Annotated in this window: 56 protein-coding genes (1 of these 56 cut by a window edge); 35 read left to right on the top strand and 21 right to left on the bottom strand. The window is 64.3% G+C overall.

What is annotated here, in order from left to right; genetic code table 11:
* The 6 genes from ASG80_RS09295 to ASG80_RS09270 form a co-directional block, all read left to right on the top strand.
* Positions 1-1,012 carry the 3' end of a helicase gene (locus tag ASG80_RS09295; RefSeq protein ID WP_162256616.1) on the top strand. The gene continues 4,070 nt to the left of window position 1, outside the view, so only the last 1,012 of its 5,082 coding nucleotides appear in the window; the start codon falls outside the window, past its left edge; the stop codon is at positions 1,010-1,012.
* A gap of 413 nt (positions 1,013-1,425) precedes the next feature.
* Complete coding sequence (locus tag ASG80_RS09290) at positions 1,426-1,836, top strand: hypothetical protein (RefSeq protein ID WP_156401748.1); 411 nt, start codon at positions 1,426-1,428, stop codon at positions 1,834-1,836.
* A gap of 88 nt (positions 1,837-1,924) precedes the next feature.
* Positions 1,925-3,319, top strand: coding sequence for a ParB N-terminal domain-containing protein (locus ASG80_RS09285; protein WP_056729900.1), 1,395 nt, complete (start codon positions 1,925-1,927; stop codon positions 3,317-3,319).
* Between the two features lie 717 nt (positions 3,320-4,036).
* On the top strand, positions 4,037-4,282 hold the full coding sequence (gene nrdH / locus ASG80_RS09280) for a glutaredoxin-like protein NrdH (RefSeq protein WP_056729923.1): 246 nt from the start codon (positions 4,037-4,039) through the stop codon (positions 4,280-4,282).
* A gap of 12 nt (positions 4,283-4,294) precedes the next feature.
* The gene (locus tag ASG80_RS09275) at positions 4,295-4,621 is read left to right on the top strand and encodes a hypothetical protein (RefSeq protein ID WP_056729899.1); all 327 of its coding nucleotides are present in this window, start codon (positions 4,295-4,297) and stop codon (positions 4,619-4,621) included.
* Between the two features lie 23 nt (positions 4,622-4,644).
* Positions 4,645-4,953 (top strand): hypothetical protein, encoded by a 309-nt coding sequence (locus ASG80_RS09270; RefSeq protein WP_056729898.1) that lies wholly within the window; start codon positions 4,645-4,647, stop codon positions 4,951-4,953.
* 294 nt (positions 4,954-5,247) lie between these two features.
* Here the strand turns inward: ASG80_RS09270 and ASG80_RS22905 are convergent, their stop codons facing one another.
* Together ASG80_RS22905 and ASG80_RS09265 are read right to left on the bottom strand one after the other, a co-directional pair.
* A complete protein-coding gene (locus ASG80_RS22905) occupies positions 5,248-5,826 on the bottom strand; it encodes a GNAT family N-acetyltransferase (RefSeq protein WP_082590044.1) in 579 nt (192 codons plus the stop codon).
* Positions 5,827-5,845: 19 nt separating this feature from the next.
* Positions 5,846-6,181 (bottom strand): hypothetical protein, encoded by a 336-nt coding sequence (locus tag ASG80_RS09265; RefSeq protein ID WP_056729897.1) that lies wholly within the window; start codon positions 6,179-6,181, stop codon positions 5,846-5,848.
* 223 nt (positions 6,182-6,404) lie between these two features.
* On the opposite strand from ASG80_RS09265, the gene mobF reads away from it, so the two are divergent.
* The gene (mobF, locus tag ASG80_RS09260) at positions 6,405-10,202 is read left to right on the top strand and encodes a MobF family relaxase (RefSeq protein WP_056729896.1); all 3,798 of its coding nucleotides are present in this window, start codon (positions 6,405-6,407) and stop codon (positions 10,200-10,202) included.
* 16 nt (positions 10,203-10,218) lie between these two features.
* Here mobF and ASG80_RS09255 read toward each other — a convergent pair whose 3' ends face one another.
* The 9 genes from ASG80_RS09255 to ASG80_RS09215 all read right to left on the bottom strand — a co-directional run bounded on the left by ASG80_RS09255 (position 10,219) and on the right by ASG80_RS09215 (position 19,711).
* Entirely contained in the window at positions 10,219-11,277 is a 1,059-nt protein-coding gene (locus tag ASG80_RS09255) for a peptidoglycan DD-metalloendopeptidase family protein (RefSeq protein WP_056729895.1), read from the bottom strand.
* The gene (locus ASG80_RS09250) at positions 11,274-11,831 is read right to left on the bottom strand and encodes a hypothetical protein (RefSeq protein WP_056729894.1); all 558 of its coding nucleotides are present in this window, start codon (positions 11,829-11,831) and stop codon (positions 11,274-11,276) included. Before ASG80_RS09250 ends, ASG80_RS09255 begins: the two co-directional genes overlap by 4 nt.
* On the bottom strand, positions 11,831-12,490 hold the full coding sequence (locus tag ASG80_RS09245; protein WP_056729893.1) for a hypothetical protein: 660 nt from the start codon (positions 12,488-12,490) through the stop codon (positions 11,831-11,833). Before ASG80_RS09245 ends, ASG80_RS09250 begins: the two co-directional genes overlap by 1 nt.
* The gene (locus tag ASG80_RS22900; protein WP_162256615.1) at positions 12,487-14,019 is read right to left on the bottom strand and encodes a type IV secretory system conjugative DNA transfer family protein; all 1,533 of its coding nucleotides are present in this window, start codon (positions 14,017-14,019) and stop codon (positions 12,487-12,489) included. Before ASG80_RS22900 ends, ASG80_RS09245 begins: the two co-directional genes overlap by 4 nt.
* Before the next feature lie 167 nt (positions 14,020-14,186).
* Entirely contained in the window at positions 14,187-15,179 is a 993-nt protein-coding gene (locus tag ASG80_RS23910; protein ID WP_162256614.1) for a hypothetical protein, read from the bottom strand.
* Between the two features lie 428 nt (positions 15,180-15,607).
* Positions 15,608-17,248, bottom strand: coding sequence for a hypothetical protein (locus ASG80_RS09230; RefSeq protein WP_056729890.1), 1,641 nt, complete (start codon positions 17,246-17,248; stop codon positions 15,608-15,610).
* Positions 17,245-18,711 (bottom strand): hypothetical protein, encoded by a 1,467-nt coding sequence (locus ASG80_RS24785; RefSeq protein ID WP_235508254.1) that lies wholly within the window; start codon positions 18,709-18,711, stop codon positions 17,245-17,247. Before ASG80_RS24785 ends, ASG80_RS09230 begins: the two co-directional genes overlap by 4 nt.
* The gene (locus ASG80_RS09220; protein ID WP_156401744.1) at positions 18,696-19,334 is read right to left on the bottom strand and encodes a hypothetical protein; all 639 of its coding nucleotides are present in this window, start codon (positions 19,332-19,334) and stop codon (positions 18,696-18,698) included. Before ASG80_RS09220 ends, ASG80_RS24785 begins: the two co-directional genes overlap by 16 nt.
* A gap of 41 nt (positions 19,335-19,375) precedes the next feature.
* Positions 19,376-19,711 carry a hypothetical protein gene (locus ASG80_RS09215; RefSeq protein ID WP_056729887.1) on the bottom strand — a complete coding sequence of 112 codons (336 nt, stop codon included), beginning with the start codon at positions 19,709-19,711 and terminating at the stop codon, positions 19,376-19,378.
* An 817-nt stretch (positions 19,712-20,528) separates the two neighbouring features.
* Between ASG80_RS09215 and ASG80_RS09210 the strand changes: the two genes are divergently transcribed.
* The 4 genes from ASG80_RS09210 (at position 20,529) to ASG80_RS09190 (ending at position 23,101) form a co-directional block, all read left to right on the top strand.
* A complete protein-coding gene (locus tag ASG80_RS09210) occupies positions 20,529-21,350 on the top strand; it encodes a ParA family protein (protein ID WP_056729886.1) in 822 nt (273 codons plus the stop codon).
* 22 nt (positions 21,351-21,372) lie between these two features.
* Positions 21,373-21,867: a single-stranded DNA-binding protein gene (locus ASG80_RS09205; protein WP_056729885.1), complete on the top strand. Its 495-nt coding sequence runs from the start codon at positions 21,373-21,375 to the stop codon at positions 21,865-21,867.
* Positions 21,868-21,926: 59 nt separating this feature from the next.
* Positions 21,927-22,196, top strand: a complete 270-nt coding sequence (locus tag ASG80_RS09200; protein WP_056729922.1) for a glutaredoxin family protein — start codon at positions 21,927-21,929, stop codon at positions 22,194-22,196.
* Positions 22,197-22,468: 272 nt separating this feature from the next.
* On the top strand, positions 22,469-23,101 hold the full coding sequence (locus ASG80_RS09190) for a thermonuclease family protein (RefSeq protein ID WP_082590036.1): 633 nt from the start codon (positions 22,469-22,471) through the stop codon (positions 23,099-23,101).
* A 3-nt stretch (positions 23,102-23,104) separates the two neighbouring features.
* Here the strand turns inward: ASG80_RS09190 and ASG80_RS09185 are convergent, their stop codons facing one another.
* Positions 23,105-23,878, bottom strand: coding sequence for a hypothetical protein (locus tag ASG80_RS09185; protein WP_056729882.1), 774 nt, complete (start codon positions 23,876-23,878; stop codon positions 23,105-23,107).
* A 5-nt stretch (positions 23,879-23,883) separates the two neighbouring features.
* Positions 23,884-24,678 (bottom strand): hypothetical protein, encoded by a 795-nt coding sequence (locus tag ASG80_RS09180; RefSeq protein WP_156401742.1) that lies wholly within the window; start codon positions 24,676-24,678, stop codon positions 23,884-23,886.
* Positions 24,679-24,811: 133 nt separating this feature from the next.
* Between ASG80_RS09180 and ASG80_RS24415 the strand changes: the two genes are divergently transcribed.
* The 6 genes from ASG80_RS24415 (at position 24,812) to ASG80_RS09150 (ending at position 30,593) form a co-directional block, all read left to right on the top strand.
* The gene (locus tag ASG80_RS24415; RefSeq protein ID WP_056729880.1) at positions 24,812-25,477 is read left to right on the top strand and encodes a helix-turn-helix transcriptional regulator; all 666 of its coding nucleotides are present in this window, start codon (positions 24,812-24,814) and stop codon (positions 25,475-25,477) included.
* Positions 25,458-25,940 (top strand): hypothetical protein, encoded by a 483-nt coding sequence (locus ASG80_RS09170; RefSeq protein ID WP_056729879.1) that lies wholly within the window; start codon positions 25,458-25,460, stop codon positions 25,938-25,940. Before ASG80_RS24415 ends, ASG80_RS09170 begins: the two co-directional genes overlap by 20 nt.
* On the top strand, positions 25,940-26,905 hold the full coding sequence (locus ASG80_RS09165; RefSeq protein WP_156401741.1) for a hypothetical protein: 966 nt from the start codon (positions 25,940-25,942) through the stop codon (positions 26,903-26,905). The genes ASG80_RS09170 and ASG80_RS09165 overlap by 1 nt, the downstream gene beginning before the upstream one ends.
* Positions 26,902-28,053: an alpha/beta hydrolase gene (locus ASG80_RS09160; protein ID WP_056729877.1), complete on the top strand. Its 1,152-nt coding sequence runs from the start codon at positions 26,902-26,904 to the stop codon at positions 28,051-28,053. The genes ASG80_RS09165 and ASG80_RS09160 overlap by 4 nt, the downstream gene beginning before the upstream one ends.
* A gap of 142 nt (positions 28,054-28,195) precedes the next feature.
* Positions 28,196-28,453, top strand: a complete 258-nt coding sequence (locus ASG80_RS09155; RefSeq protein ID WP_156401740.1) for a hypothetical protein — start codon at positions 28,196-28,198, stop codon at positions 28,451-28,453.
* Between the two features lie 526 nt (positions 28,454-28,979).
* A complete protein-coding gene (locus ASG80_RS09150) occupies positions 28,980-30,593 on the top strand; it encodes a hypothetical protein (protein ID WP_156401739.1) in 1,614 nt (537 codons plus the stop codon).
* Between the two features lie 152 nt (positions 30,594-30,745).
* On the opposite strand, the gene ASG80_RS09145 is transcribed toward ASG80_RS09150, so the two are convergent.
* Positions 30,746-30,976, bottom strand: a complete 231-nt coding sequence (locus tag ASG80_RS09145; protein WP_056729874.1) for a hypothetical protein — start codon at positions 30,974-30,976, stop codon at positions 30,746-30,748.
* Between the two features lie 280 nt (positions 30,977-31,256).
* Between ASG80_RS09145 and ASG80_RS09140 the strand changes: the two genes are divergently transcribed.
* The 6 genes from ASG80_RS09140 (at position 31,257) to ASG80_RS09120 (ending at position 34,619) form a co-directional block, all read left to right on the top strand.
* Positions 31,257-32,138, top strand: a complete 882-nt coding sequence (locus tag ASG80_RS09140; protein WP_056729873.1) for a ParA family protein — start codon at positions 31,257-31,259, stop codon at positions 32,136-32,138.
* Positions 32,135-32,581, top strand: a complete 447-nt coding sequence (locus ASG80_RS23515) for a hypothetical protein (protein WP_156401738.1) — start codon at positions 32,135-32,137, stop codon at positions 32,579-32,581. The genes ASG80_RS09140 and ASG80_RS23515 overlap by 4 nt, the downstream gene beginning before the upstream one ends.
* A gap of 87 nt (positions 32,582-32,668) precedes the next feature.
* Positions 32,669-32,884: a hypothetical protein gene (locus ASG80_RS09130; protein WP_156401737.1), complete on the top strand. Its 216-nt coding sequence runs from the start codon at positions 32,669-32,671 to the stop codon at positions 32,882-32,884.
* Between the two features lie 64 nt (positions 32,885-32,948).
* Complete coding sequence (locus tag ASG80_RS09125; RefSeq protein WP_056729870.1) at positions 32,949-33,329, top strand: hypothetical protein; 381 nt, start codon at positions 32,949-32,951, stop codon at positions 33,327-33,329.
* 408 nt (positions 33,330-33,737) lie between these two features.
* Complete coding sequence (locus ASG80_RS24005) at positions 33,738-33,887, top strand: hypothetical protein (RefSeq protein WP_164470560.1); 150 nt, start codon at positions 33,738-33,740, stop codon at positions 33,885-33,887.
* Positions 33,888-33,896: 9 nt separating this feature from the next.
* On the top strand, positions 33,897-34,619 hold the full coding sequence (locus ASG80_RS09120; RefSeq protein ID WP_056729869.1) for an SOS response-associated peptidase: 723 nt from the start codon (positions 33,897-33,899) through the stop codon (positions 34,617-34,619).
* Between the two features lie 813 nt (positions 34,620-35,432).
* On the opposite strand, the gene ASG80_RS23510 is transcribed toward ASG80_RS09120, so the two are convergent.
* The 4 genes from ASG80_RS23510 to ASG80_RS09105 form a co-directional block, all read right to left on the bottom strand.
* Complete coding sequence (locus ASG80_RS23510; protein ID WP_156401736.1) at positions 35,433-35,609, bottom strand: hypothetical protein; 177 nt, start codon at positions 35,607-35,609, stop codon at positions 35,433-35,435.
* A gap of 135 nt (positions 35,610-35,744) precedes the next feature.
* Positions 35,745-35,990, bottom strand: coding sequence for a DUF2188 domain-containing protein (locus ASG80_RS09115; protein WP_056729868.1), 246 nt, complete (start codon positions 35,988-35,990; stop codon positions 35,745-35,747).
* 126 nt (positions 35,991-36,116) lie between these two features.
* Positions 36,117-36,422 (bottom strand): hypothetical protein, encoded by a 306-nt coding sequence (locus ASG80_RS09110; RefSeq protein ID WP_235508253.1) that lies wholly within the window; start codon positions 36,420-36,422, stop codon positions 36,117-36,119.
* The gene (locus tag ASG80_RS09105) at positions 36,412-36,672 is read right to left on the bottom strand and encodes a hypothetical protein (RefSeq protein ID WP_056729867.1); all 261 of its coding nucleotides are present in this window, start codon (positions 36,670-36,672) and stop codon (positions 36,412-36,414) included. The genes ASG80_RS09110 and ASG80_RS09105 overlap by 11 nt, the downstream gene beginning before the upstream one ends.
* Positions 36,673-36,909: 237 nt before the next feature.
* On the opposite strand from ASG80_RS09105, the gene ASG80_RS09100 reads away from it, so the two are divergent.
* The 7 genes from ASG80_RS09100 (at position 36,910) to ASG80_RS09070 (ending at position 48,322) form a co-directional block, all read left to right on the top strand.
* The gene (locus tag ASG80_RS09100; protein ID WP_056729866.1) at positions 36,910-39,897 is read left to right on the top strand and encodes an N-6 DNA methylase; all 2,988 of its coding nucleotides are present in this window, start codon (positions 36,910-36,912) and stop codon (positions 39,895-39,897) included.
* 361 nt (positions 39,898-40,258) lie between these two features.
* On the top strand, positions 40,259-41,128 hold the full coding sequence (locus ASG80_RS09095; protein WP_156401735.1) for a dihydrodipicolinate synthase family protein: 870 nt from the start codon (positions 40,259-40,261) through the stop codon (positions 41,126-41,128).
* A 245-nt stretch (positions 41,129-41,373) separates the two neighbouring features.
* Positions 41,374-42,387 carry an SIS domain-containing protein gene (locus tag ASG80_RS09090; protein WP_056729864.1) on the top strand — a complete coding sequence of 338 codons (1,014 nt, stop codon included), beginning with the start codon at positions 41,374-41,376 and terminating at the stop codon, positions 42,385-42,387.
* A 103-nt stretch (positions 42,388-42,490) separates the two neighbouring features.
* On the top strand, positions 42,491-44,539 hold the full coding sequence (locus tag ASG80_RS09085; protein WP_255355588.1) for a hydantoinase/oxoprolinase family protein: 2,049 nt from the start codon (positions 42,491-42,493) through the stop codon (positions 44,537-44,539).
* A 13-nt stretch (positions 44,540-44,552) separates the two neighbouring features.
* The gene (locus tag ASG80_RS09080) at positions 44,553-46,256 is read left to right on the top strand and encodes a hydantoinase B/oxoprolinase family protein (RefSeq protein WP_056729862.1); all 1,704 of its coding nucleotides are present in this window, start codon (positions 44,553-44,555) and stop codon (positions 46,254-46,256) included.
* Positions 46,257-47,024, top strand: a complete 768-nt coding sequence (locus ASG80_RS09075) for an SDR family NAD(P)-dependent oxidoreductase (protein ID WP_056729861.1) — start codon at positions 46,257-46,259, stop codon at positions 47,022-47,024.
* A gap of 62 nt (positions 47,025-47,086) precedes the next feature.
* Complete coding sequence (locus tag ASG80_RS09070) at positions 47,087-48,322, top strand: FAD-binding oxidoreductase (protein WP_056729860.1); 1,236 nt, start codon at positions 47,087-47,089, stop codon at positions 48,320-48,322.
* 105 nt (positions 48,323-48,427) lie between these two features.
* Here ASG80_RS09070 and ASG80_RS09065 read toward each other — a convergent pair whose 3' ends face one another.
* The 3 genes from ASG80_RS09065 to ASG80_RS09055 form a co-directional block, all read right to left on the bottom strand.
* On the bottom strand, positions 48,428-49,129 hold the full coding sequence (locus tag ASG80_RS09065; protein ID WP_056729859.1) for a GntR family transcriptional regulator: 702 nt from the start codon (positions 49,127-49,129) through the stop codon (positions 48,428-48,430).
* 114 nt (positions 49,130-49,243) lie between these two features.
* Positions 49,244-50,035, bottom strand: a complete 792-nt coding sequence (locus tag ASG80_RS09060) for a PfkB family carbohydrate kinase (protein ID WP_056729858.1) — start codon at positions 50,033-50,035, stop codon at positions 49,244-49,246.
* Positions 50,032-50,742, bottom strand: coding sequence for an SDR family NAD(P)-dependent oxidoreductase (locus ASG80_RS09055; protein WP_082590026.1), 711 nt, complete (start codon positions 50,740-50,742; stop codon positions 50,032-50,034). The genes ASG80_RS09060 and ASG80_RS09055 overlap by 4 nt, the downstream gene beginning before the upstream one ends.
* 477 nt (positions 50,743-51,219) lie before the next feature.
* On the opposite strand from ASG80_RS09055, the gene ASG80_RS09050 reads away from it, so the two are divergent.
* The 5 genes from ASG80_RS09050 to ASG80_RS23505 form a co-directional block, all read left to right on the top strand.
* The gene (locus tag ASG80_RS09050; RefSeq protein ID WP_056729856.1) at positions 51,220-52,728 is read left to right on the top strand and encodes an ABC transporter substrate-binding protein; all 1,509 of its coding nucleotides are present in this window, start codon (positions 51,220-51,222) and stop codon (positions 52,726-52,728) included.
* Between the two features lie 9 nt (positions 52,729-52,737).
* A complete protein-coding gene (locus tag ASG80_RS09045) occupies positions 52,738-53,688 on the top strand; it encodes an ABC transporter permease (protein WP_056729855.1) in 951 nt (316 codons plus the stop codon).
* Positions 53,685-54,533, top strand: coding sequence for an ABC transporter permease (locus tag ASG80_RS09040; RefSeq protein WP_082590021.1), 849 nt, complete (start codon positions 53,685-53,687; stop codon positions 54,531-54,533). Before ASG80_RS09045 ends, ASG80_RS09040 begins: the two co-directional genes overlap by 4 nt.
* Positions 54,526-56,211, top strand: a complete 1,686-nt coding sequence (locus ASG80_RS09035; RefSeq protein WP_056729854.1) for an ABC transporter ATP-binding protein — start codon at positions 54,526-54,528, stop codon at positions 56,209-56,211. Before ASG80_RS09040 ends, ASG80_RS09035 begins: the two co-directional genes overlap by 8 nt.
* A 124-nt stretch (positions 56,212-56,335) precedes the next feature.
* A partial coding sequence (locus ASG80_RS23505; RefSeq protein WP_200952537.1) for a dihydrodipicolinate synthase family protein occupies positions 56,336-56,818 on the top strand: 483 nt, incomplete at its 3' end.

The following is a 56,818-nucleotide window of genomic DNA, read 5'->3' as shown; positions in this document are numbered from 1 at the left end:
CCAGAACGATGAGGTCGGAGTCTACCGATACGTCGTCGAGGGTTCCTTCGACGGCTACATGTGGGAGACCGTATCGCGCAAAGCCAAATTCATCGCCCAGATCATGCGTGGCCGCCTCGATGTACGAGAGATCGAGGACATCGGTGACACCGCCCTCTCGACCGCCGAGACGAAGGCGCTCGCTTCCGGCAATCCCTTGCTGCTCGAGCAGTCCACCGTCGCGAACGAGGTCGCCAAATTGCAGCGCCTCGAGCGTGCATGGCACCGCGATCAGTCCAACCTCGTGCACACCAAGGAGCACATGACCCGTCGCCTCGAACTTCTCGACGTCGAGCTCGACGCACTCCAGGTAGCCGAACCGCGCGCGATCGATACGAGCGAGGACAGATTCCGGATGACCGTCGCCGGCCATGAGTTCGGCAAGCGAGCGGATGCCGCGGCCGCGATCACCGATTGGGCCGCGCGCACACAGATCAGGTACCTCCCGGTGCACGTCGAACGCCCACTCGGCAACCTCGGCAACCTCGGCGGATTCGACATCGACGCGATGGCGACGAGCATCGCAGGACGTCCGGCCGTCGTCGTCGAGCTTCGCGACGTGCCGGGTGCTGCTGTGCACATTCCGCGTGACGAGTTCGGATCCGGGACTCTCGGACTGGTCCGCCAGCTTGAGCATCGCACCGCATCGATCCCCCGGCTGATCGCGGACACCGAACGGCGGCGAGCTGAGGCCACTCAGTCACTTGACGACGCCGACCGGCAACTGGGTCAACCATTTAAGCGCCAAGAGGAGCTCCGCGAAGCCCAGCGCCGGCTGGACCGAGTCAACACCGAACTCGCAAAGCTAGCAGCACCAGAACCGACGACCGAAGCACCCGTGCCAGCGACTCCCGAGCGCAAGACTGAGTCGATCGACGTGCGCGCCCGACGGCTTCTGCAGACCGAGGACCAGGCGACGGAAAGCACGACAATCGGCCTCACTCAAACGCCGCGGCGCGAGATCGGATGGTAACTGGGCGCCGCCCCCACCGGGGCGCCGCGTGAGGGGCCGCCCGGCCCCCTCACCACTCCCCGCGGCGTAGCGCAACCTCTACGAGTGCACGGTCATCCGATGCGCACCTGGGCATGAACTCAAGGGGAAGAGGAGCCGGCCAAGGCCGGCACTGCACTGACCTCCCGGCCTTCGGCCGGGAGGTCTTTCCCGTCTGGTGGTGGGTGGTTGACCCGCTGAGCATAGCGGCGCTCGTCAGCTGCGCCCCCTCCGGTCGCAGTTTCGGAGAACTTTTCCGTTCCCCCGCCCTCCGCAGGCTCCGGGCTCCTCCTCGGAAAAGTTCTCCTGCCAACCGCTCCCTGCGGGGACTCCGCTTCCTCCCACCGCTCTTGCTCTTCGTGTCAACCACCCCCCACCAGAAGGGAAAAAGAACGATGAGAACCAGAGCGCTGATGGTCGATACCGCGGGCACGATCATGTCCGTTGAGCTCGACGGAACGGACACCACGACAGTATGCCGGGACATCTACCGGCACCTGTCAGCCAGATGGTACGACGCCGTCCCGTTCATCGGCGGAGTGTCACTCTACGTCGATGATGAGGCGTCGATGCTCGTGAACGGTGAGCCTCGCAAGCCGATCAACGACACCATGTCGCTGATGCTTGCCCATGTCGGCCGCGCGAGCATCCTTCGCGGCCCGGGCCTGTTCATCGCCTCCGACGTGCGAGGAATGCCGCTCAGTCTGAGCGACGAGCAGGCCGCTCGCGTGACCTCCGCGTGGTCGGCAGCGAACCGCGCGTTCGCCCTCGACGGCGCGAAGATCACCGCACTGCTGTCCCACTAAGACGAGACGAAGGCCGGGACCCGTAGCACTGGAATTGCCACGGTTCCTGGCCGGTCTCACCAGACTACATCGATTGAAAGGAACCACTGTGACCACCACGATCACCACCCACACACCTGCCATCGCGCAGGTCGAGCACATCGACCCGACGCAGGTTGTGCTCGAAGAGAACATCCGCCAGCAAGCCGTTGTCCTTGATGACGAGTTCCTCGACTCCGTGCGCAGCAACGGCGTCGTCACGCCGGTCAGCGGTCGCCGCGCGGACGACGGAACCGTGTACATCCGGTACGGGCAGCGCCGCGTGCTCGCCGCCCGCGAGGTCGGCCTCACGACCATCCCGGTCTACATGAACGCGACCGATGCCACCGTCGCTGAGCGCGTCGTCGGCCAGCTCGTCGAGAACGAGCGACGCGCCGAGATGACCGAGACCGAACGAGTCGACGCCTACCGGGTGCTCGAACTCGAAGGCCTCAGCGTCGCGAAGATCGCCAAGGCCACCGGCACCCGCAAGGACCGGGTGCAGGCGTCGGTCACCGTCGCAGCATCGGAAGTCGCACGCGCTGCGCTCGACGAGGTGGTCAGCCTCGACATGGCGCTCGCACTCGTCGAGTTCGAAGATGACCCCGAGGCCTGCAGCACGATCCTCCAGTACAACGATGACGAGCTGCCGTGGGTCACGCAGAAGCTTCGCAACGAGCGCATCATCTCGGCTGCGTGGGAGCACACGGCCGAGGAACTCCGCGAGGCCGGATTCACCGTCATGGAGCGGAACGACTACGACTACACCAACCTCCACCAGCTCACCGACGCCCGCCCAGAGGAAGAGGACCGCCCCGGCCTTGACGCCGACCAGCACACCGGATGCCCCGGCAACGCGATCATCATCAGCGTCTCAGTCCGCGACGGTGAACCGAGCACCGACCAGCGTGCGGTGTGCATCCGTCCCGAACTGCACCACTCACGATGGGGCCACCGCAACGCCAAGGTCGACGTCTCGTCGCTGCCGGAGGAAGAACAGGAAGCCGCCCGGGAGCAGCGCCGTGCCGAGCGCCGCCGACTCATCGAGAACAACAAAAACTGGGACGCAGCCACCAAGGTGCGCATCGACTGGCTGGTCGAATTCCTGACCCGGAAACAGCTGCCCAAGGACGCGGGCGAGTTCCTCGCGATCACCCTCACCCGTCACGCCAGCGACGTGAACAACTACATCGGCGGGGCTCAGACTCTGCTCAACATCGAGGGGTACTCCGACTCCAAGCGGCTCGCCGCCCACGTCGAGAACGACCCGCGCACGGCCGGACACGTGAACCTCGCGATCGCCTTCGCAATCCGTGAGAACCGCACCAGCCGCGAGTCGTGGCGCACCCCGAACGAGACCGACAAGGCATACCTGCTGCAACTCGAAGCGTGGGGCTACCACCTCGCACCGGTCGAGCGCATCGCAGCCGGATACCCCGAGCCAGACACGGCAGAGGTCGCCTGACGACCCGGCCGGTCGGTCCGAGCAACTCCCCCGCTCGGACCGACCGGCTTCTCCCTCGTGCTGTGGGCCGCCCCTACCGGGGCGACCCGCGAGGGGGACGGAGCCCCCTCACCACTCCCCCAGCCCGCGCAAGCGCGGCCCAGACTTCCCGCCGAATCCGGCTCCGACACGGGGTGATTGACCACCTGTGGACAACCCAGCTACTTCCTTCGGGCTGGCCTGCCCACAGGTGGACAACCACGACCTGGTACCTGGGGTCGGCCGCGACGGCATGACCCGCCTCCACCGTGCACAGCTCCTTCCTCGCAGAGCTCGGTCGGACCTGCACACAGCGATGGACGGCCCATCACACCCCAGGGTGAGCCTTCGGCCGGCGCCGGCAAGCCAACGATCGACCGGCCGGAGGCCAGGCGGTTTCTCCTCGCGCCCAAGGGCGCGACGCACGCCAGGCGCGCGGGGGGCGGTGCCCTCGATCCGCCAAGGCGGAGTACTCCGGGTGGGTGTGGGAGTCAAGGGGCGTCGCTCACGCAGCCCACTGATGGTGAGGGAAGGAGCTCCGCTCCTCTGCACCAAGACCATGCAGGCAGGGCGTGGCTCAACCCCTTGACTCCCACACCCACCCGGAGGGCATTCCATTTATCGAATCGATGGCACCGCCCTCACCCACAGCACAGCAGGAATCTCTCGAAGGAGGAGCTCATGAACACCATGGAACAGATCACGGTCACGGTCTTCACGAAGCCGTCATGCGTGCAATGCAACGCGACGTATCGAGCACTCGACGCCAAGGGCATCGACTACATCGTCGTCGACCTCTCAACCGATGAGCAAGCCCTCGAGCAGGTGAAAGAGCTCGGCTACCTGCAGGCGCCGGTCGTCATTGCAGGAGACCAGCACTGGTCCGGATTCCGCCCCGACAAGATCGACGAACTCGCCACCGAACTCATCGGCCGCGCCGCCTGAACGAAGGGGAGCATGATGCTGACGATCGACCTCACGGCCCTCGACCCCGAGCAGGTCCACCTCTACGCCGTCGGCTACGCCGACGCGCTGGACGACTTCAAGGACCGCAACCGCCGCAACGCTGACGCCATCGCGGCCCTCGAAGCCGAGCTCGCCGACGCTCGGAAGGATGTCGACTACTGGTGCCGTATTGCGAACCCGACCGCCGTCTCGATCGGCCCGAGCCACGTCGAGCTAGAGCAGCAGCGCCGCGAACAGATGATCACCCGAGCACGGCCCAACATCATCCCTTGGGTCGACGTACCCACCCGGATCCCCGGTACCAGCGGTGCCGCATGATCGGCTAGAAGGAGACGCTCACGATGACTCACACACCCACCAAGACCACCTTCACCTACGAGGTCGCGCCGTTCGACTGCACGCAGACCCATGCCCTGACGGAGCATCCGATCACGGCGCGAGTGACCGAGATCCGCATCACGGTCGACCACCGCCGACAACACCTCAGCGCGACACTCAGAGGCCGCACCGTGTTCGCGGATGGCACTCTGTCCCGCCCCAGATACCGCACGGAACTACGGTTCTCCGATCGCGCGCTCCGCCCAGAAGAAGCCCTCGATTCCGCCCCACCGATCGTGCTCGAGCTCGCCGCTCAGAGCATCTCCATGTAGGGAAGCCACCACCATGACATTGAACGCTCAGACCACAATTACCTGGCTCATCTTGACGCTGATTCCGGCGTGCGCCCTGACCGCGACTCTCCTTCTCGCGCTCGTCGCGCTCGGGGCCGACGCTCTCGCCGGACACTGGAGTTGGCCACGCGTAGGACTCACCGCAGCACTGGTGGCCGGCCTCATCGCCATCCGCCGGATGCCCCGCCAACGAGCCACAACTCCGTAACGCTGACACACGAACGAAGGAGGGGGCAACCATTCCGGTCGCCCCCTCCTGCTGGTAGTGCTGTCCTAGAACTGCCGCATGAAGAGTTGGCCGACTCGAGTTCTTGGCGGCTGCGCCACCGGAACTCCATCGAGCACAAGGCCGTCGCCTCGCTTTGCAACGACATACCCGAGCGTCTCGTAGAAGGGAGCCGACGGGGCCGGCAGTTCCTCTGCGAAACCCCACAGGCCGGCCGCTCCCGAGCGGATGCAGCGCCCCTCCAGACGCCCAACGAGACGACGACCGACACCGTACCCACGATGCTCTTCGGTGACCGCGATGTGTGTGAACACACGCCACCGGGTCAACCACTCCACCGCGCGATCCCAGCCGAGAGCGGTCGCAAGCTGATCCAACCCGCCGATCCGAACCCATGCGGTTGCGACACCGACGAGCTGTCCATCGACCAATGCCACGACGGTCTCGGTCCCAGGAAGTGCGGGAACAATCGCCCGCTGGGCTGCCTCGTCCTCGACCGAAGGAATCGCCGCGATGGTCCCGTGATAGCGCCGGAGAAGGTCATTCGCCCCGACCCGGCCGTGAGAATCACGCCGGCTCAGAACTTCGATGCGAACCTTCGCAGGCGAATCCAGTTCAGCTGCCATTGTCCTCGAAGCCCTCCGCCTAGCCTGCCGGAGCCACAACGGCAGGCTTGACGAGCTGGTCACTCTCGACGAGGCCAGCGAGACGTCGGTACTCCTTCACGTCAAGCTCGAGCAACTGCTGGACGCGAGCCGGCGCCTCGCGAAGATCGAGGAGCCGGGCAATAGAAACTGCCATCTCCGCCTCCCGTTGCCGCACCTCCTCCAGCAAGTTGTCCCGTCCACCGCTCGCCACGAAGAACTCTTCCGCGACCTGGTCAACGAGCTGATCCCGCTCAATCCGCTCACGATCCAGTTCGAGGCGGCGAAGCCGCACCCGCTCGCGAGCACTCACCTTGTCACCCTGCACCTTTGCCATCTCAGCTACTCCGATCACACCATCCCCTCGTCAAGAACCACCCTACCCAGTAGCCCATTCTCAAACCATCAATCAACCGGACAAGGGAATGAAGCAGCAGCACCAGAGCCCGACCCACCAAGCCACACCACCAACGAGAACAACACACCTCTTGCACTAATAGTGTCCGGTGTTAAAGTGGCCATATGCGGAAGTCGGCTCAGAATCGCGAGGAAGCCTCGTGATGACTGTGCACCCGCTTCACGCGGGCGACGGATACACCTACCTGACCCGCCAGGTCGCGTCCGCTGACCACACCCGCACACGCGGCCAGGACCTGACCGACTACTACACCGTCGACGGAAACCCCCCGGGCATCTGGGTCGGGTCAGGGACCGAAATTCTTGATATCGACGGGCGCGTCGACGAGTCACAGATGCGAGCGTTGTTCGGCGAAGGACTCCACCCGAACGCTGACAAGCTGCAGGCGCAGCTCATGGCCGAAGGCGCGACCGCAGAAGATGCCCTCAAGGCAACACGACTCGGCCGGAGATTCATGAAGCCCGAGCAGATCGACGACGGATGGCGGGACTCGATCGCATCCGCCTACGACTCCTTCCGCAAGGACAACGATCGTGACCCCGAGGTCGGCGTCGAGCGTGATCTCATCCGCTGGAACGTCGCCAAGACACTCCTGCAGCAGCGCCTCGAACGCGAACCGAACGACGCGGAGGTATCGACCTTCCTCTCGGACAAGGGGAAGCAGCCGCGGCAACCCGTCGCAGGATTCGACCTCGTGTTCACTCCCGTCAAGAGCGTCTCAGTGCTCTGGGCGCTCAGCGACGAGCAGACGAGCCGACAGGTTCGCGAGGCACACGAGACGGCGTGGCGAGCAACGCTCGCCTGGCTCGAGTCCGAGGCAGCACTCACCCGCGTTGGCGCCGGTGGAGTCGCTCAGATCAACACGCGCGGATTCACCGCGGCCGCGTTCGATCACCACGACTCACGCACCGGCGACCCGAATCTGCACACCCACGTTGCTGTCTCGAACAAGGTGCAGGGCGTCGATGGGAAGTGGCGCTCCATCGACGGAAGAGTGCTGTTCCAGCTTGGCGTCGCCGCCTCTGAACGGTACAACTCTCGGATCGAACAGGAACTGCGCGAGCGACTCGGGATCTCCTTCGTGGAGGAACCACGCGGCCGCGGCAAGCTCCCCGTGCGCGAGATCGCCGGGGTCGATAAAGAACTCCGGTCCACGTTCTCATCCCGCCGTCACAGCATCGAGAACGCCTACGAACAACTCGTGGCGGACTACGTGACCAAGCACGGCCACTCCCCCGACCGCAGCACGCAACTGCGGCTGGCGCAGCAGGCCACGCTTGACACCAGGGACCAGAAGGCTGCCCCGAAGAAGCTGAGCGAGCAGCGCGAAGAGTGGAAGCAAACCGCATCTCAGATCCTCGGAGAGCAAGCTGTCGAGCAGCTCGCGGCAACCGTCACCCAGCCGCTCGAGCGCACCGTCGAACAGAAGGAGGCTGACCGTGCACTCGCAACCAAGTCTGTTGACGAACTCGCGGCCGACGTCGTCGACCAAGTCGGCCAGAACTACTCGACATGGCAGTTCGGCATCGTCCTCGCAGAGGCCGAACGCCTTGCCCGCCGTGTCGCCGACGTCCGAACTGTCGACGTCGACGAGCTCGCCGATCAGGTCACCAAGGCCGCGCTCGAAGCGTGCATTCGCGTAACCGCCCCCGAGCTCAACCCGGTTCCCGAGCAGCTGCGCCGTGAAGACCGCACAAGTGTCTACGTGCAGCACCGCGGCGACCGGTTCACGACACGCACCGTCCTTGACCGCGAGGACCGCCTCATCACGGCCGGCACCGAACGCGCCGGTCTCATCGTCGACGACCAGGTGTTCGCCGACACGCTCGAGCTGCTCCAGGCAAGCTCTCGCTATCCGCTCGACGAATCCCAGATCGAGCTCGCGCGCCGCTTCGCGCAGGACGGCACACGCATTACCGTCGGCATCGGCCCCGCCGGAACGGGCAAGACCACCAGCATGCGGCTGTTCGCTCGCGCGGTCGAGGCGACCGGGGGAAGAGTGCTCGCGCTCGCACCCTCGGCGGTCGCGTCGACCGTCCTCGCCGAAGAGATCGACGTCGAAGCAGACACCGCCCACAAGCTCATTCAGATCCACTCCACAGGTACCGAGGAGCAGCGACAGAGCGCCCGGTACCGGCTCGACGAACACACTGTGCTGCTCATCGATGAAGCAGGCATGGCAGATACGGCAACCCTCACCGCGGTCCTCGACCTTGCCGAACAGCACGGATGCTCGATCCGGCTGCTTGGCGACCCAGCCCAGCTCGCCGCGGTCGAGTCAGGTGGTGCGCTCCGCATGCTCGAGCGGCGCACCCCGGCCTCGTACCTCGACACCGTCCACCGCTTCGTCGACAAGGACGAGGCTGCCGCTACTCTCAAGCTCCGCGTAGGGAACCCCGCCGGCCTGGGCTTCTACCTCGAGCGCGATCGCGCACGAGGCGGCCTCCGGCAAACGATGCTCGAGGACATCTACGCGGCATGGACCGTAGACCGTGCTCGAACCCGAGGCGACGGCACACGGTTCCAGGCCATCATGATCGCCGGAACCAACGCCGAGGTTGCAGCGCTCAATCACCGGGCTCGCGCTGACCAGATCGCTGCTGGCGTCGTGGAAGCTGCCGGCGAGCTGCTCCTACACGACGGCAACAACGCGAGCGCCGGCGACACCATCGTCACCAGAGAGAATGACCGTCGACTCCGCGCAAACCAAGGGAAGGACTTTGTCGCGAACGCCGACATGTGGACGGTCCTTGAAACCACCGACGATGGTCGGATGAAGGTCAAGAGCCTCCGTCACGGCGGCGTCCTCACCCTCCCCGCCGAGTACGTCCGGGCCCACGTCGAGCTCGGGTACGCGGCCACGATCAACAGGTCTCAGGGAATGACCGTCGACGCTGCACACATCCTTGTCGACCCCGACCAGACCAGCCGTGAGCAGCTCTACGTGGCACTCACCCGAGGCCGCGAGGTGAACCGCCCCTACGTCGACCTCGAAGAGCTTGCGCACCTCGACGGGCATGTCGTCGACCAGGACGAGACCTCCATCCGTGCCGCCCTAACTCGAGTGCTCAACCGCACCGGCGCCGAGCTCTCGGCGAACGATGCCATCCAGCACGAACTCGACCACAGCGTCAGCCTGGCACGCCTCATCCCCGAGTACGAGGACGCCCACACCCGCCTTCTCACTCCCGAGGTCGCGGCCGCCGTCGCTGCCTCGCTTCACGAACACCTCCCACCGGAAGTCGTTGAGCAGCTCATCGAGGATCCGGCGTGGTCGAAGCTCGCAGTCCGCCTCGACGCACACCACGCCGCGGGGAAGGACCTGGGCGAGCTCTCTGCCAGCCTCTATCACCCCGACGACCTCGACCCCGAATCGGGCATCAAATCGCTCGCGAAGATCTACCACCACCGTCTCGGACCGGCAGAGCACACTGGCCACGAGCTGCCCGCGTGGGTCACCGCACCGCCGCCCGAGGCAGGCGAGAACCCCGAACTCCGAGTCTGGCTGAACCAGCATGCCGATCTGATCGCCGATCGCGTCGAGCACCTCGTCGATGACGTTGTCGAGACCCGCCCGGCATGGGCTCAGCGCCTCGGTGTTGACGGTCTCAACGAGGCCGGCCGACGTGACCTTGGCACCATCGTCGCCTACCGTGACCTCCACCACATCGCCGACCCGAACCGGCCTCTCGGCGAACGGCCCGAGCACGACACGGACGAGTCGACGATCGCCGCGGCCGCATATGCCCGCCTACGGCAGCACGCGCGAGCCACGGTCGTCGAACGACGGGAGCCGGCTCATGTTCAGGTCGTCGATCGCGGCCGCGACCTCGAGAGCCGGGCTCGCGACCTTGCCGAGCAGGCCGAGCAGAGCCAGACAGAGAACGACCCCGCCCAACGCCCCGAGGAGCGTGAGCGGGGCCAAGGCCCTTCGTGGTGACCGAGCGGCGTGTTCCTCAGTTCGCGTAGCTGCAGCGGTCAGACGGGCACACATCGACTCCGAAGAGGCGATAGAACTCTGCCGGGTCGATGTAGCCGGGCCGGGCGGTACTCTGCGGGATCGAAGCGATCTGCTGGTTAGTGGTGCCGGTCGTCGTAACCGCGAGGTGGAGGTGGCAACCCGTCGACTGGCCCTCGGTGCCGATCTCGCCGAGCTGCTGCCCCGGCCGAACGGTGTCACCCGCTCGAACCTTGTAGGTGGAGGCCGGCATGTGCATGTAGATCACGGTGTAGTGATCCGGGTGCTGGACGGAGAGATACCCGTTCGATGCACTCGTGACCTGGCCGCCGGCGGCGGCGAAGACGGGCTTGCCGCAGCTACCGCCGGGCATGTTGGCGAAGTCAATACCGGCGTGGAACGGGTTGGTGCCAACGCCGATGTCGCCGCGGTATCCGAACTTGTCGGTGATGCCATACGGGCCGTCGATCGGCAAACGAATCGGACCGTTGCTACCGGCGCCGCAGGAGGCACCCGAGAGCTCCCCCGCGGGAAGCCCTCCGAGCGCGGTCACGACCTGTTGTGCGGCGTCCCAGAACCGGCGGTAGTGGAAGGGGTCCGCGTTCCGCTGGACTTTGTGGGCGGCGAGTGTTGGCTCCATCTCCGCCCATCCCGATACCTGGACGAGGCGTTCGTAGAAGAGCTGCGCGCTCTTCTGCGGGTCGAGACGGTCCCCGCGGGACCCCCAGCTGTCCCGCTGCTGGAACAGTCCAAGGGAGTCCGGCCCGGCCTCATCGCCGTGCTCGAGCACCCGCAGGCTGGACTCACCCATCGCCGTCATGACCGCGATGGTCTGACCGCGCGCGTCGACGTCGAGCGCCTGACCCGATCGCATGATCAGTGCGGCGTTGAGGAGCTGCTCGCGGCCGTAGCCGGCGAGGCCATTGGGAAGGTTTGAAGGGTCGATTTCGACCGTCGAAACCCCCGCGCCCGGTACACAGCTCCGCCCGCCGCCGAAAATCGAGAGACCAAAGGCCACAAGGAGAGCGACGACGACACCGCCCACAAGCGCCTTCATTCGACACCCCCCGGCGGTACCGCCCGATCCACAAGCCACTTCTCGGCCGGGCGGAAGAGGATGACCCGATATGTGCCCGTGCTGGTCGCGACATCGAATCGTGCGTGCTGGATCGTGCTGCCCTCAACCAGGAGCGGGTCGCCGGAGATTTCGAACGGCGGGATCGTCGCTGGGTCGCTGTACGCGTACGCCTCCGCCGAGGACGGGGTGAGTAAACCCTGAATGCCCGCGAACCAGTCTTTCGCAGACAGGTCCGCACGACCGTAAGCGCGGAGGAACGTTGAGGCGGCTAACGCGGCGACGTCGATCGCGTCGTCCTTGAGGGGCGCCGCCGGGTCAGGCTCGACCTCGTGCTCACCGGCGGTTTCTCGCGGGGCTGACGGCTCGACCGAGGCAATAGGAGGGGCACTTGTCTCCCTGGCTGTTTGGTGCGGCGTCGGGCTGACCGAGGGCAGTACTTCGGACGGGGCAGGCGTCGTGGGATTTGCTGTGCAAGCAGTGAGCGCGACCGAGATGGCCACGACGGTAGCGACTGCCAGGCTGTTGTTTCGCATCACTGCTGCTTCTTCGATCGTGAACCGAGGTCCTGCTCGAGGAACGCTGTGAAGTCCTCAGGGTCGGTGTTTGTGAGCTCGGCCGGACGTGGACCCTGCCAGCTTGTTCCTTTGCGACTGTCGTCATCTTCGAAGAGACCGAGCTGGTTGATTCGATCGAGCGTGGGAAACAGGCAGCGCTCGTGCCAATCGACGAGCGCCGATGAAGGCTTGTGCGCCCCCCGGTGATAGGTGGCACGGTGGGAGACCATGAGGGCGGTCAGGAGCTCGACGGCGACGGGATGCCGATACCAACGGGCACTGAATGGGTACCTGGACCGCGAGAGGTTCCGCAGGTACCTGTGATCGAGCCATTCCACCCACCCGTGAAGCTCGGCCCAAAGCTTGGTCGCTGGCTCCTCATCGAGGAGGTTCCATGTCCATGGACCTCCCGGTGTCGTCTGCAGGTACGCGATGATCGCCTCGAGCGTGCCACCGTGCGACGCCACGGTCGCCGCGAGTTCCTCAAACGTCGACAGCTCGGGCTCACCATCGACCTCTGCTGCTCCTGCAGCATCCGCTTCGGCGTGCTGTGCCTCTTCGGGCGGGGGCATGTGTTCGGCCCAAGGGTCAAGGTCGTAGTCCGGCTCGTGGTTCTCCGGTTCGTTCCGATCAGTCATGCGCCATGCCCTTCGTAGTGCAATACCCAGGCGACGGAGGCCTCATAGTCGCTCTTCCGCTTGGTCTCCCAGTAGGCCGGCAGATAGGCGACTGCGACTGGCAGCTCGCGGTACATCAGAAGCGCTTGGCCCATCGGCAGTTCGCGAATCTCGTCCACAGGAAGCCGATCCTCCATCTGCGTAGCGGTCGTCGACGAGGCACCCTGCTGATGCGTCGTGGTGCTCGTCCGGTCAACTTCCCGCCGGCCCGCAAGCGCCGACAGCTCCCGAAGGTGCTCGACGTCGGTGGAGCCGCCGAGCTGGACCAAGAAGGAAGCCTGACCGATGATCGTGTTCGCCTGATTGCGCCCAAACTGCTGGATCAGCTGCGGCCGGTCCTGCGCCACTCCCATCGTGCGAATGCCGTGCCCTCGTCCGTCCGACATGACGGAAGGAAGGCACGGGATCGGGCATACGTTCGGGACCTCGTCGAGCGCGTTGGTGAGTCGGGGGTCGAGCCGCCCCGAGCGCAGCTTGGTTGCCCGCTCCAGCGCGGCGCGCTGAATCGTGTCGACGAGCGCAGTGATAACCGGAGCACCGAGCGCCGAGCCACCGGATGGCGTGAGCAGGTAGATCGTGTCCGAGCTGGCCAAGAACTCGTCGACACTGAAGCCGGCACCCGGGCCAGGGCAGACGGACTCAAGGATTCGCTCGATCGAGAACGGCTCGAGAACGGAGGCGAGGGTTTGCGCCATGTTGTCGATCGTCTGCTGAGCTTCGCCGCGAGTGTACTTGACCAGGTCGTCGTACCAGCCGGGCTTCGCATCCTGGTGTGAGTAGAGGATGTCGTACGGGGTGTTGTCGGTGAACCGCCGAGACCATGCGAGGACGTCACGCATGCTTCGCCCCTCAAGCGCGGCCGCGTGGAGATAGCACCGCAGAATCGTCGTCACACCAACACGGAAGAACTTCGAGTTGCTCGATTCACCGTCACCGGACGGCATTGCGGGGGCAACCACACCCTTCGCCCGCGCCAAGGCTTCCTCGTCAAGCTCACACCCAGCGACAAGGTCCCACTGGGCCCTCGTCGGCCCCTGTGGCCCCGGAAGCATGGCCGGCGCAAACTCAGGCCAGGTCATCACCCCCTGCGGATCGAACACCCAGATGCGACCGAACTCCGCGCGGAGCCGGGCGGTGAGACGAACAACATCCGGTTTCGTCGACGTCGCAACCACTGGACCGCGACCCGCCCGCGCGATCCAGCGCACGAGTGCGCGGACCGTCTTGCCCTGTCCCGAGGGAGCGAGCACCCAGGCAGTATCTTCGGCGGCTTCATGGATCGGACGGCCGTCGATCACCGCGAACGGCTCACTGTCGGCCAGGAGCTCGACCTTCGCGTTTCGAACCTCAAAGTTCTCGGCCGACGCGAGCCCCTTCCGTCCCGGTTTGGTCCGCCGCCGACTGATCAGCCATGCACCAGTTACCACCGCGGCGCCGAGAGCAACGGAGATCCCTGCCCAGACTGGAAGGAGCAGTTCCAGTGGGGCCACGGTGATGCCTTGGCGCTCAGCGATCGCCGGAAGTAGAGGGGTGAGCCCTACATAGAGGGAGCTCAGCGGGTTCAAGCCAGCACCGGGGCACGTGAGCGCTACAGCGCCCCAGTACCCGAGAGCCGCACACCCGCCCGCAGCCCACAGTTCCTTATCGCTACGGGAGCTCATCCGCGTCCCTCTCCCCTGGTGAGCGCGCTGTCGGTGGTCGTGAGCTTGACCTCGATCTCCGAGCGGACGTTGTCGACGAGGATCTCCGGTCGAGTCCCGATCTTGATGTACCGAGTGCCGGTCTCCAGCGTCATCAGCGCCCGGCCGGTTCCGGGACGGAGGCCGAAGATGCGCTCGCATGCCATCGCATCGTCTTCACGGGACTGTCTGAAGAGGTGGATGGTTTGCGCCTCGCGGAGGAAGGCGATCGCCGGGTCGTCCGATGGGAAATCGGACGGGTGGTGGAAGTCGACGCACATGGCGAGGCCGAGGCCGCGCTGCAGCTTCGAATTGGACCGAACCACCTTGCCGGTCGGGCCGCCAACGAGATGCCACCCCTCGGGGATATTCATCTGCGTGGGAAGGCGGTCTTCCCGCCGCAGCATGCCGATGAGCCAAGTCTGGACGAGCATCATCGCGATCGACACAGCCGGTCCATCGGGGAGCCGGTGGATGTCGAAGGTCGTGACCTTCTGGCCCAGCTGCACGTCTTCTGAGGTCTCGCCATCAAAGAGCCCAGGGAACTCCTCTGGGAGTCGTTCGAGCATGAATCGGACCGTCGCACCTGCGCTGTGCATCTGATCCCGAGCGGTTCCGCGGAGGAAACTGAATGCGTCGTCGTCGACGTTGCCGAGCTCTTTCAACACATCCTCGAGAACGGGGACCCTCCCGCGTCCTTCCGCGGCTCGGAGCGCGGCTTGGCGAGCAACGCGAAGGGCCTTGCCTTCGAACGGCGAAAGCGGGTGCCCGTCGTTGAGCAGCTCGGTCGTGGCGCGCAGGATCGAGTACTGGCCACCGACGTCCTCCTGCCCGCCAACGAGGATCGGATCCATGAGGTTGATGGTCGATCCTTCGGAACCAGGCCAGAGCTGGACCGGTTCGCTTCCCGCGGCACGAGTCATTGCCGCGAACTCGCCCTCACCGTTCTCCTCCTTCTTGTCGATGTTCACGATGCGTCGGCCCTTGAGGACCGCCAATCGTGCGAGGAAGTTCATCTTCATATCACTCGTCTTGCCCGAGCCGACATCGCCGCAAATCACGCTGTTGACGCTGTCTACGAGCCCCTTCTTGTAGGCGGTGAGCTCGTCGTGCGCGGCTGGAGTTCGCGAGAGCCGGTCCCGCCCTCGAAGAATCCCCTCGTGCCCGGTTGGAGCGGCGATGACGGCCGTGTTCAGGATCTCGGCCTGTCGTGTCGTGGAGGGCGAGCCGACCGGAGGGACGGGGTGTGTCCGAATCATCCGGTCTACCCGCCGGCGCGGCGGCTTCCACCCTCGTTCGGCCCAGAGCTCGTCGATCGTGGGCTCGTCGATCGTGGGCTCGGACAGCGTCTGGGTGAGGAGCTCCGCCTGAACGACGGGGGCGGGGAGCGTGCTGGTCATCAGAGTGCCTCCTTGCTCTTGCTGCCGGTGAGCATGGTCATGAACCGGTCGCCGAGGCCCTTTCGGCGGGGGGTGATTCCTCGGCCGAGTGGCCAGGCGTAGCAGTTCACAGTGGACGATTGAGCATCAACCCAGGTCAGCCTGTGGATGCCGGCGTTGCTTGCCGCGTCCTCCATGCTGCGCCGTGCACGCCGCAGATCCTTCCGAGTGCGGGCGGCGACCGTCACGTAGCCGACCCAATTGACGCCGTGGTGCGTGCGTCCGGGGCTCAGGTCGGCGCGGCGGCGGGCTGCCCCCTTCGCGGTCATGTCGGTGGTTTCGTCCTCGAGGCGCCCCTTCTGAGCGTCGGACTGCTTCTCGGAGAGGTCATCAGTGAGGTCCTCGCGCGCCAGGGCTCGAGCCTCAGCCTGAGGTACGAGCTCGAGGTGGAAGGAGATCGTCCGAACGATCTGCGTGCTCATTCCGGAAAGGACGGGCGTGAGCCACAGGCTGTCTCGTTCTGCTGGTTCGACGTCCGCACCTGCAAACCGCGCGGTCATTGTCTTCCAGCCCGTCACACCCCCATCGGGACCGTACGGCGCTCCGTAATACGTGGTGTACGACCTGCTGTCTTTGGAGGGAAGCCACCCCGCATCGGGGGTGATGTCGTTGACTCGATCGATCGCGAAGTCGGGGTTCTGCATGTGGCGGATCACGGCTGCGGTCTGTCGCGCGGTCAGCGGTCGCGCCCCTCGGAATCCAGCGCGCTGCAGTTCCGCCGCGAATGCCTGAATTTCGCCAGCCATCAGTTGGCGAAGCCCCTCAACTCCCTCACCGCGATCGGCGGCGTCTTCCCGAAGCTGAGGAGTCACAGGCCAGACCCCGACCGTGAAGTGGCGCTGTGAGAGCTGACCGGCGCTCAGTAGAGCAATGACCTGTGCGTACGACTCCTTGAGCAGGTGCGGCGCCTTGGGGTCGAGGTTGTCGAAGAGCCACTTCTCGTGGCGAACTGAATCGACCGGCAGCACGCGGGTGATGGGTTGCACCCGGCGTAGACGGGAGGAGGCCGGTGCATGAGCGGCGAGCACTCGCTCGTAGTTCGCTTGCATGTTGGCGAGGAACACATCGGGTTCGATTCCGGATACCTGTCCGTCGTGTGCGTAAGCCACTGAGAAGTACTCCTCCTCACCGTTCGGCGGCCGATGCCAGCCGATCCCGGGCTCGCCGAGACGCTGCTCAAGCCAACGGAATCCCTGGACCCCGTTGGGGGTGTCGCGCATCGCCCGGATGTCGTCCATGATGCGTCCGCGTTCCGACCGGCTCTTCGCCCGCTCGTACGTTCGCCAAAGGGTGTCCCATACCTGCTGGTTGAACGGCACGAACAGCCATGTGCCGTCCTTCTTGCTGAGCCGCCAACGGCGCTGCGAGATGCGACGCGACCACACAGTGTCGTTGTCCGTGTCGATCGTGACGACCCAACCGAGGACGAGGATCAGGACTCCAACCAGTGCGCCCGGGCCCTTGAGCAGGATGGAGAGCACCACGATGGCGCCGGCACCGACGAACAGCGCGACCTTCCTAGCTCGGGTCATCCGTCCGCCGAAGAACCCACGTGAAGACTGCTCGCCACCGATGACGGCGGGCCGAACGAACTGGCTCATACGTACTCCCCTTCCACGGCCTCGCCGGCGTACATCGCCTGGTCATCGAGGAAGTCCATCGCCCGGTTCGCGAGCTCTGCGCCCTTCGCCGCTCCGGCGACCGCGGCGGCCGCGAGGATCATCGGGACCCCGACAGGAGCACCCGCCCCCGTCGCGGTAGCTGCGGTGCCGGCGGCCGCGGTGCCGGCAGCTGCGGTGCCGGCAGCTCCTGCACCGGCACCTGCTGCACCAGCACCTGCTGCACCGGCACTGGCAGCTCCGGCGCCTGCCCCGGCGCCTGCGGTGGCAGCGCCGGTGCCTGTTCCGGCAGTGCCGCCAGACGATGCCGCCGTTCGTGCTGCTGCGGGCGAGCCCGCCTTGGGCCCGACCGTGTCAGGGGTGAGACCCGGCTCGGCCGACGGGGTGCCAGAGGGGCCGGAATTGGCTGTGTCGTGGGTGCGCGTGGGCTTGTCGCCCGGCGAGCCCGGCGTAGGGATATCTGGCCGGTTGAGCCCGCCACCGGAAGCCTGGCCCGCACCTTGGACGGGCACTGCCTTGTTGAAGACGGAGAGGAGCGTCATTGGGCCGAACACGGCCAAAAGGAGCACCATGAGCGTGATGACCACGCTCACGAAGAACTGGAGCGGTTGCTGCTGCTCTTCGCCTGGGGCTGTGGGCTGACTGAACTCGAGACCGAGCGCAGCCGCCAAGCCGAAAGCGACCGACAACATGAAGGTGAGCGTCGCCGGCGTGGTCATGATGATCAGCAGCACGAGCGTGAACATCTTCGTGACGCGCCTCGTCTTCGGGTTCGCGAGCCATGCCACGCCGATCGGGATGATCGCGACGAGCAAGTAGGTAATCGCGAGCTGCCCGATCAGCAGGAATCCGGCGCCGAGGAGCGCTGCGATCAAACCGAGGAAGATGATCGCCGACAGAAATGCTCCACCGAGGAGTCCGACCGCGTCCTCATCACTGATGCGGGCGGCGAATCCTTGAAGGAAGGTCGTCATCGTTTGTTTCAGACCCCACTCGGCGATCGCATCGGTGATGGTCCAGACAACCCCTGAGAAGACCATCGCGAGTGCAGGCCCGAAGGCCATGCCTGCGATGACGGCTGGCGTGTAGCCGGCGAGGCTTCGGATTGCGTCTTCGCCACTGGTCCCGCCGCGTCGCATGCTGATGATCGTGAACACCGACAGGATGGCGAGCACGGTCATGCTCAGGACCATTGAGCCCGCATAGAGCCGCACGAACCCTTCGATGGTGAAATCCGGCCGGAGAAGGTCGATCAGTCCGGGGAGGACTGTCGAAGCGAGGAACTCGACCGCCTGCTGCATCGAACCCACCGGGTCGGTCAGGACGTTCACGACGGACCCGATGCCATTCGCGACGTCTTGTCCGAGCTCGATGAGGCCCTGACCGGTGCAGGGGCTGATCGGAACGGGGCCAGGAATAACTGGGCAGTTCAAGAGCAACTCCATCCGAACGGCTCACCGATGGTGAGAAGGTCTTCGAGCGAGCGCCCCTGCTCCGACCCCACAACGACCCAGCCCCGCTCACTCGAGTGGCGCATGGTGATCTGCGGGATGAAGTAGGTCGGCTCGCCTTGGTCACCGAGAACGGGCTGTTCGTTGAGCCCGTTCTCGAGAGCGAATGAGATCACGACTGAGTCCGACGATGCTGATTCGATGTAATAGCGGCTGCCGTAGATCAGGAAGTCGCGAGTCTCAGATGCCCAGGGCTGTGACGCGGGCAGGCCCTCGTCAACAGCCTGGGTGAAGAGCTCGGAGCTGAGCACCGCACCGAGTGCGACCTCGTAATCGGCGTCGGGGTAGGCGGGACCGTGGCCGACGAATCGCAGGTAGGCGGTTGCAACCTCGGCCGCGGCTTCCACTGACTCATCGGCTTCCATCTGAAGCGTGACGAGAGATTCCGCTGTGACCGAGTTGCCGGCTGCGCATGCGTCGACGGCCGAGGCAACGGTGGTGGGACTGGGTGTAGCGCCGGCAGTTTCTGCAGGCTCCGGCTGCGGAGAATCGAGGTAGGCGGTGACCGCCCAAGCGGTCCCGGCCGCAACCAGAACACCGGCGACCGCCACTGTCATGGCGAGGAGAACCTTGCGCGGTTTCTTCGGCCGGGACCTGCTCATGCCGCGTTCACCGCATTCGCAACGCTGATGACGATCAGGAAGAGGGTGGGGATCACCGCGATCGCGATGGTGGCCGAGGCCGTCCACGCCACCTGCTTCTTGGCTTCATTTTTCTTCGCCGGGTTCGATTCCTTGCCCGCATGACGAAGATCCATCAGCGCCTTGATGGTGAGGACCGCCATGACGCCAAATCCGAGGGCCCAGACCGCGCCCAGCACGATCCCGAAAACGGTGACCCCCTTGGGGCCGAGGATCGACAGGTCCATGTCGACGCCGTCCCAGGGGTTCCACAGTTCGGTGCGAATGAGCGAGTTGAGAACGATGCCGTGCATTTTGGGTGTCCTTTCAGAGGTGTGCTTGAGATGTGCTGGTGACGCCGATGTGCTCACGGCTTGCTCTAGTGAGCACGTCGAGAATCGAATAGGTTCCCGACTGGTGGTGCTCGGTCGTCGACGTCGATAGCGGCACCCACCCCTTGTCCCGGGCCTCCTGCAGTCGATGCGAGCGCTCCTGCTCGAGGCGCTCCTTCTCGGCTCTCTCTTCGGCAGTTCGCGGGTGGGAAGGGATCGGCCCGGTCAAGACGGGGATGGAAGTCCCGTCGCTATCGCCAGATGCGGCCTGCTCAGGTGTGGATCGCATCTACGTGGTCGTCCTCTCGTCAAATGATGTGCTTCACCCCACTAGAGGGGGTATTGCGCGCAGCGCGTCTCTAGGGGGGTAAGACCACAACCGAAAGGACCTTCGATGACCGAGCGTCTGTGCCACGAGTGCCGGCAGCTGACCAGCGGACGCGATTGGTGCACGAACTGCGGCGCCCCGCTGGGTCTGGCGGAAGCGCCGAGCGTAGCCGTCCGTTCGCGATCAAACCCCTCGTCGCGCGAACGGAACGAGGCGGAGTCGGATACTCCGCGCCCGGGTGGGTCGGGAGTATCCCGGCCCACCCCATCCGACGACTCGATGCTGTTCCCCGGCGCGGCCGCCTTCCGTGCCTATCAAGAGCGGATGCCTAGCGAACTCACCCCCCATGTGGTGGCACCGATTGGGACCACCACAAGCGTTGCTGCGCTGATGAGTGCGCCTGAGTCCGTGGCAGGGCCGGAACTTGCAACTTGGGGAGCGCGTGGCCGATGGAATCGGATCAGCGGCGGAATGCTGAAGCTCACCCCGAGCGAGGAGGAAGCCGCGTACAACTCCATCGTTAGCGCGTTGCGTCACGCGACGCTTCCTCCGAACATGCGCATCCTGTTTGCCAATCCGAAGGGCGGGGCCGGGAAGACGACCGGGGCCCTGACACTCGCTTCGGCGATCGCGGCGGTGCGATCGATGCCCGTTGCGGCCGTCGAGGTTTCAGATTCAGCGGGAAGCCTCGCGCGGCGAGCTGAAGGCAGCCCGCGACGCGGGCTTGCCGAGCTCATCGCCATGTACCGAGAGGACATCAACGGCAGCGAAATCACTGGGCACCTGACCCCGCAGTCATCGGGTGCACACGTCCTTGGCTCACAAGGGCAGCGAGCGACCCTCACACGGCTGGATGTCAACAGGCTCCTCGAAATGATCGCGAAGCAGTACCAGGTGACGGTGCTCGACTCCGGGAACAACCTGTACTCGGGCGCGTTCACCAGCGCGCTCGCGCACGCAGATGCCGTCGTCATCCCAGTGTGCGCAAGAGCGGACTCGGTCCTGGCTGGCATCGACGTCCTCGACGAGCTCAGGCGCAGCGGTCGATCTGACCTCGCGGAAAATGCCGTCGTCGCGCACATCCACGATGGACAGTACGAAGACGAGCAGATGCTCGAGCGCCTACGTGTCGCACTCGAGCAAACCGGTAACCGTCTCGTCGACATTCCGTTCGATGCACACGCCGCAGCCGGTTCGGAACTCAGCTTCGGTCGGCTCTCCCCCGCGAACGTGCAGGCATGGACCGCAATTGCATCGCGGTTGCTCACAACTCCCGTACTCACGACCGCTTAGCCCCACAGAATGGAGAACTGATATGGCCGGCGAGACCATCATCACCGTGGTGGGCAACCTCACTGCAGATCCCGAACTGCGTTACACGCAGAACGGGCTGGCGGTTGCCAACTTCACCATCGCATCCACTCCTCGTACGTTCGACAAGCAGACGAACGAGTGGAAAGACGGTGAAGCGCTGTTCCTGCGCGCGAGCGTCTGGCGTGAATTCGCCGAGCACGTCGCAGGTTCACTCACCAAGGGTTCCCGGGTCATCGCTTCCGGGCGTCTCAAGCAACGTTCCTACGAGACCAAGGAAGGCGAGAAGCGCACCACCATGGAGCTCGAGATCGACGAGATCGGCCCGAGCCTGCGCTACGCCACCGCGACCGTGACGCGTGCTCCCTCCAACCGCGGTGCGGTCGGCGGTGGCTCCTTCGGGGGCGGCCAGCCCGACACCCAGCAGGGCGGCGGCGAGGTGTGGAACACGGCCGAGCCCCCCTCCGGTCCCCCCTACGCGGACGAAACCCCCTTCTGACCAATGAGGCGATGGCGACTGAGGAGTCGCCGCCGCCGCACTCTTTGGAGGTCCGACTCATGAGCACCTCATTGCCGACCCGGCCGCGACTAACCGTGTATAGCAAGCCCAACTGCGGCCCGTGCATGGCGACGTACCGTGCCCTTGACGCCAAGGGGATCCCATTTGAAGTGGTCGACCTCACGGCGACGCCGGCGGCAATTGCCTATGTCACGGAGGAACTCGGATATACGCAGAGTCCCGTCGTCGTGGACAACACCGACGAGCAGAACCACTGGTCGGGATTTCGACCCGACAGAATCGATGCCCTGCTTCAGGGCCTGGACTGACGCTCGGCGATGCGTTCGTCCGACGGACCTGCGGAGCGGAGGCGCTGGATTGCGAGCTCGAGACCACGCTTACTGAGCCCTGCAGCGGCCTGCACGGTCCGCCATGAGTGTCCGGCCCGCAGTGCGGCGGCGACGGCAGAGTCACGCTCCTCGAGGAGCGCAACTCGCTTTTGGTCGTGCTGGGTGAGCACCGTCGCTGCAGCCCTCAACCGCTCGAGGTCGTCATCCTCCACCACGTGGGCAACCCTACTCGGTAGGGTGCAGTGTCTGCGATGAGCGGTACTCTCAACCATGCCTTACTAGGTAGGGCCGAAACGGAGAATGCGATGTACGGCGTGCCACGCCTTCGGAGACGTCGGATTCCGCGGTGGTTGCGGATCCCGATCGGACTCGGCTTTCTGGCACTGGCATTGCTGCTCATCGTGGGTATCGCGACGTGGCGGCCGGCGACGCCGCCGGAGTCACTGACTGGGGCGCACTCGGAGGCCATCGTCGTCGAGGTAGTGGATGGCGACACCCTGAAGGTCGTCCCCGTCACAGTAGACCCGTCGAGTGCTGAGTCGCAGACGGTTCGCATCCTCGGGATCGACACTCCTGAGACAGTCGATCCCGAGGCTCCGGTCGAATGCTTCGGCCCCGAGGCCTCTAGCTTTCTCGGGGCTATGCTGCCTCCCCTCACCGAGGTGACCCTCGTAACCGACCCGCACCAACAGGACACCGACCAGTACGGTCGCATGCTGCGACACGTTGTCGTCGGTGGAGATCTCGTCGCGGAGCGGATCCTCGCCGGCGGCTACGGTGTGCGCTACGAGGCGGCGAGCACCGACCTCGACCAGCGATTCATCCAGGCGCAAGAAGCGGCCAAGGAGCAGCGAGCAGGTCTCTGGGGTTCGTGCTTCCCGTAGGCGCTATGCGACGCTGAGCAAGGTGCGCTGCATCCGGCTCTGGTAGAGACGGATCGCTCGTAGATGGGTGAGCGACCCGTGCGGGTCGTCGTCACGGGTCAGGTACCAGCCGAGAAGCGAGGTGGCAGCCATATCTGGGCGACCTCCCCACGTAATGTTTGCCAGCGCTGTGAGCGTTCGCCTGTCGTGGTGCGGCTGCTCCCACTGCAGCTGGTCGAGCAGAAGTCCCGATCGGGACGCATCGGCCGGAGGGTGCAGCGCGAACCACGCAACGAGACCAACCAGGTCGACGGCAACAGAACCACCTGTATACGGCGCGAGCGTTCCGGTGGTCCGCATCACCGCGGTGCGCAGGTGCTCGTTCTCGTCGGCCGACACGTGCTCGGGAGCGGGGTGAGGCTCGGCGGTTTCGACCGGTGCGAAGGTGAAGCGGCATTCATCACCAGAGGGCGAGGCGTAGGTAGCCTTCTCGGCGCCGAGCTCCTGCTTCACGAACTCACGGACGACCGTGCTCCCATAAGCGAAGGGGTCAGCTGCGGCGTCGAGTATCTGCCGACAGAGCATCGGGTGCTCGACGAGGCCCGCGACGATGACGGACGCTGCTTCGTCACGGTGGTAGTCGTACGCCCTCAACTGCCCAGCTTTCAGCACGGCAGGAACGAGCCGGCTTCGGATGATGTCGAGGAAGGCGGAGAACGACTCTTCGTCGCGGAGGAACGAGTCTCGATCCGTTGCAAGTGCCTCGAGGGCCTCCCGGAAGATCTCACGCTGGTTCATGGTGATTACTGCCCTTCCGTACTGGCGACGGTCCGCAGATCGTTGATCGTCCGCTCGACTGACATGAGCACGCCATTGAGTGCTGCCCGGCCGCCGGCGTCGAGATGCACGGCTTGGGCCAGCAGCCCTGCGGCGTTCAGCCGTTGGACGTGGAGCTCGAGGTCGGTCACCAAGGTCACGAGCTTGGTAACCACCGCTTGGGCTGAGACCACAGAGGCTAGGGCTGGTGCTGCTGAGGGAGCTGCGTACTCTTCGTTGAGCGCTCGTGCCTGCCGGTAGAGACCATCGACCTTCGCGCCTTCGTCAATATCGCGAATCCAACCGGCGATCGTTGAACGAGCTTCGACGGGAAGGGTCACGTCCTTGGCCCATCTGAGCATGAGGCGAACCTTCTCGAGCGTCTTGCGCGACAGAGGCAGGACATCGGCGACGACCTGGTCGCGGGAGCCGGCTGCGAGCATCCGCTCGCGAATAGCAGTCGGAAAGTTTCGGAGTGCTTCCTCCAGGGGCTCGACATCCGGCGTCGCCGTTGATTCCCGGCCACGCACCGCTGTTGCGCGCCGATGACCGTTCACCGACCGGAGCCACGCCTCGCGGGCGTCGAGTGCCGGGGCGAGCTGGTCGAGGAGCGTCGCAAGCTGCGAGGTGGTGAGCTCGGCGCCGATGGTCGCGCTCAGCAGCGAATCGCCTGCAACCAGACGCGATTCCTCGTGCGCGATCCGGAGGAGCTCATCGAGCTTTTCCACAGTCAGGGCGACTCGATCAGGATGTGTATCGATCAGTGCTACCGTCGACGTCACTACTCCCCCTTCGAGTGGCCACGATGCCCCGGCGGCCCAGTCTGAAGTGCTCTTTACCTGAACAAGGTACATCAGGTGTTACCTGAATCGGTACAGATAGCCGAATTCTACTCAATTGGGTAGACATTGGTGTATGGCAGGACGTCCGAAAGCAGAAGCGGCGTCGGCCTTCTCCCGCCAGATCGTCGTGAACGTCGAAGCCTTGCGAGATGAGGCCGGCATGAGCAACGCCCAGCTCATCCGCGACGCCGGCATGTCCTCGAACTACTTCTACACACGGCTTCGCCTGGAAGCGCCATTCAACGCGAATGATGTGCAGAAGCTCGCCGACGCTCTCGGGATCGACGCAGAAGAGCTTGTCGTGCCTCGGACAGGGTCAGGCTCACGTCGCCTTCATCTCGATGGTGCCGAGCTCGGACGGCGCCTGAGCCTGCTGCACGACAAGTGCACACCGGACCTGAGCGCGGCTGAGCTCGCGTCCTCCGTGGTCGAGCATCTCGGGCGGAATGAAGTCAGCTTCACAACCGATCTCTGGTTCTCGCTGCTGAACGCGACAGGTCCCGTGAGGGTCTCCCAGAGGGCCCTCGAAGAGATCGCCGCTTACTTCGACGTTGACAGCGTCTATCTCGTCAATCACAAGGCCAACGACGGCCGGGAACGGGTGGAGGCCGAGCTTGAACTCCGAAGCGCGCTCCGAAAGGCCGGAGCAGAATCTGTTGCAACCAGGGCCCTTGGGGAGGCCAGCCCAGCCGCACTCCTGGCAATCGCCCGCGCGATCAATGAAGGCCCCAACCGATAGCGCAACCGAGCGGCCCCTGCTGGAAGCCCTGCTCTCGCAGAAGGATCTCACGCTCGAGTCGCTGATGAGCTCGTTGTCGGGCTTCATCGGCAAGCCCATCCGTGTCGAACGGATCGGCGACGAGCAGTGGGAGAGGCTCACCGGCCTCCTCGTGGATACGCCGGGGTTAGCTCGCATCCTCGTTCGAGCCACTGACCCGTTGATCTACCAGATGCACTGCATCCTTCACGAGGTCGGGCACCTGCTTCATCGTCATGCCTCTTGCCACGCGATCGGTCTCCTCGAGCCCGTAAGGAACCATGCCGTCAACTTCGCCATTGTTCGCGGCCGTCTCATCGAGTCCGGGCCCGGCGCCTCCGATGCAGCCGCGCTCGAGGAACACGAAGCTGAACGGACCGCCCACCTCCTGGCGCAGGCTCTGCTGGCACCGCTCGACGCCGGCGCCGAGCGGACATTCGGATAATGATCGAAGCACTCCAAACCGGGACCCTGTTTGTCTTGGTCGGCATCTTCATTGCCCGCGCGAGGTCGGCAATCCGCACCCCTGCAGCACGTCTGTCTTGGTTCGCGAGCGGCGTGGGTGCACTTGCGATGACCACCCTCGGCACGGTGATCCCACAATCAGTGATCGACTCCGCACTCGGCGGGAGCAACGCCATCAATCTGGCTCAGAACCTGCTGGCAACGGCCGCGTTCTGGCTCGTCACGCAAGCCGCCGTGAGCGGCGGACGGACTCCGACACCGGCGATCCCCTGGTGGGAACTCATCCTGGCGCTCTCGGTCATCGCGATCCCGTTCTTCTTCATCACTCGCGACCCGGATACGTCCTACTACTTCCTCGTCGAGCACATCCATCAGACCCCCACGTGGCTGTACGCCTCGATGTACATGGCCGTAGTTGCGCTCGTCTCGATCCGTCTCTTCACGGGCGTACGGCACTGGGCAACGTGGCCACGACACCTATTCCGATTCGGCGCGGTGATCGTGATCTTGGCGTGCCTCGATGAGATCGCGTCACTGACTCTCGACCACTTCGATACGCCCCTCCCCGCCCTGCGCGCCGTGGCCTTCGCGCTCTTCGACCCGCTGTTCTACGGCGGCGTGCTCATCATCGTCGCCGGGATCGCCTCAGTAACCCTGAAGCGCTGGTGGCGCGAGGCGCGGCTATGGGCGAGCAGCCGTCGTCTGCAACGCATCGCGAGCCGTCGAACTAACGCTGATCCGGTGAGAGTGCGAGACCTAGGACTTCGCCTCTACTACCTCGTGATCCAGGTCCGCGACCTCGCGATTACGAACGCTCTATCGGCGGGCGAGCTGAAGGCGCTCGAACGTGGCGAAGTGCTGGTCTCACGAACGCTCGCTACTCGCTTGCTCCTGGACGAGACAACCCGGAGCATCGTGTTCTCCAACGCAGAAAGGACTGCATGATCCTCGCATCCGCGCTGGTCGCACTCGCGCTCGTGCTCGTGCTCGGGGCGGCACTCGTGCTAGCCCGAATCCTCGGCCGCCGAGTCATCTCCCAGAGGGAACGAACCTCCCTGCCCATCGTGGACCTCACCGAGACAACGCTCACGATGCCGGCTACCGAGGAGACCCTGCAACCCGGCCGATACGGCCTCTGGAATGCAGACCAAAGTGAGTATGCCCTCATCGGCGAAGTTGTTACGCGGGATCCCGAACAAGCCAACGTCACTCGGCGGGTACTCAGCTTGTCAACTACGCCACAAGCCTTCGGTTCTGACGCAGTTTGGACGGGTCACGTCTTCCGTACACCGACTGACGTCGTCCCCGACGCGCGCGAGCTCACCATTGACACTCCAGCCGGCGAATGCCCGGCTTGGTTCCTCCCCGCTCACAACCCCGGGCGGACCTGGGCGATCCATGTCCACGGCATCCGCACCACCCGAATCACTGCACTTCGCACGGTCCCAGCCGCCCTTGAAGCAGGCCTCCCCAGTCTGGTCGTCTCCTTCAGAGGCGACGGTGAAGGACCCGAGACCACCCCTGCGGGGATCTCCCACCTCGGCTCTACCGAGTGGGAGGACATCGACGCCGCCATCGGCCACGCGATCGCGAACGGCGCCGAGGACGTCGTGATCTTCGGCTGGTCGATGGGCGCCACAGCGTCACTCATCGCCGCTGAACGGGGCCTCAACGCCGACCGCGTCCGCGCGATGGTTCTAATCGGTCCTGCCGTTGACTGGTCGGCCACAATCGCGGCAGGCGCCCGCAAAGCTCACCTGCCAGGCGTATTGGGAGCACTCGCGTTCTGGGCACTCACAACACCCGGCATATGCAGACTGACAGGCCTCACGTCGCCACTCCCTCGGCGCGATCTCGTTTGGACGAAGAATGCCCGCATCGACCTCCCGATATTCGTCATCCACTCCCCCGCCGATCGAGACCTCCCCATCGATGCAAGCCGAGAGTTCGTAGCGCAGTCGCCTTTTCGCCGCACGCTGCAGGAGTTCGCTGGTGGCGCCCTCCACTGCTGGGAATACAACCATGCCCCCGAGGTATTCAATGGAGCAATCTCGAGCTTCCTCGCTCAACTCCCCCGCAATTTGCGGGAATAGGTACAGGCATATGTACCTATTCCGGTAGCCTCACGAGGTGACCGTCGACGCCATGCGGGTGAGTACATCGCATTTGGACCAGTTCTCAGGCGAAGCGGCGTGCCGCCCAGTTCCATATGCATTTCCTCGTAGCGTATGCAGCATGACCACCATCCTGCGTACCAAGCCGAAGCGTAAAGTTCTGCGCCGTGCAGCGGGCGAAGTGACGATGCCGTTGTACACCGATGTCTCCCCGTCGGTCGACAGCGAGATCAAGCGGCTGTGCGACGAGCTCCGACTGCCGCAGTGGGCTGTCATCGAACAGGCCATCAAGACCATCCAGTACGACGAGAACGGCAAGCCGATCGGCTGGACAATCCCCGACCCCAACTCATTGGAGCTGCCCATTCCAGCCGCTTAAACGAAAGAGCCCGCCGCATTCGCGACGGGCTTCTCCCAAGTTGTGAGCTCAAACCCTCTCAGCCGCCAAGCACGAGGTTCGAGCTATTTGAATTCCAAGCCGGAAGAGCCGGAGGGCTTTTCACACCTTGAAAGGTGATGCCATCGTAACCCCGGATGAGCTGAATTGCCGCATTAGTGACGGCGGTTTCCCCCACGGCGTGTCCCCAGAACCGGGCACAGCCTGGACGCTTACCCGACGGCTCAGCCCGCGGGGATCCGTGCGCGTCGACGTCGACGGCACGAACGACTACGCACTCACCCACCGCATCGAAGACGACGCACCCGCCTCCCCGTGGGCGATGAACCTCACCGAGCACAACGGCCGATACCGCTACCTCTGTTTCGACCTCGACGCGAAGAACGGCAACGCCGCCTACGATGCCGGCCGACTCTCGCTCTGGCTTGACGAGCTCAACATCGACCACCTGGTGTGCGTGTCCGGCCCCAGCGGCGGTCGCCACGTCTGGATCGCGCTCACGAGCAGCGTGCGCGCCGATCTCGTCGCCACGATCGCCCACCTTGCAGCACAGCTGCTTCCCTCGCTCGACGTCGCGCCCCTCTCGAACCCCGCGACCGGCTGCGTCCGCCCGCCGTTCACTCCGCATCGCCGAGGTGGTCGCTCTGAGCCACAGAGCCCCGTCGATGTGCTTCTCGCACCAACGGTCGACGTCGACGAGCTCGACGCCCTGCAGGCGTTCCTCATCGACACAGGCGCGACGATCGCGCCACCGCCACAGAGTCTCGTGAAAGGCATGGCCTACGACTCCGTAGGCCACCCATACCTGGTCGGCGCCAAACGCGACGTCTCCGCCCGCATCCGCGAAATGCTGAACCTCGCCCCCGACGACAACACCAGCCGCACCCAGGGCGCGGTGCTCGCCGGCTGCGCCCGAGCACGCTGGCGCTACGCCGACGTTCTCGCACTGCTCGACACGTCACCCGCGCTCGAGCACGCACGAACGCGTTCCCAACCGGACGGGACTCGGACGCCGCGGCCGCGCGCAGTCGCGCTCAAAGAGTTCGCGGCGGATTGGTCACGGGCTGTCTACTACGTCGCACAGAACCCGCTCGAGTACGACGCGGAAGACGAAGAGTTCGCCTCCCGCGTGGCGGCCGTCAGCGCGGCCGTCGAAGCGGCACAGGAACGTGCTCGTACGTCGCCCGGGCGTTGGGGGCTGGACGCTGCCTCACGAGCTCAGCGGGCCGCTCAGGGGCGGCCAAGCCACCGCGCTGTGCTCGACGCCGTATGCCTCTACCTCTCCCAAGCCGCCCGGGTCGACGTCGAGGTCGACATCCGGCGTCTGTCGGCCGACACCGGCTACGGCCGCGAGGCGTGCCGCCTCGCTCTCCTCGCGCTCTCCACGCCGGACGTCGAGAACGAGCCTGAGAGCGCATGGCTCGTGCGCGTCGACGACGCCCGAGGCGTTCACGGCGCGCGCTACCGTCTCTCCGAACGCTTTTCCACAGGAACAGACGAACCAGAGTGGTCACAAGCAGCCATGCGCCCCTCGCCTAGCACGGCACCGGCAGCCGCCCAGCGCACCTGGTGGATTAACGAACTCGGCACCCGCCTCGCGGCCCTCGCTCACGACGCATTCGCAGCTCCTGGAAGTCTGGGACGAACAGCAGGCAGGGCCTACCTGCACGTCCCGCACGAGGGCGCGGCCGAGATCTCGGAACTGAGCATCGCTGCTGGCATGACACCCTCACAGATACACCGAGCCCTTTACCGGCTGCAACAGGCGGGCCTGGCTGAACGTAGCAAGGCCGGCTGGCACCGCTCCCCCGTCATCACACGAGATTTCGTGGCGATCGCGCTCGGTGTTGACGGGTACCTGCTCGAGCGCAGCACCCGGTACGACATCGAGCGCGGAGTATGGGCCTGGTGGAGTGCCGAGTGCGCATGGATGCGCAAACGCCACAAGAAGCGTCGAGGGCGCCGAGCCACGACCGGTGTCGCCCTTTTCGCACAGAACGATCGTCCCGACTACACGCGGTATCCACGGAGCCGAACCGGTCGCCCAGACCATGCCCTGGCGCGTGCGCTCGTCGAGGCCGGCATCCTCTCCCCCGAACGCGTCGACGAGCTCGCTGCCTAGCTCATGGCAAGCGTCGACGGAGTCGACGCGCGGCAGCTCGACGTTCGATGGGACCCGCCACCCTCGACCACGATGTGCACAGCCCAGCTATCGCAGGGCTGGCCTGCACACAGGCGCGGACGACGGGGCCCGGCCGTGGCCATCTCCCCCGGCTACGCCTCGAGGCGAGCCAGGAATGATGCCCATGGTGTGTCGGCCTCCTGGGGCGAGCTGTACGCGCCGAGCTCGATTCGCTGTAGCGGCATCCCCTCGACCTTCAGCTCCGCGATGAGCCGTACTTCACGTCCGTCGTGCAGCTCTATCCGGCCGACGCTGACGAGGTGCTCGGCGTTGATCCAGAGCATCGTCTTGCCTGACGCGTCCGGGATGGCGAGCAGCTTCATGGCCAGAGCATAGCGAGGAGTCGCTTTACGGCCCCGCCATCCAGCGTGCGGCTTCCAGGCGCGAGCCGTCCCTTCACACTTCCCCGACCTAGACAATAATTGCAAGACAAACAATACAAACAAGACATACAATCCAATTAATGATTGCATTGATTGGATTGTGCGCATAGAGTCGGAGTGGCAACAAGCCAAGGCTTACAAGGAATGCAAGGCTTTCAATACTTAGAACACAAGCAACGCAATGAACCATTGCATTGATTGCGTTTGGGAGGGGTACACCGTGGTTCACATCTCAGTCATCTCGAACAACAAGGGCGGCGTGGGCAAGACGGAGCTGACCGTGCAGCTCGCCGCTGCGCTGGCGCGTGCCGGGGCGAACGTGCTCGTCGTCGACATGGATCCGCAGGCCAACGCCACCAGGCGACTCGGCGTCGAATGGGACCCCGCGGAACCCATCCCGACCATGGCCGAGGTCATCCGTGCCGACCAGGTGGGCGCGGGGCAGGGCGCGGTCATCGCCTGTGGTTGGAGAACCGCCGAAGGGGCACCGACCGCCGAAGCAGAAAACATCGACGTGCTGCCCTCACGCTTCGACCTGATCAACCGCGAGACGGAAGCCGGCGTCGTCGGCGCGGTCAGGCGCCTGACGAAAGCCCTCGAAGGATGGATTGAGGACTACGACGTAGTCCTCATCGACACCCGGCCCGACCTTGGGCACCTTGTACAGATGGCGCTGGCAGCCGCCCACACCGTCATCATTCCGACCGACCCGAACTACGACTCAGTCGAAGCCGCAATCCGCGTGTCGGACTTCGTCGAGCGCCACGCCGTTGACATGGCAAACCCGAACCTCCGGATCGGTGGCGTCGTCATCACCAGGCGCAAGACCACAACCGAACAGGACTACCAGGTCGACGGCATCCGGGAGCAGTTCGGCGACCTCGTGTGGAACCTCGGGGGAGTGGTCAAGCTGTCCGACGGGAGCGACCACCTCAACCCGCCGTACCTTCCGGAGTGGAGCCGCTTCGCGGAGGCGGACGCGGCGGCCGTGTCGCTAGGCGCGTGGAACGACCGCAATGGCCGCAAGACCGTCGCCCTCTACGACGCCGTCGCGCGCATCTTCAGGACCCGACTGCTCGAGGCGAAGGGGGCGGCAGCATGAGTGCCGCTCCAGCCCGTCGTCGACCGGGCGCGGATAGCCCGATCAAACTCACTGCGCAGGTCGAGGAAGTACGAACTGCCGCGACCCTACCGGTGCAGGCCGAACCCGTCGTCACTGAGCCCGCGGCCGCGCAAAAGCAAGAGCGCGCAGCCGTGCAGCGCAGCAAGCCTTCGGCAACGCCGGCAACGCCGGCAACGCTACCGGCGTTGGACTCGGAAGCAACGGAGACGGCGACGTTCAGCATCCGAAAGACCGTGAAGAAGAGCGCAGAGACCGCCGTGTTTCGTACCGCGGGCTATCCCGGCGGATACACGTCGCTGAAGGCACTCGTCGAAGGCGCGATAGAGCGCGAGCTCGTGCGACTCGCCGACGAGTTCAACGGCGGCGAGCCGTTCCCGCCAAACGAGGGCGGGTTCCGCCGCGGTCGACCATTCGGAAGCTAGGGATGCATTGGCTGCCCGGCGCGAAGGCATTGGAGTGGGTTCCGACCCGAAAAGATCAAGCAGCTGGGCCGCGGGGGAGTGAAGCCGATGCCCAAGACCTACATACATGTCCAGACTGTCATGCCAACGGTGGGGGAGCAGGTCGGAGGGACCCGAGCGCTTCAGGCCGCCAGCCGCCTCGAGGAACTGAACCGGCACGCAGAGCGCGGCTGGGAGCTCGTAACCAGCGTCGCGATTCCCGCGATCGACACGCTGACGATCTTGGACACGCTCGGCCGAGACAAGCAACAACCAGGCACCTGACGCAGCGGTCGTGGGAAGCGGCCAGCCCGGACCGACGTCGTACCCATGAGGAAGGATCGCAGCAATGGCAACCAACGAAGAGCACCGGCAAGTAGAGGTCGCCGGTGAAGTCTCCGAGGGTACGCGATCTCTCGCGCACTCGACGACGAGAATCCCCGCGCCGTTTGCGTCCTACCAGCTGATCGGAGAGCTCGTCGTGACCGTTGACGACCTCGAGCAGGTATGCCGGCAGCTCGCAGCATGGCATGAGCGAGTCGTCGACGGCATCCATTACACAGGCGAGGACTCCCGAGGTGATGGAGCGACGGGAACCGTTACCGCGGCCGCCGAGCTCCGCCGAGCTGCGGCCGCTCTCGACGACGCTGCATCCGCTCTTCGCGCCGCCCACGCTGCTAACGGCGTAGTCCGCTGGTTCGACGAAGTGCCAGCCGACCAACAGACCTGAGTTCCCGGTGAAACGACACCGCATCCACATTTGCCGCGGGAATTGCCCGCCCAGGCAAACCGGAAGCGGGATTCGAAGATATGTTCTAATCTTGAACTGTGGGAATGAACAAGCGGTACGGGTCTGACCTCACCGAGGATGCCGTCAACCTGTCCGTGATCCGTCCCTCGCCGATCTCCCTCTCGGTGGCCGAGATCGGCACGCCGAATGTGCCAGCAAAGGTCGAGCAGCCGATCCCGGTTGAAGCGTGGGTACGGTTTCCAGAAGCGGCGATCCACGTGCGCGGCAAGGCCATCGCGTGGAGCGATCGCGCAGTGTGGGTGGAGTTCACATTGCACGACGGATCGACGCACCGCGCCTGGGTGTGGGCGTCGGCCGTCGATAGGATCGATGGAAGGAGCGGGCGCTATGCGAATCGTCGGAACGATCCGAGCAACGGAGACGCGACGGATCGAGGTCGAAGCCGACAGCTACGACGAGGGCCGCCGCATGGTCGAGGCGCAGGTGCCCGAGGGGTGGCAGCTCATCTCCTGGCGCACCGACCGCGACGCGAAGTAGCCTCACACCATGTGCGGCCGCTTCGCGATGAACAAGGACGTCGACGACCTAATTCAGGAGTACGTCGCCGAGGGCGGCAATGCGCAAGACTGGCGGCCGTCGTACTCGATCGCCCCGACGCAGAGCGCGCCGATCGTGCGCGAGTGGCGCGACGAGGCCGGCACCATCGAGCGTGAGCTCGCGCTGGCACGGTGGGACTGGGAGAAGCCCGCCAACCGGCCGCAAGGCGGGCCGATCATCAATGCGCGCATGGAGAAACTACCGACCGGGTTCTGGGTCGGTGCGTTCTCGAACGCCCGATGCATCGTGCCGATGATCGGTTACTACGAGTGGACGGGAGAGAAGGGCAACAAGCAAGGGCACTTCATCCACGCCGAAGACAGCCTCGCGGCTGCCGGTCTCACCTGGACGATGGAGGTAGCGGGGGAGCGGCGCCGAGTGTTCGTCGTCGTCACCCGCGAGGCGCGCGACGCATCCGGTGAAGTGCATGACCGGATGCCGGCATTCCTGACACCGGACCTCTGGGATGACTGGCTGAACCCGGCGCCGCTCACCGTGCCCGGCGACGCCGCGGCGTCGAAGGCAAACCGGTTCCAGCTGCTTGACGAACTCGACGCGAGCTCCACGGCGATCGCGTCGAGCATGCGCACGCACCTGGTCGACCGTCGAGTGAACAACTCGAGGACGGTCGACCCCTCCGACGCGACGCTCATCGAACCGATCGACGCATGAGCGATCCGAGCAACCTGGTTGCGTGGATAGGTGCCGCGACAGGAGCTGCGGCGCTGGCAATCACGTGGTGGAAGACCGTGCGCGACGCCCGCGCGGAACAGCCAGTCCTCTGGCTGCTGAGCCCAGAGAAGACCGACGCTCCTGCAGGGGCCAAGCATCCGGTCAACTATTCAGTGAAGCTCACTCCTGCCTTCGCGGACGCTCACAACTTCAAGATGGGAGCTGTACCACCCGGGCGCGCCATCGATGCCTGGCGGCCTGCAGTACACGAAATCGATACCCTCATTGAGGATCGGCGACGCCGAGGTGGTCGCCCTCATTAACGGCACCAACCCGGGCACAGCATGGATGAAGCTCTACTGGTCACACCCTCGGGACGTCAGACGGCTCCTCGTCGCATGGTTTCCAGTCATGCCGCGGGGCTGGGAGGGCCTCGACACCCCCGCCGCTAACGAGCACCTGCGGCAATCAGCTCGCCCACTGGTGTGGCAGCGGTTCCGACAGGTCGTGCTCCAGAGCCCGGTCGGCCCCGGCAATGGCATCCTCGGACGGTCAACCGGTTGGCGTGACCGGAGACACGGCCGGAGGCTCCTGCGAAGCAACGGCGTCAAACGGTGGGACGCGGTCGGGTGAAGATCTTATGGTGAGCGGCGTTCGACGCTCTGCAGATCCCAGCTGTGCAGCTGGGGCTCGGTCGACCACCACTCCTCAGCGCCGCTCGGCGGCATCTGCGTGATCACGGCATCCATGCCGTGAAGGGTAGTGCTGGCAGCCGACCGGAAGCCTGAGTTTTCCACACGGGGTGTGGCGTGCTCAGCGATCCGGTTCAGCGCCTAGCTCTGGTGAAGCCGGGGGAGTGCGGGGCTCGGCTGCGCCGTCCCATTGCCCATGCGAGAGTTCGTGCAGGTAGGCAGCGAAGGCGGCCGGCTCCTCGACCGCAGTGATGCCGTGCGCCTCGCGATACTCGGCCCAACTCATGCGCTCGTCCATGCTCTAGGACTACGCCGACGGCGTTCGTCGATCAAGGCGTGATCGTTCGTTTCAGTGATCGCCGGCCGGCGCGTTGGACACTAAAGAGGGGGCCAGCACCAGCGCGTGAGCGCGCGTGCCGGCCCCCTCTACCGCCTACTTCGTGTCCGTCGGCGGGTGCGGGTCGTTCCCACCGCCGACGGTGTCGGAGTCGCGGATCTGACCGTTGCGGCCGTGGATCGGGACTTCACCGCCGCCAAGGTTGGTGACGACCTGTCGTGCGCGGTCGATCGCGTCGGCCTGCGTCGGCAGGTGTGCCGATGCGCGGTCTGCGCCGGGCGCTTTCACGTCCCATCCGCCGTTCGGGTTCGGGACGACGTGTCGGTTGTTGCTGTTGCCCATGAGGGGCTCCTGTCTACTCGTTTCGAATGCGCTGCCGTCTGGCCCCCCTCAAGCACGTGCACAGTGTAGGGGCGGCCACCGACATCCGAGCGATAGAGGTGTGGCACCTGGCACTTCGTTCGGCTTCTAACCCTTGGCCCTGTTTTCGGGCGGCACGCTCGGGGTGCGAATCGTGTAGGCCGCCGCGTCGGCGCCTCCCGGCGTGTGAGCCCGAATGAACACGCTGTGCACGCGCTCGACCGCGGCGCGCAGCGTGTCCTCATAGCCGATGTGCTCGCCGCGGAACTCGACGCGGTACGCGGGCTCGCCGGCGACGCGGACGACGGTCACTCGCCCGTACTCGCGGCCGTAGGTGTCGAGCATCCGCCAAGTCAGCAGCGGGCCCTCGACAGCCGCCATGATCGGGTGCCACTTCGGCTCTTCACGCGCCACCGCTCGCCCCTTCCGTCTCGCGGCGGTACTCCGTCCACACGACGTCGGCGGCGAGGCGGAGACGGTCGACGGGGAAGTACCCGATGAAGCAGCGCTCGGCGGGCTCGGCCGCCCACGTCTCGGCGAGCAGCATGGGCTCGGCCGGCGTGCCGGCCTCGACCTCGCGGATGATCGCGATGCGGATCGTGTCGTCGAACATGATCCACTCGCCGCGGCGGACGGATCGCAGCTTGGGCTGCCAGTAGCGCATTCGGGCCGGGTGCTCCTCTCGAGGGGGAGCGCGCCGGCCCGCGCATCTCGATTCTACGAGCGCCGCCCTCACTCGGCGACAGGTTCGACCTGACCCAACGTGGGCAATCCCGCGCTGACGGCGCGCAGGAGGCGGCGTCAGCGATTGGATGTTCCCCCATGCCACCGCCGCAAAAACGTGGGAGGAGGGTCGCTAGGGTGATGGAACTGTACACAGAGCGAAAGCGGTGCTGCACGGATGAACGGTAACGAGGCCATTCCGGCCGACTTGATCAAGCGGCTTGAGAGTTACCGCCAGCGAAGCGTCGAGCTGAGATCGCCACAGTATAAGGAGGCATCCGCTCGGGTCGAGTTCATCGATGCGTTGCTTTCATCGCTCGGATGGGATGTGTCAAACAGCGCAGGTCTCCCTGAGCGGTTCAAGGACGTCGTCGTCGAGCCGAATCAGGACGTCGAGGGGCACAAGCGTGCCCCCGATTATGTGCTGCGGGTGGGTGGCGAGCGTCGATTCTTTATTGAGGCTAAGAAGCCCAGTGTTTGGATCAAGAACCAGAAGGAGCCCGCATTTCAAGCACGTAGATATGGCTGGTCAGCTCAGCTGCCCATTGTCGTGCTCACGAACTTTCGTGAGATCGCGGTCTACGACGCCCGCGTTCGCCCTCACGAGGACGATGCAGCTTCGAAGGCGAGGCTCCTCTACCTCAGTCTCGATGAGTATGAAGATCGCTGGGATGAGATTAGTTCGCTCATCAGCCGTGACGCCGTGGTCGGTGGCTCCCTCGAAGCGTTCATCGCGGAAGCGCCCACCCGACGCGGTTCAGAGCGGATCGATCGCGTCTTCCTACGCGACCTGGAGGAAGTCCGTGGCGTTCTGCTTGCCCACGTCGCGGAGAGAAACCCGACACTCACGGACGCTCAATTGCTGCGGTCGATCCAGCTGACTCTCGACCGGTTGATCTTCCTTCGATTCTGCGAGGACCGGTCGCTTGAGCCGTACGGCACTCTCCGCGACGCTGTGAACAGCGCGGAGCCCCGCAAAGCGCTGGAACAGGTGTATCGCGACGCGGACGCCAGGTACAACTCCGGGCTGTTCCATTTCGATCAAGAGAAAGGCCGGGTCACCCCGGATGTTCTGACGCTCACCCTCGACATCGATGACGATGTGATCCGCCGCACGGTGCTCAGGTTCTACCCGCCAGAATCCCCGTATGCGTTCAGCGTGATGCCGGTCGATGTCCTCGGCAAGGCCTACGAGACCTTCTTGGCATGGAGGATCACTCGGGCTGGAGGAAAAGTAGCGCTTGAGCTCAAGCCTGAGGTACGCAAGGCCGGGGGAGTCTTCTACACGCCTGAGTGGCTCAGCAGAGAAGTGCTCCAGCGCACTATAGATCCTCTTCTCGACGGCAAGACTCCGGACCAGATTCGGCCGGCCAAGGGGAACCCGGGTCTCACGGTCGTTGACCCCGCCTGTGGATCCGGCAGCTTCCTGGTTCGCACTTATCGCTCCCTCCTCGACTGGTACCTGCGTCAATACCTTGAGGATTCCGCTCGATGGCTGAACAGCCGTCCGGCGCGCCTGGAGAAGAACTCGCTCGGCGAGCTTGCCCTGACAGGTCAGGAGCGACGAAGAATTCTGCTCGACCACGTGTTTGGGGTCGACATCGACGAGCAGGCGGTCGAGGTCGCCAAGCTCAGCCTGCTCCTGACCTTCATGGAGGACCAAGAGACCGCTGACGCTCCTACCGCATTGCCGGGCTTCAAGGAGCGGATCTTGCCAGACCTTGATCGCAATGTCAGATGTGGCAACAGTCTTATCGGCAACGACATCCTCACCGACGGTGAACTCGGTGATATTCACAATCCGGAGCGCACGCGCCTCAATCCGTTCGACTGGCCACAGATCGCGTCTTCCTTCTCGGCCGTCGTCGGCAATCCTCCATGGCTAATGGCCGGGTACGAGATCGAGCCTCGAGCCCTCGCACACCTCAAGTCGACCTACACGACATATCAGGGCAAGGCTGACCTCTACTACCTATTCATCGAGAGGGGCCTTCACCTGTTGGCACCGGGCGGACGACTGGGGTTCGTGGTACCGAACAAGATGTTCGCTACGGGTGCGGCATCGAAGCTTCGGCAGGTCTTGACGGACACCCATTGGGTGGATGAGATTGTCGACTTCCAAGCTGAAGGGTTGTTCGAGGAGGCCGCGAATTACTCGCAGATCCTCGTGCTTGCGAAGCCAGCAGGGAAAGCTACCTCGACGATTCGATTTGCACGAGCTACGGAGTTCATGAGTGCGTCGCAAGACTGGGAGATCCCGCGAAACCGTCTCTCGTCCACGCCTTGGGATCTTTCGTCCCCAGACGCGCGGGCATTGTGGGATCAAGTTCGAGCTGTCGGCAAGCCACTGAGCGACATCGCGAGCGCCTTCGGCAACGGCGTTCAGACCGGAAGTGACACCGTCCTGATGCTTGACAAAGCGAAGGCGCAGGAACTGAAGATCGAAGGCAAGTACGTGCGCGACATCGTGCGCGGCCAAGAGATTAGAGATGGGAGTCGCGCTAGCTCAGCCAAAGTCGTTGTGTTCCCGTACAAGGAGGACGGTGGAGCATTCCGAGTCCTCAATGCGTCGGAGTTGACTCAAGCTCCATGGCTCGAGGCGTACCTGCATGCGAACGAGACGCAGCTACGGGCGCGGCGCTGGTTCAAGAAGTCCCCCGAGGAACTGACAGGGGAGTGGTGGGGCCTGATGTACCTGGCGGCGCCGGCCACCTTCGGTGGTCGCCATCTCCTGACGCCGAGTCTCAGCAACCGCTCGAACTTCGCCCTCGGGGACGGACGCCTCTTTCCGACCGGCACAGCCGGGGTAACGAGTGTCGCGCTCCCCGCCGACGTAGATCATCGACCCTTGCTTGCCATCCTGAACAGCCCGCTTCTCTCGACGTTCGTCTTGGCGCACAGCCCCGTCTACCAAGGCAGCTACCACAAATTCTCCAAGCCGTACATCGCCGACATGCCCATAAGGTTGCCCGCCAACCCCGAAGAAGAGAACGTGTGGAGTCGGCTCACCGTGCTCTGGGAGACACGGGTGTCGCTGCCACCCGGGGGAGAGCGTGACCTGGTTGACAGGCGCATCTCGGATCTCGTCAACGGCCTATATGGGGTGGATGACGCAGAACTCCGCAGCGTCGCTGCTGAGGTCGGTCCGCTACAAGCTGACGACTAACTCCATAGCAGCGTCCATTGCCTCGCAGCCTCGACGTATCGTCACGGCCTGGGGTTGGGGCGTCGAATAGGGCCGGTCGAAATTGTCCTTCGACGAAGTTCGGTCACGGATCGTGCGGCCACCGGTATCCCTCGGTCGGCGTCATCGCGGAGACCCAACAGTATCTTCCTGCCCTACGTCAGTTACTGTTGTCCGACAAGGCAGCCACAGATCGGATCACAATGGTAAGCATCCATGGAGGGCGTCGCGCCACCCTTAGGTGGGGCGCGCTAGTACGGGCGGTTACGTCCCACATCGAGACGTCCGAACCCAGCCTCTCAACTAGGACAGCGCTGTGAGCGTTGTCGCGGGCGGAGCGCTCATGATGGCGATGAGCCCTTTTCGCCCTGATGGATCACCCGACATTGCCAGGATGGAAGAGCTGGCGCGGGACGCGACATCGCACGGCTTCACCGGATTTGTTGTCGCCGGCGGAGCTGGTGAGCTCGCGGATCTCACCGGCGCAGAGGTCGGCGAGTTCGTTGCGGCTGCGGCATCCGGCATTGGACAGAAGAACGTGCTGGCTGCCGGCATCTACGCGCGATCGGGCGCCTCGAAGTTGAGCCGGGAACTGGCTATGGCGGGCGCGCGGGCGTTGCTGTGTTTCGCTGACCCCGAGCCCGAATCCGACGCCGACGCTGGACTCGCGGAACTCCTTGAGGAGAACGCTCTGGGGGCCGGGCTCGAGATCATCGTTGACCATGACGGTGGGCGCTATACGGCCGAGGGACTGCGCGTCGCATCCGAGCGTCATCCAAATCTCGCCGTGAAGTGGGGAGCGCCTGACCTGCGGGAATGGGGAACGCTTCGAGCTCAACTCCCTGCCGTGGCAGCGTGGTTCAGCGGCGGCGGCGACGATCTGGCCCCGGGATTCGCGGCTCAAGGTGCCGATGGATTCACGTCTACTGCCGCGAACATCGCCCCAGACGCGATCGCCGTGCTGCAACAGTTGATTGCTAACGGGCGTTTGCGTGAGGCGGGCGAGTGGGTCGCGTCCCACCTACAACCACTCGCTTCCCTGCGCTCGTCCCGACCCGGCTACGTCCCTGCAGTGACCAAAGCAGCAATGGCGCGCCTCGGCCGCGCGGCGGGCGAGCCTCGTATCGAAGCGAGACGATTCGACGACGTGGACGATGCGGAACTTGCGACGGCAGTCGCCGCCTTGCGCGCGGGAGTCGCCCAGGGGCGCTGAGGCGCGGACCGGTCGGCCAAGCTCAACGGGTAGCCGGCCTCGAGCACACTGGCACCGATCGCCTACGTGGTCGAGCGCGGTCAACCCTCGCGAGAGCGACAGCTCTGCGACCGTTCTAGCCTCGCCGATTGTCTCGGTACGTGCCCCCGAGAGCCGTCGGCAGTCCATCGCAAGCGGTCTGCCATTCAACTTGTGCCTGACATCTGTTACTGTTGTCCGACAAGTTCAACGTAGATCGGATCGCAATGCTCAACATCTCGGAGCTCCATCACATCGATGTCCAGACGGGCGCTGTTGCCTTGGCGGGTGAAATTCGCGCGGCGGTCCACGCCGCACTCGACGCCGGAGCGGAGAACGTCTTCTTCGCGAGTGCGGGCGGCGTCGCGTTTCTGAGTCTGCCCGCCGTCAAGCTGCTCGAAGAGCGCTCTTCCTTCCCCGTGTACGCGCCCCGCGCCGCGGAGCTCATCGAGAACGGCAACGTCAATCTCGGCCCGAAGTCGTTGGTCGTGTTCACCTCCGTCTCGGGCACGACGAAAGAGGCCATCAGTGCGCTCGAGTACGCCCGCTCGCGCGGAGCCCGGATCCTCACTCTCGTCGGCACCGCGGATACTCCGTTGGCGACGCTGGCTGACGTGAGCCTCTTCAACGAGACCGCCGACGACACGTCGAGCGAGAACTTCTTGCTTCAGACGCTCTTCGTCGCCCTCGCGATCATCGACTACCGCGGAGAATCGCCGAGCTGGGAATCGACGCTCTCAGAGATCCAGTCGCTCCCGAATGCGCTCGTCGAGGTGAAGCGGGCATTCGAAGATCGCGCCGCCAGTCTCGCGGAAGAGATCAAAGACGAGCAGAACCACATCATCACCTCGGCAGGAAACACCTGGTTCGAGGCCTGGTACTACGGGATGTGCATCCTTGAGGAGATGCAGTGGGTATGGACCAGGCCTGTGCACGCATCCGACTTCTTCCACGGCACGCTTGAGCTCGTTGAGGACAACGTCAGCGTGCTGCTGCTGAAAGGCGAAGACGGCGGTCGGACGCTTGAGGACCGGGTCGAGGCGTTTGTGCCGCAGTACTCGTCGAAGCTGCGCGTCATCGATTCGCGCGACTTCGATCTGCCGGGAATCTCGCCTGAGACACGGGCCCTGGTAGCGCCGATCGTTCTTGCAGCCGCTTTGGAGCGGCTCAGCGCACACCTCGAGGTCGTCCGGAACCATCCCCTGACGACGCGTCGGTACTACAAGCGCGTTGCCTATTGATGGACTCTGTCACCCTCTAATACGCGGCAACCAGCTGCGCGGCTTGCCGCCGTCCACGCGGTGCAGGTCTTGACGAACATCCAAATATTGATTGGAGTTAATCGTGGGATATCGACTAGGCGTCGATACAGGCGGAACACACACCGACCTCGTGCTGATCGATGACGTCTCGGGAACGGTGTGGGTGGACAAGGTTCCGTCGACGCCTGCCGTGCCCAGCGACGGAGTCATCAACGGTGCAAAGCAGATTTTGGGGAAGGCGCAAGTCCAGGCAGAGTCGCTGGATCTGATGGTGTACGGGACGACCGTTTCGGTCAACCGCATCCTGCAAGGAGGCTCCACGAGGACTGCGCTTCTCACCACTGCCGGGTTCGGCGACGTTCTGGAGCTCGCTCGTGCCTATCGTTTCGGGAACATCTACGACACGCGTTGGAAGCCTCCGAAACCGATCATCTCCAGAGACAACGTCCACGAGATCTCCGAGCGAGTAACCTTCCGGGGCGATGTCGTCACCCCGCTAGATGTCGCACAGGTCGAGTCCCTCGCCGCACAGCTCGGCGACATCGAATCCATCGCCGTGTGCTTCCTGCACTCCAACCAGTTCTCCGACCACGAGCGCGCCGTGCGCGAGATCTTCCTGCGTGTTCGGCCGGATATCTCGGTGTCCCTGAGCTCGGATCTCACTGCTTCCACCGGGGAGTACGAGCGCGCATCGACAGCAGCGGTTGATGCCTTCGTCAAGCCGCGGCTCAAGGAACACTTCGAATACCTCGAGGCTCAGCTCCGTGAGATCGGCATCACCTGCCCCGTCTATACGATGCAGGGCAATGGCGGGGTCATGACCCTGGCCGCTGCGGCCGCATCCCCCGTTCGTGTGATGAACTCGGGCCCGGTTGCTGGCGTCATCGCCGGTGCCGACCTCTGCCAGCAACTGGGAAATCTCACCGCGGTCACGCTAGACATGGGCGGAACGAGCACCGACGTCGCCGTCGTGAATGAGGGCCGCCCGCGAGAGACGCAAAGCGGGCAGTTGCACGGCAATCCCGTCTCACAGTCGACGATCGAAGTCGATCCCATCGGCGCCGGCGGTGGCTCGGTGGCCTGGGTCGACGACGGGGGGGCCCTCCGCGTCGGCCCGCATAGCGCCGGAGCCGATCCCGGCCCCGCTTGCTACGGAAAGGGCGGCACTGAGCCCACGGTCACGGACGCCGCACTCGTCCTGGGCTACCTGTCTCCCGACGGTCTTCTCGGCGGCGCCACGAAGCTCCGCCGAGAGCTGGCAAGCGAAGCCATCAACCGGGTCGTCGCAGGTCCACTCGGCTTGACCGAGCACGAAGCAGCGTACGGAATCGTCCGCCTTGCCGCCGCGGCCAGCCTTCGAGCGATCCGGCGAATGACGGTCGCACGAGGATTCGACCCTCGCGACCTGGTCATGGTCTCCTTCGGCGGCGCCGGCGGACTCATCGGAGCGATCCTCTCCCACGAACTGGAAGTGTCGGGGCTGATCATCCCGACCAACCCAGGAAACGTCTCCGCCAGAGGCCTCCTCCTAACCGACCAGCGTCACGACGAGATGTGGCCGCTCAACAAGCTGGTACACGATGTCGCCGGTTCGGATCTCGCCGAGATCTACACCTCGCTCGAAAAGAACGGCACCGCTGCCCTGCTCGACGGGACAACTGGGGCGGACCTCGAGCACGTGCGATTCCTCGATCTCCGTTACCTCGGGCAGGCGTTCGACCTCACCATCGAATCCAATGGCGACTACAACCCCGAGCACGTCACTGAGGAGTTCCATCGGATCCACGCTGAGCGCTACGGGCACTCAGACAAGAGCAACCCGGTGCAGGTGGTGATGGCGCGAACCACAACCGTTCGCCGCACCCCCAACATCACCTTCGCTGCGGCAACCTCACCCCGCGAAGGCGGTCCGGTTCCTATTCATCGAGACGTGTACTTCGGTGAGTGGCGGAAGACGCCGATCTACACACGGAGCGAACTCCGCCCGGACGACACTTTCGAGGGACCGTTCATCGTCCAGGAACAAGGAAGCACCACGGTCGGCCTACCCGGCGATCACTGCAAGGTGTTGTCGGACGGTTCGCTTCTGATCACACCCAAGTCCAGCCCACGCACATCGACGTCGCGATAAAGGAGCTGTAGCAATGATTGACGTCATCACCACCGAAGTTATCCGAAGCGCCCTGGAGTCGCTGTCCGAGCAAATGACGGACACCATGGAGCGCACTAGCTACTCAGTCATCCTGAAGGAGGGAAAGGACTGTTCCTCCTCTCTCTTCGACGCGACAGGCCGCCTGATGGCCGAAGGGGCGAACATTCCGGTGCATCTGAACGCCCTCGGTCCCTGCCTGAAGGCGATGCTGCGGGAGCACTTCCCGATCGAATCCCTCGAACCGGGCGATGTAATCCTCACGAACGATCCCTATGTCGGCGGCAGCACCGGGGCGCATCACACATCCGACTTCATCGTCTACTACCCCATCTTTCACAACGGGGAACTGATCGCGTTCTCGACGATCTTCGCGCACCTGGCCGGCACCGCCGGTCAAGACCCAGAGGGCTGGCACAAGACAATCTTCGACGAGGGTCTCCGGATCCCGCCGATCAAGCTGTACAAGCGTGGCGAACTCGACGAGCAGTTGTTCCGGATGATCCTGGCCAACACAAACTCGCCGTACGAGCAGCGTGGCGACATCCTCGCGCAGGTCGCCGGCGCGCGGGTGGGCGCGCAGGGACTGCTGTCCCTCATCGAAAAGTACGGATGGGATGTGCTTCAAGAGGCGATCGAAGCGCAGATCGAATACGCCCGCGACAGGACGAAAAACCAGATCTCCCGAATTCCTGACGGTCGCTACACTGCCGAATCTCAGATTCTGGAGGACGGGTCGATGGGTGGCCCGTACACGATCAGGTTGGCTATTGAGGTCACCGGCGATGAGGTGCACTTCGACTTCACCGGTACCGACCCGGCGATGCCGGGGCCTCAGAACTGCCCCATGTCGGCGACCATCTCGGCGACGTTGTTCGGGCTGCTTGCTCTGATGCCCTCGGATATCCCGAAGAACGAAGGGCCGAACAGCCAGATCCGCATCACGGCGCCCGAAGGCTCGCTTGTCGATCCGCGACCGCCGCGAGCGGTGTACCAGCGGATGGCGATCACTCACCGCATCGTCGACATGATCTTCAAGGCGCTCGCGCCGGTGGTCCCCGACGCCGTGAATGCGGAATCCTGTGGGCTGGTCTACATGAACGGCAGTGCCATCAACCGCGAGACGCACCCCACTGGCGGTGACCTGACCGGCCGTCACCTCTGGCTGAACATGGGACCCAGCGTCGGTGGCCTCGGAGCAAGTGCCGACAGCGATGGCCTCAGCGCAATGGCGAGCTGGATGACGAACGTCGCCACTCCCAGCGTCGAAGGCATGGAGGTCGGCGCACCGGTTCTGTACCTGCAGAGAGCTCTGCGACCCGACTCCGGCGGGGCCGGCAAGCGGCGAGGCGGACTGGGCACGATCATCAAGTGGAAGGCGCTCGGCTACGACGTCGAGGTCTCACACACCTCACAGCGATTCGCCGTCCCCGCTGCGGGGCTGCTTGGCGGACAACCGGGAGCGACCAGTCGGTGGGTCATCAACGAGGGGACCGATCGTGAATACGACCTGCCGCCGGCGGGCCCGACGATCGAGCTGGAGTACGGCGATACGCTGACCTTCTACAGCGCAGGCGGCGGCGGGTATGGCCCGCCCGAGGACCGTCCCCGCGAGCTCATCGAGCGTGATCTCAAGCTCGGCTTTATCACCGAGCGCGGGCTGTCCGCGTATGCGCCGGTGGAAAATGGGAGCGAGTAGATGGATCTGCAGATCGCTGGGGGAGTCGCTGCCGTCACAGGTGCAGCGTCCGGTATCGGCCGTGCAACAGCCTTCTACCTGGCCGCCGAGGGTGTTCAGGTCGTCCTGCTCGACCTCGACCTCCCCGCTGCTGAGTCCGTAGTTGCGGAGATCACCGCAAACGGCGGACGAGCTGCGGCCATCCAGGTCGACGTTTCGGACGACACCTCGGTCCAGCGAGCGATGGCTCAAGCGACAGACGTGTTCGGCGGGCTCGACTACTTGGTGCTGTGTGCGGGGATCTCCACGCTGTTCGGTAAAGCGGTCGACGAGATCGCCGCCGCACAGTGGGACCGCGAATTCGGCGTGAACGTGCGCGGACAATGGCTGCCTGTGAAGTACGCATTGTCCGCGTTGCGAGCTTCTTCGCGGGAACCTGCCATCTCGATCGTCGCGTCAGATTCCGCTCTCTTCGCTGCGCCGCTCAATGCAGCGTACGAGGCTACAAAGGGTGCGGTCCTCATGCTGACGAAGGCTCTCGCCGTAGATCTGCGCCCTGACGGTATCCGAGTGAATTGTGTCTGCCCGAGCGTGGTTGACACTCCTCAGTCGCGGGGCGCGCTCGGCATCGCGGAGGGTGGATACGCCGACATTGGCTACCCCGTCCACACGCCCGAGGACATCGCCAGGTATCTCACGCTTCTCATTTCGCCGGTTACCCGAACGATCAACGCTCACCCGCTGGTAGCGGACTTCGGTTACAGCGCGCAGTCCAACTTTCCTGCCTGACAGGACGTGCGGAAGCGCCCTCAGGACGTGCAGTTGGTCGACACCACTAACGCAGAGGAATCATGACAACGGACGTAGGAATCATCGGTGCGGGCGCAATCGGCATCACCGCGGCGCACTATCTCACTCAGGCCGGCCTGGGTGTCGAGGTCTTCGACACCCACAGGGTGGCGGCTGGGGTATCGGAGCGCAATTCGGGCCAGATCTCGGAGAATGAGATCAGCCCACTACAGGGACCTGGCATCGTCGCGACCGGCCTGCGCAGCATGTTGTCGCCGGACTCGTCCCTGTACGTGCACCCTGGCGGCGCCCTAGCGAGCCTCAACTTCATGGTTCGGTTTGCGTTGCACTGCAACAAGCGCAGCTTCGAGCGGGGAAAGACCGTGCTGACCGAGTACGCGCGCGGCACCAAGAAGGCGATGGATGCGATGGCGGATGCTGGCGACATCGATCCGCCCAGGGAGATCGATTTCCTCCATGTACTCAGCTCAACCAGCAAAGCAGCGGCGAGCCGCGCAACGACCATCTCTCGCTTCAATGTCGAGATCTCCGATCTGATCGGTCGGGACGAGATGCACGCGATCGAACCGACGCTGGGCGAGTCAGCGACGGACGGTTTCATCGTGAGCGGCCACTCGTTCATCGACCCAGGCGCCTACTGTGTGCGGCTAGCAGAGAGCGTGGTCCAGCGCGGCGGCCGCATCACCGCTCCTTTCCAGATCGAGAAGATCACCCGTTCGAACGGGGTGTACATCATCGACGGGCCGCACGGGACCTCTCGCGTGCGTCACCTGGTCCTGGCAGCAGGAGTCGGCACTCCCGGTCTGCTCCGGATGATCACCAAGCGGCGCCGTCTGCCGATCTACCCGGGCAAGGGCTACAGCCTTCGAGTCCAGGGCGGTGGAGAAGCGAAGCATCTTCTCAAGCTCGAGGAGGCGCATGTGGGCGTAACGCCCTACGGAAACAGCATCCACATCGCCGGCACGATGGAATTCGACGGTCACAACCCGCGGTACAACCAGGGAAGGGTCGACGCCATCATTCGTAGCGCGCGACCGTTCCTGAACTCGAGCTTTGACTGGACTGCAACGCGGGATCAGTGGGTCGGTTCTCGTCCGATGACACCGGACGGCCTGCCGATCATCGGCAAGGTCCCGGGTCAAGACGGGCTCATCATCGCGTCCGGACACAACATGCTCGGCATGATGCTCGCCCCGAATACGGGTGTCTCGGTCGCAAATCTCGTCGTCAATGGAGCAGACCAGGCGTCGGAGGCTTTTCGACTTGAAAGGTACTGAACCTCGCCGGTGCGCAGCGCCTTCTATGGCGCTGCGCACCAAAATGATCCGATCTGAATCTGGCGAGATCAGCGCGGTCGCATGACCGACATCAGTTGAGCGTGCTCAGCGGCGTCGAAGCACGTTGAAAGCGATGAGATCACCGCGGTGGTAGTCGCATGCGTACAACACACGTACCCCGTCACGGGTGATGCAGGTCTCCTCAATGGCTAGCCACGGATCCAGTCCCGCGAGGTTATACCGGTCGGTGAATTCGGACGGGAGATTTGTCGCGCTGATCCGGGCCGCCGATGTCTCGATGACGTGGCCGTGCGCTTCAAGCGCACCGATGAGCGACGATCCCCAGTCCCGGTAGGTCAAGGGACCGGGAAGCGCGTCTCTCCGCACCATGTCGATGTTGAAGACGAGTGGCTCCTCGCCATTGAGGCGAAGTCGGGTCAGCTGGATGACCGGTTCTCCCGCAGGGAGATCGAGCAGCTCGGCAACTCGAGCGGGTGCTTCCACCTCACGGACGTCAAGGACCACCGTGGTGATGTCATAGCCGAGGCTACTCAGCATGTCGGTAAGTGACTCATAACGGGTAATCGGTCGCTCAACACTGAACGCGCCGAGAACTGAGACAAACCGCCCCCGTCCCTGCACTGCATAGACCAGACCATCCTGTTCCAGCAGCTTGAGAACCTCTCGAATCGTCGAACGCGAGACGGAGTAGCGCACGGAGAGCTCAGGTTCAGAAGGGAGCTGATCACCAGGCTTGAGTTCATCCCTGATCAGCTGCGTAAGAAGATCATGGACCTGGCTCGTCATCGGACCCTTCGACCGTACGCCTACCGCGCTGACCATGTTTGCTCTCCATCAAGGTTGTCGGATTGTTCTCTGATTCCTCAGACAAGTTCTACATTAGCCGGATCATACGACAGATCAGGGCTGTGGGTAGCCCCCCACATGCCCGCATGTCCGGGCAGCGAAGGCGGCGCCGCTCTCCATCGCACTCCGGAGGTCCGCGTCGGCAAGCCGAGCGCTAATGAAGCCGGCGATGAAGCTGTCGCCTGCTCCTGTGGTGTCGACGACCCGCGTCGGTGCAGCGGGAATGCGTTCGGATGTTCCGCCGGCCTCTTGTGCGTATGCGCCGGCCGCGCCAAGCGTGACGACGGCAATGCTTGCGCCCGCCGCAAGGACCTCGAGAGCGGCGGACTCGGCCAGTGCATCCTCGCCTCCGGACAGAAAGCTGACGTACATGTCGTGATGTCCAGGGGAAACGCTGCTGTCTTGACTGATTCGCAGTCCCGGAGCCCGTCGAAGCAGACCTCTGCGCACGTCGTCAGATTTCGGCTGCATGCCGATATGGACCCAGTCCGAGCCAGCGATTTCGTCCAGGTGGTCGGGACCAGGAACATACTCGGCGGTAACGCCGAAGTCTTCGCGGGCGAAGAAGCGTTCACCTGTTGCAGAGCGGACGATCTCGGTGACGGCCGTCCGGCCGTCGCGTACAACGAGCCCGTGGATATCGACGCCCTTTTCCTCGAGCGCCGTCCGTACGCGTTGACCGTCGTCATCTGGTCCTACTGCGCCGTAGTACGCGACGCTATGGCCGGCGAGAGCGAGCTGCACCGCGACGTTGACTGCATTCCCGCCAATGAGATCGTGCGGGTCGTCGCCGAGAAACCGATCGATGGTGTTATCGCCGACGACTGCGATGCGTCGATCGGTCACAGCGCCGGTCCCAAGTGCGCCCCACCGCTCACTACAAGCATCGAGCCCGTGGTGTACCGACTTTCATCACTCAGCAGATGCCACACGGAGGCAGCAATCTCCTCAGGCTCAGCGACCCGACCGAGCGGAGTGCCGCGGACATACCCAGCGAAGACATCTTCCGGGGATTGCCCCGTCAGCGCAGCCTCCCACTCGAGTTCTCGCGACTCCATCGGGGTTCGCACGTACATCGGGCACACGGCGTTGATACGGATGCCCCGCTGCGCCAACTCCGGCGTTACCGACTCGATGAGCCCGGTCACCGCGAACTTGGATGCGCAATACGCCGACAGGAATGGGGCGCCGCTCAGCCCGCCGACCGAATCCACAACGACGAATGCCCCGCCCGGCCTGACCCGTGGAATCAGCGCGCGCAAGCAGGCGAACACCCCGAAGGCGTTCACGTTCATCTGAAAATTCCAGTCATCATCCGACGTGTCCTCGAGCCGACTCATCCGAGATACCCCGGCCGCCAGGACGGCTCCGTCAATCTCGGGCGGCAGGCCGTCGATGGCCGCCGCGATTGACGCGCTAGATGTGACATCTACAGGTCTGACGTCGGAAACCGACTGCAGATCCCAAGGGGTGACGGCATCACCATTGTCGGTAAGTCGTCGCAACACCGCTGCACCGATTCCACTCGCCGCGCCCGTAACTACGTAATGCATGCTGCCTCCTCCTCCATGATTAACCTAGAGGCCATTGTGCCAGACATCATGTCGATGTTGTCGGACAACCCTGCTATTCGGCGGACCGACAGTGCTGACCTCCGCAGATTTGCAGGCGCGCAATCCCTGCGACGCGGTGGAACGCAGCTCCTCAGTGCTGCGTTCTGCGCACTGCAGTTTGCGTAAACTTCTGATGCAGTTGACCTGTCGGATGTGTTGATCTATTATCAGACAACTCGAAAACCAGTCTGAATCGGTCCGCACTCGGCGACACGCCGACGAACGACTACACCCGACCTGCTGAACAGCAAAAGATGCAGCGGTTCGAACTGGGACGCGAGGGGGAGATTCGCTCCTCACGCACGACCCACACGGGACGTGCGTCAAAACACACGTGGAGGCAATGTCGCTATGCACACCTCAGTTCCCCTCGCCGGTCAGTCGCGCCGGTCACGTATTCGCGCCGCGGCGGGCGGGGTGCTCCTCGTCGGCGCGATGACACTCACCGCATGTGCTGCAACCGAAGCAACGCCCGATGCGGACGTTCCGCAGGTCCTTACCGTCGGATTGTCCGGGGAGCCTCAGCCGCTGAAGGTCGGACTCAACCAGAACGCCCTCGGGTACATGATGGACGCGCTCGTCGCCCAGGGGCTGCTGCGGTATGGCCCCGGCGGGGAGATCGAGCCCGCACTAGCGGAGTCGTACGAGCAGGTTGACAACGCTACGTACAGCTTCACTCTTCGACCGGACCTTCAATTCAGTGACGGGACTCCGCTGACGTCGGAGGATGTCAAGAGGACGTTCGAGTTCTTGGCCGACCCGGCGAACGCGGCATACACGGTGGCCGGCATGTCGCGGATTGATTCCATCACCACCGACGGCGATTCGCAGCTGACGGTGAAGCTGAAGGAAAACGACCCCGACTTCCTCTCGTACGTGGCGAACCCCACGGCCTTCATCGTGAAGGAAGATGAACTGAGCGCGGATGCCACAGTGACCATCGGAGCTGGCCCGTTCGTCATCGACGAGCAGGTGCAGGGAGTTTCTATGGACCTCGTCCCAAACGAGCTCTACTACGACCCCGAAAGCGTGAACCTGTCGAAGATCGAACTCGAGTACTACCCCGACACGACGGCGCGCACCAACGCGCTGCTCAGTGGCGACGTCGACTTCATCGACTTCGTCCCGGCGCAGGACTTCGATCGGCTCGAGTCCACGCCCGGAATCGTGCTGGATGCGCAGGCCGGGCCACTCATCGGCCTGACCTTCAACACGACCTCAGGGCCATTCGCCAACCCGTTGGTCCGTGAGGCGGTGGCATACGCCATCGATCGGGACCACGTCGTTTCGGCGGCCGACGCCGGCAAGGCTGAACCGATCTACGGCATCGTGCTCGGCGAAGACAGCCCCTTCGCGACGGAAGACTCTGAGTCGCTGTACTCTTACGACCCCAAGAAAGCCAAGGAGCTTCTTGACGAAGCCGGGTATCCTGACGGATTCGACGCATCGATCCTCACGATGAGCCAGTACCCGTATCACCAGGACACCGCCGTCGCGGTGCAGGGAGATCTCGCGGCAGTTGGCATCAATCTGACCCTCGACAGCGGCGACCAGCCCACCTGGGTGAAGAAGGCGACTGGGGGCGAGTTTGAGGTGAAGACCACCGGTGGCTCTGGGCTCATCACAGCCCCGTCGTATCTGGAGTCGTGGTACTTCGCGAACGCGTCGTACACGAGCTTCGGCTACGACAACCCTGACCTCCGCGCTGCGCTCGTTGAGGGTCGTACCGCGGAGACAGAGGAAGAGCGTGCGGAAGCTTATGATCGGGCGTTCGAAATTGTCGCTGTCGACACTCCGCGAGTCGATCTCGCTCAGCGTTACAACGGCTACGCGTTCAAGGACACCATTGAGGGATTCGAGAATCTCCCCGGATTCCTGTCGTACTACTCTCTGAACGCGCTTCCCTACCTCACCATCAGCGGCTGACGCGCACCTATGGTCGCCTATATCGCTCGCCGCTTGGCAACTGGTGTCGGTCTGTTGTTCCTGGTGCTGACGCTGATCTTCTTTGTCATCCGAACGGTGCCGGGCGACCCCGCCGCCCTCCTCGCCTCCGGCGGGGGGAGCGGCGAGGCATCGCCGGAAGCGATCGAACGCATCCGCGAACAGCTCGGGCTTGATCAGCCTCTGTGGGCGCAGTACCTCGGCTACCTGGCCGGCGTCGTCCGCGGTGATTTCGGGGTGTCATTCCAGTTCGGAACTGACGTCACGCCGATCATCATGGCGCGTCTACCAAATACCCTCCAACTCGTACTCGGCGCAGTCTTGATCGGTGTCACGGTCGGCGTGCTACTGGGCATCATTGCAGCGCGCCGCGGCGGCGTGGTGAGCACCGTCGTCACCGCGATGGGGAGTTTTGCAATCTCTGTCCCCGTCTACGTCCTCGCGACTGTCCTGGCCTACGTGGTCGCGCTCCAACTCCGGTGGCTACCGGCAGGAGGGTTCGTCGGGTGGGAGGATCCGGTCGGGCATCTTCGGATCCTTGTACTCCCGTGCATAGCGTTGGCGGTGCCATTCTCGGCGATCGTCGCAACGATCACGCGATCAGGGCTGGTGGAGACCGCTCAACAAGACTGGGTGCGCACTGCCCGCTCGTGGGGCCTATCACCGGGATCCGTCTTCGGCCGACACGTTCTTCGCAACTCGCTGACAGCCGTGCTCACGATCGTTGGACTGGAAATCGGGCTGATGTTCGGATCGACCATCCTCGTAGAGCAAGTGTTCTCTTATCCCGGTTTGAGTCAGCTCCTGATCAAGGCCGTGGAACAGCGCGACTATCCCATCGTGCAAGGCGTGGCGATTCTGGCCGCTGGCTTCTTCATCATGATCAACATCGTGGTGGACGTCCTGTACGGAGTCCTCGACCCGAGAGCGAGACGCCGATGAAACGGAAGCTCCAGAGGGCGCGGGACGCATTCGGCCCGATGCAGGTGATCGCCCTGACATTCCTTGTGCTGCTCATCGTGCTCTCCATGGTCGCCCCCGCGATCCTTCCGGATCCGCTGGCGCAGGACGGCTCGCACACGTTCGCGCCCCTCGGCACGAGCGGCCACATCCTCGGCACCGATGCGTTCGGCCGCGACTTACTGGCACGCTTGATGGCCGGTGTGCGCACAGAGTTGATGGTGGCGTTCGCGACGACGCTGGTCGCGCTCGTCCTAGGGACCGCCCTCGGCATTGCTGGCGCGTACTTCGGCTCGGTCGCTGAGACGGTCACCATGAGGATCATCGTCGACGTCATCCTCGCCTTCCCTCCAATTATCTTTGCGCTGCTAATCGTGACCATCTATGGTCCAGGCCCGATCACCCTCACCGCGACGATGGGTGTGCTCTTCGCGATGAGCTTCGCGCGCATCGCTTACGGTCAGACGTTGACTGTGCGGCGAGCTGAGTATGTCGACGCGGCGCATGCCTATGGGGCACCCACTATGACCATCCTCTTCAGGGCGGTGCTCCCCAACATCAGCGCCCCACTCATCGTCCAGGCCTCGCTAACCATGGCGGCCGCCATCCTGCTGGAGTCCGGACTCAGCTTCCTCGGTCTCGGGCTGGTCCCCCCGGCGCCGTCGATGGGATCGATGATCGCCGACGGTCAGCGCTACCTAGCAACGGACCCCCAATTGATCCTCATTCCCAGCGTGGTGGTCGTCCTCACGATCCTGTCCTTCAGTCTTCTCGGCGACGGACTCGGACGCTGGCTCGACCCGCGAAGGAGGAACGCACATGGCTGAACCACTGCTCGAGGTAGGGGATCTGTCGGTCTCGTTCGGCACAGGCCGCACGGCGACGGAAGTCGTCCACGATGTGGCGTTCCACATTGATCCCGGCGAGACACTTGCTGTGGTGGGAGAGTCGGGTTCGGGCAAGTCGGTATCCGCCATGTCCATCGTCGACCTGCTTCCCGCCAACGCGCGACGAAGCGGGACGATCCGCTTCAACGGCGAGGATCTGCTGACGGCGGACCCAGCGCGGATCCGGCAGATCCGCGGCGCCGGGATTGGCGTGGTCTTCCAGGAGCCGATGACGGCGTTGAATCCCGTCTATACCATCGGGGCGCTCCTCGCCCAGGCAGTCGGCAGTCATCAACAAGGGTCCAAATCGGGAATCCACACACGCAGTCTTGATCTCCTGCGCCTGGTCCAGATGCCCGAGCCGGAGCGGCGGATGGACCAATTCCCACACCAACTTTCAGGTGGCCAGCGCCAACGAGCAATGATTGCAATGGCGATCGCTAGCGACCCGAAGCTGATCATCGCCGACGAGGCCACCACGGCCCTTGATGTCACCGCGCAAGCGGTGATCCTTGACCTCCTCATGGATGTGCGCGAACGGCTGGGGACCGCCATCCTGCTCATCACGCACGACATGGGTGTCGTCGCGGACGTGGCTGACCGGGTCGTCGTGATGAACGGGGGACGCGTCGTTGAGGAGGCGACCGTAGACCAGTTGTTCTCTGCGCCCCGGGAGGAGTACACGCAGAAGCTGCTCGCTGCCGTGCCGCACCTTGGACGCAGCGAGGTGGTCGAACTGACCCCCACGACACCGCTCGACCTTCGTTACCGCACGCAACCCCTTCCGGTCGTGGATCAGCCTGTCCTCCATGTCGACAACTTGATCGTGGACTTCCCCGGTCCATTTGGGCAGCGCCCCTTCCGCGCCGTCGACGGCGTGAGCTTCGACGTAGCGCAGGGGGAGGTGGTCGGGCTTGTCGGTGAATCCGGTTCCGGGAAGAGCACGATCGGCCGAGTAGTTATCGGGCTCACCAAACCCGCCTCCGGCACCGTCCAGATCGACGGCATCGATGTCGGCACGAAGCGACGCCTCGAAAAGCGCGAGCTCCGGCGTCGTGCCGCCATCATCTTCCAGGACCCGTCGTCGTCATTGAACCCTCGGGCGACCCTTGGTGACACGATCTCATCCCCACTGCGCTGGAACGGTGTAACGCGAAACAGGCGTGAGCTCGACCGAATTGTTGCGGAGCTCCTCGATGCCGTTCACCTTCCGAAGGACGCTATTCACCGGTACCCTCACGAGCTGTCCGGCGGCCAGCGTCAGCGCGTCGGCATCGCACGGGCGATGGCCCTCGAACCCGAGCTCCTGATCGCGGACGAACCGACCTCCGCACTGGATGTGTCCGTGCAAGCGGCGGTGCTCAAGCTACTCCTCGAGCTTCAGCAGCGCCGTCAGTTCTCCTGCGTGTTCATCAGCCACGACCTCTCGGTGGTCGAACAGCTCGCCCAACGGGTCGTCGTGCTGAAAGACGGAAAGATCGCCGAACAAGGGGACACGCGGCAGATCCTTCACCATCCGCACAACGCATACACACGCCGGCTCGTCGCGGCCATCCCGGTCCCGGACCCGGTGGAGCAGCGCGCGCGCCGCCAGGATCGGCAACTGCTGACCGACTAGCACCCGGCGCATGCGAGCCGATGGCTCCCACAAGACACACCCTCTCAACGCTTCAAAACCCCCACAGCTCCTGAAAGGTAGCCTCATGCCACGTACTGCCCCTCTCGCCCCAGGGGTCTGGGGCGTGCTAGCCACGCCATTCGTTGACCGCAATGGAGCGATCGATTTCCCCTCACTAGGACGGGAGATCGAACTCCATAACCAAGCTGGTTCTGAGGGGCTCGTCGCGCTCGGAGTCTTCGGAGAGGCGCGAAAACTAGACATCGCTGAGCAGGCGGCTTTGGTCCGCTTTGTCTCCGAACACGATGAACGCCCACGTCTAATCATTGGGCTCTCCGATCTGGATACGGCGGGTGCGATCGATTCAGCCAACCGCCTCGCTGCTGCCGCCGTCGCTACTAAAGAACCGCTACTTATGGTTCAGATCAATGGCGAGCATCCCGAGCAAGTCGCCGAGCATGTGAATACGATCGCCACGGAGACCGGCCTCGGGATCGTGCTCCAGGACTACCCAGTCGCTAGCAGAGTCAGTGTCACGAGCTCTCACGTCATCGAGATTGTCGGGCACGGCGAGGGCCGCGACGAGTGCGATCACGATGATGCGGAG

The organism is Agromyces sp. Soil535, from assembly GCF_001428255.1.
In the GTDB taxonomy this organism is placed as follows: Bacteria; Actinomycetota; Actinomycetes; order Actinomycetales; family Microbacteriaceae; genus Agromyces.
This window is presented reverse-complemented; position numbering and strand designations above follow the sequence as displayed.

What these genes read in the sequence shown, in the direction of transcription:
- ASG80_RS09290 (WP_156401748.1), top strand. Translation starts at nt 1,426, where the DNA reads ATGAGAACCAGAGCGCTGATGGTCGATACCGCGGGCACGATCATGTCC.
- ASG80_RS09275 (WP_056729899.1), top strand. Translation starts at nt 4,295, where the DNA reads ATGATGCTGACGATCGACCTCACGGCCCTCGACCCCGAGCAGGTCCAC.
- ASG80_RS09270 (WP_056729898.1), top strand. Translation starts at nt 4,645, where the DNA reads ATGACTCACACACCCACCAAGACCACCTTCACCTACGAGGTCGCGCCG.
- ASG80_RS22905 (WP_082590044.1), bottom strand. Translation starts at nt 5,826, where the DNA reads ATGGCAGCTGAACTGGATTCGCCTGCGAAGGTTCGCATCGAAGTTCTG.
- ASG80_RS09265 (WP_056729897.1), bottom strand. Translation starts at nt 6,181, where the DNA reads ATGGCAAAGGTGCAGGGTGACAAGGTGAGTGCTCGCGAGCGGGTGCGG.
- mobF (WP_056729896.1), top strand. Translation starts at nt 6,405, where the DNA reads ATGACTGTGCACCCGCTTCACGCGGGCGACGGATACACCTACCTGACC.
- ASG80_RS09255 (WP_056729895.1), bottom strand. Translation starts at nt 11,277, where the DNA reads ATGAAGGCGCTTGTGGGCGGTGTCGTCGTCGCTCTCCTTGTGGCCTTT.
- ASG80_RS09250 (WP_056729894.1), bottom strand. Translation starts at nt 11,831, where the DNA reads ATGCGAAACAACAGCCTGGCAGTCGCTACCGTCGTGGCCATCTCGGTC.
- ASG80_RS09245 (WP_056729893.1), bottom strand. Translation starts at nt 12,490, where the DNA reads ATGACTGATCGGAACGAACCGGAGAACCACGAGCCGGACTACGACCTT.
- ASG80_RS09230 (WP_056729890.1), bottom strand. Translation starts at nt 17,248, where the DNA reads ATGAGCCAGTTCGTTCGGCCCGCCGTCATCGGTGGCGAGCAGTCTTCA.
- ASG80_RS24785 (WP_235508254.1), bottom strand. Translation starts at nt 18,711, where the DNA reads ATGGAGTTGCTCTTGAACTGCCCAGTTATTCCTGGCCCCGTTCCGATC.
- ASG80_RS09220 (WP_156401744.1), bottom strand. Translation starts at nt 19,334, where the DNA reads ATGACAGTGGCGGTCGCCGGTGTTCTGGTTGCGGCCGGGACCGCTTGG.
- ASG80_RS09215 (WP_056729887.1), bottom strand. Translation starts at nt 19,711, where the DNA reads ATGCACGGCATCGTTCTCAACTCGCTCATTCGCACCGAACTGTGGAAC.
- ASG80_RS09210 (WP_056729886.1), top strand. Translation starts at nt 20,529, where the DNA reads ATGCTGAAGCTCACCCCGAGCGAGGAGGAAGCCGCGTACAACTCCATC.
- ASG80_RS09205 (WP_056729885.1), top strand. Translation starts at nt 21,373, where the DNA reads ATGGCCGGCGAGACCATCATCACCGTGGTGGGCAACCTCACTGCAGAT.
- ASG80_RS09200 (WP_056729922.1), top strand. Translation starts at nt 21,927, where the DNA reads ATGAGCACCTCATTGCCGACCCGGCCGCGACTAACCGTGTATAGCAAG.
- ASG80_RS09190 (WP_082590036.1), top strand. Translation starts at nt 22,469, where the DNA reads ATGAGCGGTACTCTCAACCATGCCTTACTAGGTAGGGCCGAAACGGAG.
- ASG80_RS09185 (WP_056729882.1), bottom strand. Translation starts at nt 23,878, where the DNA reads ATGAACCAGCGTGAGATCTTCCGGGAGGCCCTCGAGGCACTTGCAACG.
- ASG80_RS24415 (WP_056729880.1), top strand. Translation starts at nt 24,812, where the DNA reads ATGGCAGGACGTCCGAAAGCAGAAGCGGCGTCGGCCTTCTCCCGCCAG.
- ASG80_RS09170 (WP_056729879.1), top strand. Translation starts at nt 25,458, where the DNA reads ATGAAGGCCCCAACCGATAGCGCAACCGAGCGGCCCCTGCTGGAAGCC.
- ASG80_RS09165 (WP_156401741.1), top strand. Translation starts at nt 25,940, where the DNA reads ATGATCGAAGCACTCCAAACCGGGACCCTGTTTGTCTTGGTCGGCATC.
- ASG80_RS09160 (WP_056729877.1), top strand. Translation starts at nt 26,902, where the DNA reads ATGATCCTCGCATCCGCGCTGGTCGCACTCGCGCTCGTGCTCGTGCTC.
- ASG80_RS09155 (WP_156401740.1), top strand. Translation starts at nt 28,196, where the DNA reads ATGACCACCATCCTGCGTACCAAGCCGAAGCGTAAAGTTCTGCGCCGT.
- ASG80_RS09145 (WP_056729874.1), bottom strand. Translation starts at nt 30,976, where the DNA reads ATGAAGCTGCTCGCCATCCCGGACGCGTCAGGCAAGACGATGCTCTGG.
- ASG80_RS23515 (WP_156401738.1), top strand. Translation starts at nt 32,135, where the DNA reads ATGAGTGCCGCTCCAGCCCGTCGTCGACCGGGCGCGGATAGCCCGATC.
- ASG80_RS09130 (WP_156401737.1), top strand. Translation starts at nt 32,669, where the DNA reads ATGCCCAAGACCTACATACATGTCCAGACTGTCATGCCAACGGTGGGG.
- ASG80_RS09125 (WP_056729870.1), top strand. Translation starts at nt 32,949, where the DNA reads ATGGCAACCAACGAAGAGCACCGGCAAGTAGAGGTCGCCGGTGAAGTC.
- ASG80_RS24005 (WP_164470560.1), top strand. Translation starts at nt 33,738, where the DNA reads ATGCGAATCGTCGGAACGATCCGAGCAACGGAGACGCGACGGATCGAG.
- ASG80_RS09120 (WP_056729869.1), top strand. Translation starts at nt 33,897, where the DNA reads ATGTGCGGCCGCTTCGCGATGAACAAGGACGTCGACGACCTAATTCAG.
- ASG80_RS23510 (WP_156401736.1), bottom strand. Translation starts at nt 35,609, where the DNA reads ATGGACGAGCGCATGAGTTGGGCCGAGTATCGCGAGGCGCACGGCATC.
- ASG80_RS09115 (WP_056729868.1), bottom strand. Translation starts at nt 35,990, where the DNA reads ATGGGCAACAGCAACAACCGACACGTCGTCCCGAACCCGAACGGCGGA.
- ASG80_RS09105 (WP_056729867.1), bottom strand. Translation starts at nt 36,672, where the DNA reads ATGCGCTACTGGCAGCCCAAGCTGCGATCCGTCCGCCGCGGCGAGTGG.
- ASG80_RS09100 (WP_056729866.1), top strand. Translation starts at nt 36,910, where the DNA reads ATGAACGGTAACGAGGCCATTCCGGCCGACTTGATCAAGCGGCTTGAG.
- ASG80_RS09095 (WP_156401735.1), top strand. Translation starts at nt 40,259, where the DNA reads ATGATGGCGATGAGCCCTTTTCGCCCTGATGGATCACCCGACATTGCC.
- ASG80_RS09090 (WP_056729864.1), top strand. Translation starts at nt 41,374, where the DNA reads ATGCTCAACATCTCGGAGCTCCATCACATCGATGTCCAGACGGGCGCT.
- ASG80_RS09080 (WP_056729862.1), top strand. Translation starts at nt 44,553, where the DNA reads ATGATTGACGTCATCACCACCGAAGTTATCCGAAGCGCCCTGGAGTCG.
- ASG80_RS09075 (WP_056729861.1), top strand. Translation starts at nt 46,257, where the DNA reads ATGGATCTGCAGATCGCTGGGGGAGTCGCTGCCGTCACAGGTGCAGCG.
- ASG80_RS09070 (WP_056729860.1), top strand. Translation starts at nt 47,087, where the DNA reads ATGACAACGGACGTAGGAATCATCGGTGCGGGCGCAATCGGCATCACC.
- ASG80_RS09065 (WP_056729859.1), bottom strand. Translation starts at nt 49,129, where the DNA reads ATGACGAGCCAGGTCCATGATCTTCTTACGCAGCTGATCAGGGATGAA.
- ASG80_RS09055 (WP_082590026.1), bottom strand. Translation starts at nt 50,742, where the DNA reads ATGCATTACGTAGTTACGGGCGCGGCGAGTGGAATCGGTGCAGCGGTG.
- ASG80_RS09045 (WP_056729855.1), top strand. Translation starts at nt 52,738, where the DNA reads ATGGTCGCCTATATCGCTCGCCGCTTGGCAACTGGTGTCGGTCTGTTG.
- ASG80_RS09040 (WP_082590021.1), top strand. Translation starts at nt 53,685, where the DNA reads ATGAAACGGAAGCTCCAGAGGGCGCGGGACGCATTCGGCCCGATGCAG.
- ASG80_RS09035 (WP_056729854.1), top strand. Translation starts at nt 54,526, where the DNA reads ATGGCTGAACCACTGCTCGAGGTAGGGGATCTGTCGGTCTCGTTCGGC.